The following is a 55,065-nucleotide window of genomic DNA, read 5'->3' as shown; positions in this document are numbered from 1 at the left end:
TCGTCGTCACGTTTCCGGCAATATCTTGATACGGCGGGCGCATACCCTTGTGAAAGCGACCCCCAGGCGGGGCGGAAGGAAGGTATGATTAACGCACGAATCCCCGACGGCGAGATCATCGAAACCAGGAAGAGCCAGGGTTTCGCGCATCCGAGCGTTGACTCGCGAGGCCCTCGACTTCTCATGCGGTCGCTAGAGCGCCGGGTCCTTCGCCTACATAATATACGCGAAGCGTATGCCTCCGCGCACTTGCTCTAGAACATGCAAGTTCTAATGGTGGAGCATCTCGGTGAAATAGACGCTGCCTCTCGCCTGATGAAAGCCATCGAGGACGTTTGCGCCGCAGGAATGATCATGCCAGACGTTGGGGGAAAGGCCACGACCCGTGAGGTCACCGACGCAGTCATCGCGGCGATCCGCGGGTCCAACACTTCACCAATCGGCAACACAGCGAGTAATCGGCTATGAAAATCGGCGTAATTGGACTTGGCTCCATGGGATACGGGATCGCCACGTCACTGCTTCGTTCGGGTCACAACGTTTATGGAGCCGACATCAACCCTGAAGCAGTCGAGCGCCTGCGTGCCGAAGGCGGGTCTGATGTGGACGTCATGTCCGCCGCGCCTGAACTGAATGCGGCGGTCATCGTTGTCTTGAACGCAGCGCAAACCGAAACGGTGCTGTTCGGCGAGCATGGACTGGTTCCTCAGCTCGCCCCAGGTGCAGTCGTGATCATGTGTGTGACGGTTGCACCAGATTATGCGCGCAGTACCGCCGAGCGGTGCGCAGCGCGCGGCGTGTATTTCCTGGACGCTCCCATTTCGGGGGGATCGGTCAAGGCGGCCGAGGGTAAGCTGTCCGTGATGGCCTCTGGCAAGCCGGAGGCATTCGCAGCGGCGCGACCCGTGCTCGACGCGATGGCCGAAACGGTTTTCGAACTCGGAGACGGCGCCGGCGCAGGATCTGCCATGAAAGCTGTCAACCAGATGCTGGCCGGCATCCATATAGCAGCCATGGCCGAAGCGATCACCTTCGCGATGACCCAAGGAATAGACCCCGGGACCTTCCTCGAGGTGATCCCCGCTTGTGCTGGGACCAGCTGGATGCTGGAAAACCGGGCGCCGCATGTCGTTGCTGGCGATTATACTCCACGCTCTGCCATCGACATCTGGCCCAAGGATCTTGGTATCGTTCTCGACGTCGCGCGGACGTCAAGGTTCGCTGCACCCCTGACTGCCGCAGCTCTGCAACAATTCATCTGTGCGGCGGGGATGGGGCTGGGACGGGAGGACGACGCTGCAGTGGCAAAGGTCTACGCCCATAATGCGAACCTGACCCTGCCCGGCACCAGTCAGAACGAATAGCGAGACGGACCAAGGGCCATGACGACGTTTTTCGGCGCAATAGCAGATGATTTCACTGGCGGTACGGATCTGGCCGGCCTGCTGGCGCACTTTGGCGCACGCGTATCGCTGCGCGTGGGTGTGCCGGCGGACCCGCCCGCTAACACCGCGTCACTCGAAATTATCGCTCTCAAATGTCGCAGCGCTCCGGCAGACGAAGCCGTCGACGAGACGCTAGCCGCGCTCCATTGGCTTCGCAGGGCCGGCGCTCAGCGATTCTTCTGGAAGTATTGCTCGACGTTCGGCTCGACACCGCGCGGCAATGTCGGCCCGGTTTCCGAGGCGCTGATGAAAGGCGCTCGGAACGAGCCAAACCATCTACTGCCCAGCCTTCCCCGGATGCTCCGTCTTCATGGGTAATCTCTTCGTCGGTGAACAGCCGCTCGCCGAGCCCACGCTGATCGCATCCCTCACCCGAGTTTGCGACAGAACCGTTCGTCCACGTCTGCATTGACGATGCCTCCCGCATCGCCTTTAGCCAGATCCTGCCCGACGAGAAAAAGGAAAGCGCCGTCGCCTTCCTCAACGCCGCCATCGCCTACTATGCCAGCCTTGGCGTCACCACCTCACGGGTCATGACCGACAACGGCGGCTGCTATAAAAGCCGCGCCTTCCGCGCCGCCTGCAAAGCCCTCGGCCTCAAACACATCCGAACCAAGCCCTACACGCCCAAGACCAACGGCAAGGCCGAACGCTTCATCCAGACCGCGCTCAGAGAATGGGCCTACGCAAGAGCCTACACGACCTCAGATCGCCGTGCTGCCGAGCTGCCCGTCTGGCTGCACCGATACAATTGGCACCGCCCGCATGGCAGCCTAAAATCCAAAACACCCATCAGTCGCCTCGGATTGTCCGAGGACAACCTGTTGAGGCTCCACAGCTAGGGTCAGGACTCATTGATCCAAAAGATGAATGCTGCGGCGAAGGCAATGGCTGACAGGAAGGTGTGAGCGCATCGGTCGTAGCGGGGGATGCGACGCCAGTCCTTGAGCCGGGCGAACATGTTCTCGATCTTGTGGCGCTGTCGGTAGAGGATTGGATCGTATACGTGCTTTGTGCGGTGTTTGGCATGAGGAGGAATGCACGGCGTGATGCCTCGATCTGCCAGCGCCTGCCGGAAGGCAGCGGAACTGTAGGCCCTGTCGGCGAGCAGGAAGCTGGCGTGCGGTAGCTGCTCGAGAACTGCGGCAGCAGTCTTGTGATCGTTGGCCTGTCCCTCGCTCAGATAGAGTAGCAGCGGCCGCCCCTTGCCGTCGCAAACCACCTGCAGTTTGGTGGTCAGCCCGCCCCGGCTGCGTCCGATACATCGGGGTAGAGCCCCTTTTTGAGCAGGCTCGCCGCCGTTCGATGCGCCTTGAGATGAGTGGCATCGATCATCAGCCTCTCGGTACCGCCACCTTGCGCGGCTAGCTCGGCCAAGATGCGGTTGAACACGCCCAGCCGGCTCCAGCGGATGAAGCGGTTGTAGATGGTCTTGTGCGGACCGTAGCCGGCAGGGGCATCTCGCCAGCGCAATCCATTGCGGATCACAAACAGGATGCCGCTCAGCACCCGCCGGTCGTCCACGCGTGGAACCCCATGCGAAAGCGGGAAATAGGGCTCAATCCGGCGCATCTGCTCCGGGGTCAACATCAGCAAATCAGTCAAGGTGGCATCCTCCTGCCACCTTGAATCATCACCCAGCCGACAACTCAACCAATTAATGGGTCCTGAGCCTAGCTGCCAACCGCTTCGAACCGTTGCTCGAACTCGCGACGCAGTTCGCGGCGAAGTTCCGCTGCCCGCAACCGGCGTTGGTGCGTTGCGTTCATCGTTTTTGAAGCCGGCACCTCTGCCGGCCTGCCATCATCGTCAACCGCCACCATCGTGAAGTAGCAGGAATTGGTGTGACGTCGGACGAAGGCGGTGTCGGTCAGGCTGGCATTGCCGGCAGGATTGGCCCGGGATCAGCTCAGCATTTTAAGGCATGGTCTTGAGGATTGCGTGCAGCCCTTCATGCCCCAGGGACGGTGCGACCTGCGCTCAGATGTCGGGTTATTGCGCGCCTGGGCGGCGAGCGACACTATTGTTCGAAAGGCTCTCCCAGCGAAGCCACGCCGTTGAGCTTGAGCAGACGCCGGTTCGAAGAAATGATGCCCAGCACGACGATTGTCACGAGATAGGGCAGGCTCGATAGAAGTTGCGAGGAAACGTCCAGTCCGGTCGCCTGGGCCGCCAGGCTTGCCAGGGAAACGGCGCCGAAGAGGCAGGCGCCGAGGAAGATACGGCTGGTGAGCCAGGTGCCGAAGACGACGAGCGCGATCGCGATCCAGCCGCGCCCGGCAATCATGCCATCGGCCCACAGCGGCGTGTAGACCACGGCCGCGTAGGCACCGGCGAAACCCGCCAACACGCCGCCGAAGGCGACAGCGGCGAAGCGCACGGCGATCACCGGATAGCCGAGCGCATGGGCCGCCTTGGGATTCTCGCCGACGGCGCGCACGACAAGGCCGGTCTTGGTGTAGGCGAATATAGCCCAGATGGCGACGGTCGCGGCCAGCGAGAGCCACACGACGACGTCCTGAGCGAACAGGCCGCCGATGACCGGGATATCTGAAAGCCAGGGCAATGAAAGCTTCGGAAGGCCTTTGACCGTGAGGCTCTCATAGGTCTTGCCGAACAGTGCCGAGAGGCCCTGGCCGAGTATGCCGATGGCGAGTCCCACCGCGACCTGGTTCGCGCGGAACCCCAACGCGATGACGGCAAAGACAAGGGAAAGAGCCGCGCTGGCGAGGCCCGCGGCGAGGAAACCCAGGAGGTGACCGCCGCCGTGATAGACGATGATGAAGGCGATGACCGCCCCCATGGTCATCAGTCCCTCCACGCCGAGATTGAGGACGCCGGCCCGCTCGGCCACCATTTCGCCGAGCGCCGCCAAAAGGAACGGCGTGGCCGCCGCCAGCATTCCGGCGACGATGAACTCGAGGGCATTCATGGAGCGCTTCCGGGGGCGGCATGGCGCCATTCGAGCCGATAGCGGACGAAGGCGATGGCGACGAGATAGGCGAGCAGCAGGCTGCCCTGGAAGACCCGGACCGCGGCGACCGGCAGATTTGCCGAGACCATGGCGTTGTCGCCGCCGATATAGAGGGCCGCCACGAGCAGCGCGGAAAAAACGATGCCTATCGGGTGAAGGCCACCGAGATAGGCAACGATGATGGCCGCATAGCCGTAGCCGGTCGAGATGGAGCGCTGCAACTGGCCGAGCGGCCCGGCCACCTCGGCCGCCCCGGCGAGGCCTGCCGCGAAGCCGCCGATGAGGAGGGAAAGCCAGATCGCGCGTCCTTCGTTGAAGCCGGCGTATCCGGCCGCGCGCGGCGCAAGGCCACCGACCTGCAGCTTGTAGCCGGCGAAGCTCCTCTGCATGAACACCCAGGCCGCGAGGGAGAACGCGAAGGCGATAAGCAGCGAGACGTTCACGCGGGTGCCGGGGATCAGGATCGGCACCATCGCGTCGTACTGGAACATCACCGACTGCGGGAAGTTGAAGCCGGCCGGATCCTTCCAGGGGCCGAGAAGCAGGTAGTTGAGCACCTGCGCGGCAACGAGCGCCAGCATGAGCGAAACGAGAATTTCGTTTGCGTTGAGCCGCACGCGCCAGAACGCCGTGAGCGAGGCCCAAAGCGCGCCGCCCAGTGCGCCGAGGACGAGCATGGCGGGCCAGATCCACTGGCCCGTCGCCTGCGGGAGCCAAATGGGAATGGCCGATGCGAAGATCGCGCCGAGGATGAACTGGCCCTCGGCGCCGATGTTGAAGACCTTGGCGCGAAAGCCGATCGCAAGCCCCTGGGCGATCAGCAGCAGCGGCCCCATCTTCAGCAGGACTTCCGAGAAGGAGGCCCAGGACAGGAAGGGCTCCACAAGCATCGCGTGGAAAACGGCGACCGGATCGCGGCCCATCAGGAGGTAGAGCCCGAGATTGAGCAGCGTCGCCAGGCCGAGAGCGGCGGGCGGGGCGACCAGCTTGATTGCAAGCGAGGCGTGTTCCCGGCGAACCAGAACGGGAAGGAACGGCCGGGACACAGCGCTCATGCAGGGACCTTTTCGGCCGTCGAATGCGCGCCGATCATGTAGCGGCCGATCTCCTCGGGTCTGGTGTCGCGCGTCACCAGCGGCGGGCTCAGCCGGCCCTGATGGATCACCTGGATCGCATCGCAGAGCTCGAACAGTTCCTCCAGTTCCTCCGAGATGACCAGGATGGCCATGCCCTCGTTGCGCAGGGCGACGAGACGCCGGCGGATGGCCGATGCGGCGCCGACGTCCACGCCCCAGGTGGGCTGCGCCACGAACAGCAATTTAGGGGACAGCATGATCTCGCGGCCTACGATGAACTTCTGCAGATTGCCTCCCGAAAGCGCCCCGGCCTCGGTTTCGGAACCCGGCGTGCGCACGTCGTATTGCCGGATGCAGTCTTCGGTGAAGGCCTTCGCACGGGTCGTGTCGACGAGGCCGCGTTTCAAGAGACCGGAGGGATGGGCGGTCAGGAGGCTGTTGAGGACGAGCGACATTTCCGGCACCGCGCCGCGGCCCAGCCGTTCCTCCGGAACGAAGGCGAAGCCCAGCCGGCGGCGGGCCGCCGCATCGAGCGCGCCGACGTCCCTTCCCATCATGAAGATACGCTCTGACTTGTCGCGCGGCAGCACCGTTTCGCCCGAGATCAGCGCCGCGAGTTCGCTCTGCCCGTTGCCCGATATGCCCGCGATACCGAGGATCTCGCCCGCCCGGACCGTCAGGCTGACGTTGGAAAGCGCCGCGGCGAAGGGATCGTCCGGCCGATGGTCGAGGCCGAGGATTTCAAGGCGCTTTTCCCCGCCGGAATGCGCAAGCGCCGGCATGGGCTGCGGCATGTCGCGGCCGATCATCATGCGGGCGAGGTCGTGCGCGTCGTGGTCGCGCGGATCCACGTGGCCCGTGATGCGCCCGCCGCGCAGAATGGTCGCGCGGTCGCAGACCGCGCGGATCTCCTCCAGCTTGTGCGAGATGAACAGAATAGACACGCCGCCGTCGCGCAGCCGCCGCAATGTCTCGAACAGCCTGTCCACCGATTGCGGCGGCAGGACGGAGGTCGGTTCATCGAGGATCAGGAGTTGCGGTTCGGTCATCAGGCAGCGGATGATTTCCACCCGCTGCCGCTCTCCGACCGAGAGCGCGTGCACATGGGCAAGCGGATCTACCTCCAGACCGAAGTCGCGGCCGAGCTTGCGGATGCCTTGCGCAAGATCCGATTTTTTCCCGGGCACGACCAGCTGGACGTTCTCCACCACCGTCAGCGTCTCGAACAACGAGAAATGCTGGAAGACCATGCCGATCCCCTTGCGCCTCGCGTCCGCCGGGGACGCAAGCGCGAGGGTCTCTTCTTTCCAGGTCGCTGTTCCGGCGTCCGGCTGCTCGACGCCGTATATCAGCTTCATCAGCGTCGACTTGCCCGCCCCATTCTCTCCGAGGATCGCATGGATCGAGCGCGGAGCCACGTCCAGATCGATGTCCCGATTGGCATGGATCTGGCCGTAGCTCTTGGAGATGCCGCGCAGCGACAGAAGCGGGGCGGTCATGGTTACTTTGGCAGCGGCGTGGTGACACCCTTGACGTGCCAGTCCATGGCGACGATCTCGGCCTCGGTCATCGTCTTACTGGCGGGGACGCCTTCGCTGCCGTCGGCCTTGGCGATCGGACCGGCAAAGGGCGAGAAGCCGCCGTCGGCGATCTTGGCTTCAACCTCCTTGATCTTGGCCATCATGTCGGCCGGGATGCCCGGGTTCCAGTCGACGACTTCGACGACCTTGTCGCCGACACCCAAGAAGGCGCTGGCGCCCTTGAAGGTACCGGCAAGGTGGGCGTCGACCGAGGCTTTGAAGAAGGGCGACCAATCGGTCGCCACGCAGCCGAGATAGGTCTTGGGCGCGTATTTCTTCATCGACGAGTTGAGGTTGAAGGCGGGGATGCCGGCCTCCTCGCAAGCCGCAACGACGGAAGGCGTGTCCTGCGCGTTGGAGAAGATGACGTCGCATTTCTGCGCCAGCAGCGCCTTGGCGGCTTCCTGCTCCTTGGCCGGGTCGAACCAGGAGTTCACCCATACGACCGAAACCTCGACATCGGGCTTCACAGCCTGTGCTCCCAGCGTGAACGCGTTGATGGAGGTGATCAGCTCGGGAATGGCGAAGGCGGAAACCGAGCCGAGCTTGCCGGTCTTCGAAAGCGCGGCCGCCGCCATGCCCATCAGATAGGTGCCCTGGGAATATTGGGCCGCAAAGGGCGAGAAGTTCGGCGCCACCTGGAAACCGGAAGCATGCAGCACGGTGACGTCGGGAATGCGGCGCGCGATCTGCAGGGCGCCGTTCTGGTAGCCGAAGGAGCCGGCGATCAGGAACTTGTTCCCGTCGGCGACCGCCTTGTTCATGATGCGGTCGGCGTCGGGGCCTTCCTGTATGTTCTCGATGATGGTGACCTTCACCTTGTCGCCGTAGGCGGCCTTGACCGGCTCGAGCCCGTCGGCCAGCGCACGGCCCCAGCCGACATCGCCGACCGGCGACGGGACCACGAGCACGATGCCCAGCGGTTCGTCGGCGGCAAGCCCGCGGCTGCCCACCGCGGCGACAAGCCCGGTAGCGGCAGCGCCCTTCATCATTGTTCTGCGGGTAAGATTTGTCAGCATGTCGGTTCCCCTTGCTTTTGGTTTTGGCTTCTAGAATTCCACGGTCGCGAGCGCCGCCTCGGCTTGCGCGAACAGGCTTACCTCGTCGAGCCCCGGGAACTCTCCCCTGGCCCAGACGATGCGGCCGTTGATCATCGTCATGTCGGTCGGCGTGCCGATGCCCACCTTGGCCAGCAGGCTCAGCGGATCATGCCGCGTGCCGACATAGTCCATGCGCCGCGTGTCGATGGCGAACAGGTCGGCGGCCATGCCGGGCGACAGCCTGCCGATGTCGCCGCGCCCGAGCAGCGCAGCGCCCCCGGTCGTCGCATAGCCAAGGAAATCGGCCGGCGGCGGCACCGGATGCGCACGTGTCGAGGCCGACAGGCATTGCAGCATGTAGGCGGAATGGATGCAGTGCATCAGATTGGAATTGTCGTTCGAGGCGGCGCCGTCGCAACCCAGGCCCACACTGAGCCCGAGGGCCGACATCGCCGGTATGTCGGTGATTTCGGCGCCGACAAGATAGACCGGCTCCGGGCAGTGCGCGACGCCGGTGCCGCTGGCGGCCATCTTGCGCAGCTCGTCATGGGTCAGCTCCCAGCAATGGGCATAGAAGGCATCGGACCCGCAGAAGCCTATCTCCGCGCAATAATCCACCGTGCGCAGGCCGTGGCGGGCCTGCATGACCGGGCTTTCGCCCTCGCCGACATGGGTATGCATGCGCACCTTGCGGTCGCGCGCCAGCGCCACCGATTCCACGAATGTCTCGCGATAGCAGTTGACCGGCTGACAGGGCGCGACGACAACCTGGCGCATGCTGAAGCGACCGGCATCATGATAGGCGTCGATCAGCCGGGCGCAGTCGGCGATGAACTCGTCCGTCGTTTCCAGCATGGCGTCGGGGATGGTCGAGCCTTCCGATTTCGGCAGCGTGTTGCCGCCACGTCCGGCATGGAAGCGCATGCCGAGCAGTTCGGCCGCCTCGAACTGCCGGTCGATCAGCCTTTTGCCGGCATGCCGCGGAAAGCAGTACTGATGGTCGAATGCCATCGTGCAGCCGTGCTTTATCAACTCCGCCATGGCTGTGACTGATGCGTGGTAGAAGCACTCCTCGGTCAGCTGCGAGAAGATGGGATAGATGCGGTCGAGCCATTCGATGACCGACAGCTTCGTCCAGTCCAGATCGGCGCGGTTGCGCACGAAGCACTGAAAGAAGTGGTGATGGGTGTTGACGAGGCCGGGATAGACGAACCAGCCGGCGGCATCCTGCGCGACAGTTCCGGCAGGCAGCTCCCCCTTGTCGAGGCCTTCGCCGATGGCCCGTATCGCCGGGCCGTGGGTCAACACATCGACATTGCGACGGACGCGCGGACCGTTGCCATCGTCCACGATGACCGCAGCGCAGTTCTTCAACAGATAGCCCGCCACGTCAGGCCTCGCCTACTTCTGGGACGGGCTCGGGTCTGAGCTCGTGCAGCCGGTGGATGCCGGGCATCTCGATGAAGCCGTCGAGACCGCGGATCGCCCGCGACCATAGCCGGATCGCGGGATAGGGATCGAGCGAGACGCCGCCGTCCGGCGCCAGCGCCACATAGGGAAAGCAGGCGATGTCGGCGACAGTCGGCCGGTCCGACGCGAGGAAGCGCTGGCCGCGGATATGCTGTTCGACGAGGCCGGCTTCCATCTCCCGCAGGGCCGTTGTCCCCTGTCCCTGAAGGACATCGATATTGCCCGGACGCAGCAGCATCTCATGCAGGCGCGCCGCCCCCAAGCTGGCGGTCAGCCGATGCGAGAAGGAAAGCCATTGCTGGACGCGCGCCGCCTCTCCGGCGGTATCGCTGCCCAGCCATTGCGGCGCCGCCTGCGCTGCGAGGTAGACCAGCATGGCCGAGGATTCGGTCAGGACGAGGTCGCCATCCTCCAGGATCGGGATCGAACCCGCCGGGTTGAGCGCCATGAGTTCGGGACCGCGATGCTCGGCACCGGGATGGAAGTCGACGGGCCGGATGTCGAGCTTCACCCCGGCCAGCGCAGCCATCAGGCGCGCCTTGTAGCAGCTCGGCGACAGCACGTAGTCGTAGAGCTTCATTGCGCCACCAGTTGCGCGCCGTAGGTGTAGCCATGGCGCTTCAGCCAGCGCCGGTAGGCAACCGAGGTGAGGTCGGCTCGCGTGGGAATCTCCATGCCGGGATCGAGCGGCAGCAGCCCCGGAATCTGGTTTTCCAGGATCGATCGGTCCTGGACGAAGATCGTCTGCTGGAAATGGATCAGGTCTGTCATCGGCGTCTCGTCGTCGAACAGCGCCATCCATGGCCACACGTCGCACAGGTCTTCGGCAAGAGGCTGCACGAAAAGCGTGATGACGTCCCATTCGCCCGGGCGCGGCGGACAGGTCTTATAGAGGATCGAGCAGGTCGGCGCGGGCACGCGATACATGTATTCCGTGGTTATGCCGCCTTCCGCCGACTTGGCGGCCTGCGGCTGGTAGAACCTCACCTGGGTCGCCCAAACCTCGTCCTCGTCCTCGCGGATCTCGACCTTGTAGTTCTGGACCTCCGTATGCGGTTCGGCCCCCAATATGTCGGTATGGACGAACGGAAAATGCGCAATGTCCAGGAAGTTCTCTACCGCGCGCAACGGCGAGCAGCGCACGCGAACCACCCCGACATCGACGAGCCGGCGGCCAGGCTGATCGGCCTCGGGGATCGCAAACAGCGCCTTTTGCGGGTTGCCGGGCGACGACCAGACATGGCCATAGCGCACGCAGATCGGCAGGGCACGTCCGCCGCCGCCCGTGACCTTGGCGTTTCCGTCGTCGCCGAGCCGCACCTCGATCGCTTCGCCCATGAGGGCCGTCTTGCGCCCCTGCGCATCGAGCTGGCTGGCAAGGCCGACTGGATACCATTCGTCGATCATCGCGTTGCGGGTCATTTGGCGACCCTGTCGCGCCGAATGCCCTCGGCCACGCGCCGCAGCGTTTCGGCGGCCCGCGACGCGGCGATCCGCTCGGTCGGATTGCTGTCCTCGCCCACCAGAACATGCATGAGCGTCCGCGCTTCCCCTTCGGAGGCAAGCAGCAGGCGCAGGGTCCGGCCATTGTGGAAATGGTCGAGCAGGCCTCCCTCGGCCTTCGCGCCCGCGGCCGCCTCCAGCGCCGCGACGTCCGCCTCCACCATCATGGAGCGCAACGGGGCAAGGCCGTCGAGCCGCGGCGGCAGGGCAGCGGCTTCGTCGACGGCAATCCATATGATACCGCCGCTGTCCTCGACCGCCTGGGTCGCGACGCGAATCGTCTCCGGCGGCGCCAGCCCCGGATGGGCCGGGATGCGCAAGCAGTTTCCCGCCTGGGCGTAGCTCCAGCCGTGATAGATGCAGGACAGGGCCTCACCGCGCACGAAGCCATGGGAAAGGCGCATGCCGCGATGAGGGCATCGGTCGGCAAAGGCCGCCGTACGGCCGGAGCGGCTTCGCCAAAGGGCAATCGGTCCGACTGGGGATTGCGCCGGCATCACGGTTCCCGCCGGCAAGTCCGCAGAGAGGGCTACTGGCATCCATGAGCCGGTCGGATAGGGTGGCATACGTCAACTTTCAAACGACATCAGCATCTTCCCGAGCACAGCTTCGCGGTCAAGGGATTTGCTAATAAGCCCGGTCACGTTTGCACAATATTTCCTCACTGACAATAATGCCTAAAAAAGCGGCATTACGTCTCCCAGGCAAGGCCACCGGCTTCAAAGCCTAGCTCGATTCGTTGTCGATCGGCGTCCGGCAGATAGCCTCGACCCAGACATCGATTGGTCCAAGGGAGCATCCCATCTCCATCATATCGATCAGTTCCGTCGGACCGGCGACGTCGAGCTCGATCCAATCGGGACCGGCGACGCATATGGCCTGCGCGAGCCCGAGCTTGGCGGCATGACGCTCGATCCACGGTAGAAAGGACGCCGCTTCGACATCGCCGAGGATCGTCATGCGCTCGCGCCGGGAATATCGATTTTGCTCGCTCATAGAAAACCTCGGCAATGAAACACATATATATCTGTCTATCTACATTGTGCTCAATCGCTGAAGCACCTGACCAAGCGCCATTAACAGGCCGTGGTGGTGGGGCTTGTGATCCCTCAATCCTCTATGACGTCCGCAAATTTTCTTCTGTGAGCGAGTTTCTGTCGCAACGCGCCAACGGGAGTTATCATTGAAGGCATCTGTTTTTGAGGGCGTCGTCACGCCAGACCTGAAGTCGAAGATGGGAATGACCGCTATGTGCGGGTTTATCCCCAAGATCGACAGACAGGTTTCGGTCAAACTGGTCGCGCTCACGACCTGGTCAATATGCCTTCATCGACACTTTTGTGGGACAGGACAGAGACACCGTTTGTGTTAAACTAGTCCTCTTCCTGATCCTTAGGTTCGCCAGACCAGACGAGAGAATACGAAGGAAATGGGTTGGCGAACCAGCTGCTATCATATTGATTCTCCATAAAGAACATTGTCCCTCCGGGCCCACCATAACGTTAAACATCAATCATTTACATCTACTTCTTCACAAGCAGATGCAATAATCTCCGCCAACGTCTTAGCGTTCCAATGAAACTGGTTGAGCCTTTGCCCGTCAATCTCTCCTTCTCGTCGAAAGCACTGGACGCACACCTACCTCAGGAATTCTGGCTTCGGAATACCTCTCTGCGATGCGTGCGGTGATCGGCGGCAACGACGTGCAAAAAGGCGGGTCTTAACCCGATGGAGCCCTCGTGCCGGCCGTCGTCGACGATCGTTCTCCATTTTCCATTATCTGTGTCCGAAACGCAGGCCAACCTTTCCCCCTTTTTCATGAATGACCTGGCCCGTCTGCGGGCCGCGCCCTGTAGAAGCAGGCGCGGCGCCATCGGTCACGACGAGTGGTTGTCATTGCCAGGCTTGCCGTCGAACTCGACCCTTACAACGACCAGGCTGCGCAAACCTGACCAACTGCGCATGGCCGGATGCTCCCACAATATTTGAACGCGGGTGAAGGGGTGTTTGGCGCAGACCGCTGAATGCACCGGCATAAAGAAAGAACTGTATCGAAGGCTCGCCCGATCTGGCTATGTCAGCGCATCGCATGTCGGACGCCAGAACTTGATGATGTGGACGCAGACGCGTCAATTCACGCGCTGACTTCTGCCACTACAGTTCATAGACCCATTCGGCCGCCACGAAGCGATAGGCCTGGCCGTCTCGCGCGACATGTCCGAAACCGGGGAACGGCAAATGCATTCCGGCGATCAGCATCCGGTCGGCAGCGACCCGGTCGAGCGTCCGCTTGCGCGTTTCGGCGGCCAGTTTGGAATCGACATCGAAGGCAATGCTCCAGTCCGGGCGGGCGAACTGATAGGTCGCCATATGCACGACATCGCCCCAGATGAACAGCGCGTCGCTGCCCGATTCGATGATGAAGCCGGCATGACCCGGGGTGTGGCCGGGCAACGACACGGTGCGAATCGAGCCGACCGCCTCGCGCTCGCCGTCCACTTGCCGCAGGCGGTCCGCATAAGCGGCGGCAGCCTGGCGTGCCCCGATAAAGAACGGCTTCGCCTCGTCCGGCGCTTGGTTCATGTTCGCGTCGTCGTGCCAGAAGGCGTAGTCGGTGGCGGTGACGACGAGCTCTGCATTGGGAAATAGCGCCTCGCCGGCGGACGTCAGCACGCCGTTGATATGGTCGGGATGCATGTGGGTGATCAGCAAAGTGTCGACCCGGTCCGGAGCGACGCCTGCAGCCTGCATAGCTGCCGGAAGACGGCCGAGCGCCGGGCCGTTGCTGTCCGACATACCGGCGTCGATGAGCACCAGCCTGTCGCCGAGATTGACGAGGTAGGCATTAACGGGGGTGCGGCGCGGTCCGGGCTTATTGAAGCTGGCCTCCGCCAGTCGCTCCGCCTCGGCGTCGACGAGCCCGATGAAAAGCTCCGATTTAATGTCGATATAGCCGTCCAGCAGCGCCGTGACCTCGATCGAACCCACCTTGCGGCGCAGCGCGCCAAGGGTAGGGGCTTGGGCCAGCGGCGCGCGGGCCAGTGCCGGAACGGAGGCGCCGGGTAGAAGGGCGCCGCTGGCAAGGCCGGCACTGGCGAGAAAATGACGGCGGGAAAGCGTCATGGCATCATCTCCGGTTGGGGATCGTAGAGGCTCCGGGCAGAGCAGGACAGGTCTATTTCATAGGCTTAGCTTTTTGAACTTGCCGATTTCTTATAGGAGCTATTATTCTTGCTTATTAATCGCGACAGGGAGTTGTCATCATGGACCGCCTGACGGAGCTAACCAGCTTCATACGCGCCTCCGAAGCCGGCAGTTTCTCGGCAGCGGCACGCGAACTGGGCTTGAGCCAGCCGGCCGTCAGCCAGCAGATCCGCGCACTGGAAAAGCGCCTCGGCGTCCGGCTTTTTGACCGCACGACCCGTTATGTCTCTCCGACGGAAGCCGGCCGACGCTATCTGGATCGTGCCCGTGACATCGTCGAGCGCCTCGATGAGGCGGACCGCAGCGTCGGTTGCCTCGAATCAAAGATGTGCGGACGTCTTGCGGTCGGCGCGCCGGCCAGCTTCGGTGCCGGTGTGCTCGGCAACTACCTCATCGAGTTCAAGCGCGCCTATCCGGAACTGATACTAGACGTGGCGCTGACCGACAGTTTCGTCGACGTAATCGCAGAGAGGCTCGACGTTGTGATCCGAATGGGGACTATCGATGATGACCGGCTGATCGTGCGCAAGCTGGGTGTGATGGAGCGACGCCTCGCGGCAACGCCGGACTATCTCGATCGGATGGGCCGGCCGCGGTGCCCACAGGATCTTGCCGACCATGACTACCTGCTTTACGCCCACATCACGACGCGCGAGATCGTGCCGCTCACCAGCCCAGGCGGCGAGAGGGCCGAGGTGCGGATTCGGCCAGCAATGTGCTCCAACAATTCGCTCCTTAATCAGCAGGCACTGCTGTCTGGCCTCGGCATCGGCCTTGGGCACAAGCTGATACTCGACCCGCTTGTCGCCCAGAAGCGGCTCGAATATGTGCTACCAGATTGGCATTACGCGCCGCATCACGTGCACGCGGTTTATCCCTCCAACCGCTTCATTCCGTTGAAGGTCAGGCGGTTCGTTGACGGCTTCTCTGATCACCTCGCCGCGATGGGTGCGTTCATCAGTGGCGCGTGCCATGGATAGGGTTCGACGTCGTCACGATGTTCCAGCCAGCCCGTCCGCCGCTGATGTGGTCCAGCAACGCAAAGCGCTGATGCCGACGCCAATCCCGCGACGTCGGAAGGCATTTATGTTTTCCTGGGCAACAATGAGAACGCTCTGGAAGTGCCGGCGCCAGGGACTTCGCGGGCAGCGTTTCGCACGCGCCGATGTTAAGGTCAGCGGCGTTCAGCGCGAGCAGCGCAGGCTGCCGCCGGCCAACCGCTGCTAACAACCGTGCCAGCTTCACGTGACACCACTGCCTCCAACGCGGAATTTTAGTTGCGGTTTTCTTACTTGCTCCGGCCGAGGATCCGGTCGGCAAAGTAGTCCAATGAGAAGACGCCGGCGCCCCGTGCCAGCACGATAAGCAACAGCGAAGCCCACAGCAGATGCTCGGCCCAATTTTCCGGGAAAACGAAGATCTGGATGACCGATACGACACCGAGCAGTATCAGTGCGGCGACGCGGGAGAATAGTCCCAGGAAAAGCAGAACCGACCCGGTGATCTCGGCAGTCGTTGCCAGCGGCGCTGCGATCGTCGCATCGATGAACGGCAGATTGTATTCGTTTGCGAAAAGCTGCAGCGTCACCGGCCAGGATGCCAGCTTCGTCTGAGCGGACTGCCAGAAGACATGCGCGACCGCTATGCGGGCGGCGAGCTGAACGAGTGAGAATGGTATGCGCTCCGGCAGTTTGATCAGGCGTCTGTAGAAACCAACCAAGGCAGCCGGCGTGGACGGGGTGTATTGCGGTATCGCGGTCATGTTTGTCTCCATGAGGTTGAGAGGGATGGAATGCGCACTTCGGTGACCAGCCCGTCGCCGAACAGACGCACGAGCGCGGACACGAGATCGAACTCCGGGTCGAGTGCTAGGGCGCGCATCGTGGCGTGTTCCAGGCCGAGGCCGTGCTTTAGTGAATGCCGGAAAGCAAAATTCGCGCGATCGAGGAGAACCAGTCGGACACTCTCACCGGACCGCCACAACGCCACGCGCTCGGGACGCCTCTTCCAGGCGCTGTGCTGGTCGAACCCCGTCTCATGCTGATGCGCTGTCCATACGGATAGGATCGACCAGTGCGAAACGATCAGCCGCAGGGATGGCTGCAGCACGAGATTGGGCGAGGGCCCCAGATCGGTGCCGTCATATTCCGAGAGGGTGCGGGGTGGATGCGAGGCCGCGTCGAGCGCTTCGGCAATGGCCCATTCCAGCCGGGCCGTCTCGGCTACGACCGGCATGTCTGACAGCGTGTCGATGGTCTTCAGGAAGCGCGGGAAGCCGGCACCATAGCGCGCGAGCCGGGACTCCACCGGCGGATGCCGTCGAATGAACTCGCTTGCCACGAAACGAAAGAAACGTTCGTCGACCAGGCGAACCGTGACGGGAAAAACCGCCATCAGCACCGCGGTAAGCGAGCTGCGCGTGTTGTTCTGATAGATGCGCAGGCGGGCCAACGGATCGGCCTTGCCGGCGGTCAGCGTTTTCGCGGTGATTGACGTCCCCAGGTTCAGCACCGAGCGCGCCATGGTGGTCTGGAGAAGCTCAAGCGGCAGCATGGTATCGTTCCTTCATCGGCGGCGACGCAACGGGCGTGGCCCGTGCTGCCTTGGCGGCGGCAAATGCCGCCAGCACGGGCATGCCTGTTCTCATTTCGCTTTCGAAAGAGGGGAGGGCGGACCGCGGCTTGATCGCTACGGCCTGCCTGGAGGCCTGCTTGCGGTTGAACATGATCGAAGCGGACAGCATGTCGGCCCACATCGCTTCGCCTAGCAGCACATCGAGAACCGGGACATCGGTGTCCCATTCGATCAGCGTCGGGCGCGGTCCGAGCCGGTCGATGGCATGCTGATAGAGCATCCAAACGACCGGCGGCACGCGTGAGCCATGATCGTCGATAAGCACGGTGTCGGCTCCGACCTGATTGGTCGCATGGCCGGCAAGGTGGATCTCGCCGATGGAATCGGCCGGCAGCGCATCGATGAAGGCTTTTGCATCATATTGCAGGTTGTGCGCCGAGACCTGGACATTGTTGACGTCCAGCAGCAGACCGCAGCCTGTCCGTGACACGAGTTCGGCCAGGAACTCTGCCTCGTTCATCGAAGAGTCCGCAAAGGCGACATAGGCGGACAGATTTTCTATGAGCACGCGCCGCTTCAGCGTGTCCTGGACAGTCTGCACATTGCGCGCGACGATCGCCAGCGCCTCTTCATCGTAGCGCAGCGGCAGCAGGTCGTTGAGATAGGCGCCGTCGGCGACGCTCCAGGCGAGATGCTCCGAGACGAGATCTGGCTGGAATCGTTCGCAGACCTTGCGCAGCCTTTGGAGATGGTTGTGATCCACGCCCCTTGCGCTGCCAAGGGAGAGGCCAACGCCATGCACCGACAGCGCATAGATCTGGCGCAGCCGTTCCAGGGCCTCGACGCCGGCGCCGTCTCCCATGTAGTTCTCGGCGTGAACCTCGAGCCAACCCGCGGAAGGGCGCCGGGTCAGCATCTCACCGATGTGAGGCGAGCGAAGACCGATGCCTGCCGTTGGGGGGATCGCGAGGGGCTGAAATGCACGGGTCATCGGTCTGCTCCTTCCAAAGGGTTGGCTCGAAGTCTGAATCGCTCAGGCTTTCGCCTTGTCGCTGCCGCCGGTGATCTTCGCGCAGCTGCCCTCGGGCACGTAGAGCCACGAATCCGGCTGGTTATCGGCGGTGGAGGTGCCGGCGCATGAATGCGTTGCGGTCTGGCAGTCGTTCTGGCCAGCCTTGACGACGCCGTAGCACTTCTCGAAGGCGAAGTTGGGCTGATCGGCGGGGCCGCTATAGGCGGCCGTGGCGGCCAGCGAAGTGGCGGCCGCGAGGGCCGATCCGATGAGGGCTTTGGTGTTGATCACAGTCGTGTCTCCTGTTTGCGTTTCGAGGGAAAGACTGACCTTGCGGCCTGTCTGCAAGCAGTGTCCCCGATCAGACGGCCGAGCTGAAATGCTGTCTCGGCATGGATTTGATACGCATCGCTCTGTGTACGAGCGGCAAAGAAAAAGCCCTTCGGCGGGGAACCGGAGGGCTTGGCGCTTGCATTCGTGAGTGGGCGAAGCAGGCGCGACTAGGCGGGAGGGAGGCGCCTAGATGTATCGTTTTTTCTGTCGACCGTGGGGCGTTCGTCCACAAGGCGATGATCGCGCAGAAGCCAATCCTCGGCTCGTTCCCGCCCTCTGTCACGCCTGTCGGTTAGCTCGCCCCAGTCGGTCCAGCACCTTGTGAACAGCGCTGCACCAGCCCGGTGCTGGCGGTCGAATATCGTGTGGGTCAGCGGGGGCTTCGGCGCGCCATGATTGGCGGCGAGGTTGCGATCCGCGCACTGCGTCGTGAACCCTGAAGGCTTGCCGGCGATGATCAGCAGATGGCCGGCTTCAACCGACCGCACCTGCCCCAAGGCCGCAAGGTCGCCGTCGCCCCAATAGGTGTCGCCGTCGATCTCAATGGCCGGGAAAAGGAATGGGATTGTGGCCGCCGCCACGATCGCGTCGATTGACACTTGATCGCCTGAGAACACCCTCACCGCATCGGTGCGGGCGTTCGAAGCCAAAATGCTGAGTTTCACAGGGCAGCCTTTGTTGCGGAGCTCGGCAATGTCGATTGACTGTTCCAGTATCGATCGCAGCGGATTGGCTTTGTTGGTTGCGAACATCGACACGTGGGCGACGCGTCGCCAGAGGTTGACGAGTGCCATGCGTGCGCCACGTCGACCGGCCAGAGCCAGGCCATAGGCCAGAACCGCCGCCTCTATCGCGCCGAAACCGGATGCGGTGATGCTGCCGAGGTAAAGGTCTGGCTCATCGAGCAAGCGGTCGAGCACGCCCCAGACAAAAGCCCCGTGCGCATCGCTTGCCAGGACGATGTCAACGGGATGCCCCTGTTCCCTCGCGGGTTGTGCGGCGGCAATGACCGCCTTGTTGATCTCGGTCCTGGTCTCGACATGCATTTTAGTCTCCATCCCAAAACGCCTAGCCAGGCGTGTTTGATGGAGAGACTGCCTGATCATCCCATCGCGGCGAAATGCCAAGGTGGCATGAACTCCATGCGCAGATGGCATTGGCCAGTCGGCCGCCGATTGCAGCAAAGTCTATCTCGGCAAGGAGGAACCACAGAGTTTTAAATTGCTGCCGGTCACTACTACGGTCGTCGATGGACGACTGTTCAACCCCAGAGAAGGGTCTACCATGACTATCAAAGCTATTTGCCTCGGCGCTTTTGCACTTTCCGTCCTCGGCGGCGTTGCGTTTGCCGGCGCGCTGGACGAGCCGTCCAACATGCAACCCTTCTACGCTGACGTCAGCATGAAGACGATGAAGTCGGATACAGAGTTCAAAGCAGCCTGGAATGCGATGTCGAAGGACAAGCGGAACGCGATGAAGAAGGAATGCAATGACGCGGCGATGAGCAAGCCGTATGCCGAGTTTTGCGTCAAGGTCCATCAGCTTGGCGGCAACAGCTAATCGCCGCTTGGTCCTTTTTGGCGCAATACCAGCATGATGGCGAGCAAATGCTCGCCATCATTGTTTTCAGGTCAGCCTGAGCGGGGCTCCAGCCGTAGCGAAATGATCCGCACCTTGACTTCAGAAAGATCATGACGCGCCGCTATCGACTTTATAGCAGCAGTGCATTGGCACGACGCGACGCTTTGCGGCAGGGTCCGAAGCCAGCATTTGAACCATATGCAGTTCGGGGACAATCGGCATGGACATCCATCACATCCGCTATTTTCTTGCAGTCTGCGAGACACGAAATTTCACGCGCGCCGGCGAAAAATGCAACGTCACCCAGCCTGCACTCTCCCGCGCAATCCAGCAGCTTGAGGAAGAGGTCGGCGGCTTGCTTTTTCGCCGCGAGCGAAACCTCACCCATCTCACAGATCTAGGCGTTCTGCTGCGACCCCGTTTCCAGCAAATCCTCGATGAACTGACCGGCGTTCGGCAGGAGGCATCAAGGTTTCTCTGTCTGGAAAATGCGAATCTCAAGGTTGGTGTCATGTGCACCATCGGTCCGCGCCGGTTCACTGGTCTGCTGGCCGAGTTCAGCAGACGGCAGCAGGGCATCCAGCTGCAGCTTGTCGAGGGCGTGCCCACCTCACTTTCGCAATTGCTCGAATCGGGTGAAATCGATGTTGCCATCATGGCATCGAGCGACAGTTTTCCCGAACGCTTCGACGTGACGCCGCTTTATCGCGAGCGCTTCGTCCTGGCATTGCCCAACGGCCATAGACTGGCCCGCAACGACAATGTTTCCATTTCCGAACTCGACGGGGAAAACTACCTCAGGCGTCTCAACTGCGAGTATCGCGATCACCTCGCCGGACTTTGCAGCGATCGCGGCGTAAAGCTCAGGATTTCCTACGCCAGCGAGCGCGAGGACTGGATCCAGAACATGGTCTCCGGAGGCCTCGGAATTTGCTTCATCCCGGAGTTCAGCGCGGTGATCCCGGGCTTGCAGGTCCGGCCTGTCGTCGACCCCGAGGTTTGGCGGGAAGTATGCTTGGTTGTCGTGGCAGGACGAAGATTCTCGCCGGCCGCTTCGGCCTTCGTGAGCAGCGTCAAGGCACATGGCTGGCCGATGAGCGCCATGCCATTGGCAGTCCACAAGACAGCGGCCTGAAGCATAGCCGAAGACTTTTTCGTTCTCGCCACGTGCTTCTCGCACCTCCTATGCGTCGCCATGTGTGTAACCATAGTTTTCAGCTATGGAATTGAGAGCCAGGCAGCATTTCTCTTTCTTTGCGGATCTCGTCACTCTCCTCGTCATGCCCCGCCTCCCGCGTTTGGGCACCGACAAAGGAGAAATACAACATGGCTACCAAGACAATTGCATTGCCGGCGCCGCTGACCCTCGCGCTGACGCTCGGACTTCTTACTGCAACCGCTGCATTTTCCGTTGCCCCGGCCTTTGCCGGCGACTGCCCTGCGGACCAAGCTGCCACGACTGATATCCAGGAGCATCCGAGCAAGCCAGTAGGCGTTACCGACGATGTCCTTTCCGCGATCGATCTGAGCCCGAAGGGCGAGGCCTGGAAAGGCAACATGCTGCGCCTGCGCAAGCTTGTCGTGCAGCCCGGCGGTGTCGTGCCCTGGCACGAGCACACTGTTCGTCCCGCCAACATCCTCGTCGTCGAAGGCTCAATCACCGAATACAGCAGCACCTGCAAGGTGGGAATTGAGCACCAGGCCGGCGACGTGAGCGTCGAATTCGGCCAACTCGCCCATTGGTGGAAGAACAATGGCAAGGTCCCGGCGGTGCTCTATTCCGCCGACATCCTGCCGCCGGCAATGCGCGAAGACCACACAATGTGAGTCACGCATTGCGATGACCGTTTCCTAGCATCAGCAACTGAAAGCGCGTCCTCAGGTAATCACCTGGGGACGTGCGGCCACGGAGTCCTGCTATGACGACAAGTGAACAGACCGAACCAACGCGGCTGCGGATGGTTGCCGCTGACAGTTGGCGCTTCGGTATTATTGCCGTGATTGCCTTCCTGACACTTGTCGATCTCTTCGCCACCCAGGCCATCTTGCCGTCGCTGGTGATAAAGTTCGGTGTCAGCCGCGCGACGATGGGCTTTGCCGTCAATGCCAGCACTTTCGGCATGGCCGTGGCCGGAATTGCGGTGGCGCTTTTTGGCAGGAACCTCGATCGCCGCAACGGCATCTGGATCAGCCTTGCGGTGCTAGCGATACCGACGACGCTGCTGTCACAAACAGACAGCATCGTCGCCTTTGGCCTGCTCCGTGTCGTCCAGGGCTTGTGCATGTCGACCGCATTCACGCTGACGATGGCCTACCTGGCCGAGCATTTTTCCGCGCGGCAGACGACAGGTGCGCTTGCGGCCTATGTGACCGGCAATGTCGCCAGTAATTTCTTCGGACGGCTTATGTCGGCCGCCGTCGCCGATACGCTTGGCATCTCCACTAACTTCCTGATGTTCGCCGCCCTCAATCTGAGTGGCGCGGCTCTTGTCTGGCTCACGCTGCAGAAGGCATCCGTAATGATGCGCGCCGACGCGATAGGCGAGCCTGCCCGCGCGGCCTGGAAGGGCCCGCTGAAGAACGTCGAGCTGCGCGCCTGTTTCGCGATCGGCTTCCTGATCCTCTTCGTCTTCATAGGCACTTTCACCTATGTCAACTTCCAGCTCGTCACCGCCCCGCTATCGCTGTCGCCAATGGCGCTGGGACTGGTGTATTTCGTCTTCCTGCCTTCCATGCTGACCACGCCGCTCGCCGGGCGTCTCGCTGCGGGCCTCGGCCCAAGGATCGGCATCGGTGCAACGCTTACGCTGGCGATCCTGGGTTTGCTTCTGCTGCTCACGACCAGCCTTCCCATTGTTCTCGGCGGGATGGCGCTGGTCGCTATTGGCACCTTCCTGGCGCAGGCAATAGCGACAGGACACGTCAGCCGAACGGCCTCGCGCGATCGCACCGCCGCAAGCGGCATCTACCTTGCTTCCTACTATACAGGCGGGCTCGCCGGCAGCTTCGTGATCGGACAGATCTACGACCGGATCGGCTGGACCGCATGCGTGGCCGTGCTCGCCGCGGTCCTCGCCGGCGGGATCGGGGTCGCGCGGTCGTTGAAGTCGCCGACCGCCTGACGATCGGGAGAACGTCGACTACAAGGCGACCTTCAGGCGAGAATGAACAGAGATATCAGGGCAATAGCCAAAATTCACGCACCCCAGAAAACCAAAGGAGACCAACATGACCATCTACCTGAAAACCATGATTGCCGGCGTCGCCATGCTGATGGCGGTCATCGTCCCAGCCGCCGCTTCAGACGGCGTCGTCACGGTGAAGAGCGACTATCCCGTCGCCGAAACCGTTGCCCGTATCGAGAAAGACGTCCGCAAGAAGGGCATCATGTTCTTTGGCGTCATCGACCAGGCAAGGCTTGGCAAGGACGCTGGCAACGATGTCATGCCGTCGTCGCTGGTCATGTTCGGCAATCCGGCGCTCGGCACGACCTTCATCACATCGAACCCCGAAGCCGGTCTCGACTGGCCGGTGCGCGTGCTGGTCTACCAGGCCGCAGATGGTTCGGTTTACGCCGCCTACAGCGATTTCGACTGGATAGCCAAGCGTCATGGCATCACCGACCGCGCCGCGCAGTTCAAGATGGCAACCGAGGTCATCCAGTCTGTGACCTCGACGATCAGGAAAAACTGAGCGCGGATTATGTGCCGAAGATCCGCCGACCGCACGCGAGGCAGGTTGTTTGGCGCCGCAAGGCTACTCGGCGGCGGACAGTGCCGTAGTCCGCTCGCCGATCCACCTCTTCTGAGTGGCTTCGCGAACCAATGCGCCAACCGCTGGTGAATGCCTGCGGCCGCGCGCGGCGACGAGATTGACCTCGCGCCGGAATTCCGGATGCCTGGCCGAGTGTTCCGGCATGAAGCCAAAACCAGCCCGACCCCGATCATTGCAAGTGTCCAATCGTCCCGATCGCTCCAGCATAGGGGACTCACGGTGACGCCCTGTTCGGCGCGGATGGCGTCCGCGTAGCCCGTGAAACTCGCAATTGTTGCGGTGGATGTGGCTTTCGTGGCTGATCTCTCTCACCCGCACGACGCGCTCGGTTCGATCTTATTACCTGCCCCTAACGTCAAACGAGCCGAGGCGGCTGGTCCGCCGGCGTTGCCGTCGCCGAGCTGACGATCTGACCGTCAGCTATCGAATCCATGTCTCAACGGCATTTCCGCTGCTTCGAGTGGCTCGCCATACTTGACCCAGAATTCAGACCGTGGGCGCGGAGATCCGTTGCTCGCTGCCGATTGCCGGCCGTCAGGCCGCAGCTCCAACCGAAGGAAGCGACAATGCTCAAAGGAAAGACAGCACTTATCACGGGTTCGACCAGCGGCATCGGCCAGGGCATTGCCGAAGCCTTCGCGGCCAGGGGTTGCAACATCGTTCTGAACGGCTTCGGCGACGCTGATGAAATCGAGCTCCTCAGGGCAAAGTTTGCAGCCGACCATGGGGTGACCGTCCGCTACGACGATGCGGACATGAGCAGGGGCGACGCGATCACGGCGATGATGGACAGGGCAATCGCCGAGTTCGGGGCAATCGACATCTTGGTCAACAATGCCGGCATTCAGCACGTCGCGCCGATCGACGACTTCCCGATTGAGAAATGGGAGGCGGTCGTGGCGATTGATCTGATGTCCTCGTTCTACACGATCAGACGCGCTCTTCAGGCAATGAAGGAGCGCAGATGGGGCCGCATCATCAACGTTGCCTCGGCACATGCCCTGGTCGCTTCGCCTTACAAATCCGCCTATGTCGCCGCCAAGCATGGGGTCGCCGGCCTGACCAAGGCGGTTGCGCTGGAAGTCGCCGAGCAGGGCATCACCGTCAATGCCGTCTGTCCCGGATACGTGCTGACTCCGCTTGTCGAGAAGCAAATACCGGATACGGCGAAGGCACGCGGGATTACCGAACAGCAGGTGATCAAGGACGTGCTTCTGGCTGCCCAGCCGACCAAGCAGTTCGTGACCGTGGCCGAGGTAGCGGCGCTCTGCGTGTTCCTGGCCTCGGACGACGCGGGCTCGATCACTGGCGCCATCATGCCGATCGAAGGCGGCTGGACCGCTCATTGAACGCCCGAATGAGGAGCGACAAAGCCATGAACAGGATCTCCCGAAATCTCTCAACGTCAGACCCGGTGACTGAGCCGAGCCGGATCGCCGATGGTCCGGTCCAGCGCCAGACCGTGTTGGTGCTGCAGGGTGGCGGCGCTCTCGGAGCCTATCAGGCCGGCGTCTACCAGGCGCTCGTCGAAGGCGGGATCGAACTTGATTGGGTCATCGGCACCTCGATTGGCGCCATCAACGCAGCGCTGATTGCGGGAAACGAGCCGCAAGACCGCCTGCCAAGGCTGCGGGAGTTCTGGGACAGCGTCAGCCGGAGCAGCCCGCTCGACGAGTTCTTCCAGATGATGCTTCCAAGCAACGTCTTCGCCAATGTGGGCACAGTCGTGCGAGGCATACCGGGCTTTTTCGAGCCGAACCCGAGCGCGCTGCTCGGGGTGAACCGGGAGGTGGGTGTCGAAAAGGCATCCTACTACACCACCGATCCGCTGAAACGGACTCTCGGCAACCTGATCGATTTCGACTACCTCAACCGGCGCCACACGCGCCTGACCGTCGGCGCCGTGAACGTCAACACCAGCGAACTCAAGTATTTCGACAGCCGAGAGATGACGCTGTCGCCGGCGCACATCATGGCCTCTGGCGCCTTGCCGCCGGCCTTTCCGGCGGTCTGCATCGATGGAGAGCCCTACTGGGACGGCGGCATCTACTCCAACACGCCCATCGAGGTTGTGCTGGACGCGCGTCCACGGCGCGATGCGCTGATCTTTGCGGTCAACATGTGGCAACCCCGCGGCACGGAGCCGAAGTCGATCTGGCAGGTCATGGGACGGCAAAAGGATCTTCAATACGCCAGCCGCGGCAAGAGCCATGTGGCGCGCCAGGAGCAATTACATCGTCTGCGCCACGTCGTGCGCGAAATGGGAAAGCTCGTCCCTGAGGAGCGGCGCGAGGATCCACTGTTCAAGGAACTCGCGTCCTATGGCTGCCCGTCGGTCATGCACCTGGTGAGGCTGCTTTCACCACGCCTCGACGGCGAAGACCACACCAAGGACATCGACTTCACCCGCGCAGGCATCCGCACGCGCTGGCAGGCAGGATACGAGCATGGGCTGCGCGTTCTCGCGGAGAAGCCTTGGGAATGCGACGTCGACATGCTGCAAGGCATCGTGGTCCACGAATCGCAAGAGTGATTTGTTCGAGCGCGGCGTCGCCGAGGAAAGAAACGGAGAATACCGATGCAGATCATCACTCCGGGAATGCGGCTGGTTCCGGAAGCCGTGCTCGCCAACAACGCCGCACTTTTCCGCGCGTTGCAGGAGACACCATCCCATGCGGATAGCTCGCTGCACCGCGTGATCATCGTCGGTGGCGGTGCGGGTGGACTGGAACTGGCGACGCACCTCGGCCGAAAGTTCGGCAAGCGGCGGCTTTCCGTCACGCTTGTCGACCGCAATCGCACCCATATCTGGAAGCCACTTCTGCACGAGGTGGCGTCTGGGGCATTGAGTGCGTCGAACGATGCGGTGGAATACATCGCCCATGCCAGTCGCCACCACTATCGATATCGCATCGGCGAGGTTGTCGGCATCGACCGCGCCAAGCGTCAGGTCTTTGTCGCGCCCAGCTTCGACGACGATGGCAGGCAGATCATACCGCCGCGTGTGCTGGGCTACGATACGCTGGTGTTGGCCGTCGGCAGCGTTAGCAACGATTTCGGCACACCAGGGGCGGCTCGTCACGCAATCGCGCTCGATACGGCGGATCAGGCCGCCCGATTCAACAAGCGCATGATAGACGCATGCCTGCGCGCCAACGCGCAATACGAACAGCTGTCGCCAAGCCAACTCCATTGCGTCATCGTTGGTGCCGGGGCAACCGGCGTCGAACTGGCGGCGGAGCTGCACAAGTCGATGCGGGAAATTGCGTCGCACAACCTCGACAACATCGATTTCGAAAGGCTGATCCGCATCACCATCGTCGAGGCGGCGCCGCGCATCTTGCCGGCTTTGCCGGAACACCTTGCGGTCGCTTCGGCACATCTGCTTCATGACCTCGGCGTCCAGATACGGTGCGGGGTCAAGGCCACCGAAGTGACGGAGGACGGCATCAGGCTTGGCGAGAAGCTGTTTGTGCCGGCCGAACTCGTCGTGTGGTCCGCCGGGATCAAGGCGCCGGATTTTCTGAAAAGACTCGATGGCCTCGAGACTGACCGCATCAACCGCCTGGTCGTGGATGAGACGCTGCAAGCCAGAGGAGACGAAAACGTGTTTGCGATCGGCGACTGCGCGAGCTGTGTCCTGCCCGGCGAGAACAATCCCTTGCCGTCGCGCGCCCAGACAGCCCATCAGCAGGCTGATCACCTGGTCAAGGTGATTGCCGCGCGTCTCAAGGGACGGGCCGTGCCGGAATTCCGTTACCGCGACTATGGATCCCTTGTTTCGCTCGCCGACTACGGCTCGTTTGGCAGCCTGATTGGTGGGCTGAGGATCGAAGGTCTGCTTGCCCGGCTGATGTATCGCTCGCTCTACAAGATGCATCTCACGGCGGTGCACGGCTTTGCGAAGGCCGCGCTGGATTCGATTGGCGAGGTGGTGGCGAGGCGCACCAGACCCCGGATCAAGCTCCATTGAACATGTGCAGGTGGCGCGATGGAAAAATATGATGTGGTGATCCTCGGCGGCGGCAATGCCGGGATGGGTGTGACGGTGCCCACGCGCGCTGCCGGGATGTCAGTGGCCATGATAGAGGCACGCGACCTCGGCGGCACTTGCCCCAATCGCGGCTGCACGCCGAAGAAGGTCCTTGTCGCGGCGGCCCATGCGCTCCATGAGATCGAACGGGCCGATCGGCACGGGATCACGATCGATACCCCGAGGCTCGACTGGCGAGTCCTGATCAAACGCGAAAAGGAAATGGTCCGCGACATTCCGTCCCGCCTGTCCGGATTGATGGCAAAGCGCGGCGTCGATGTCATCTGCGGCGAGGCCGCATTCATCGGCAGCAATGCCATCAGCGTTGACGGCCGCGTGCTTGAGGCCAGGAACATCGTCATCGCAACCGGCTCGAAGCCGCGTTCACTACCGATTCCGGGCGCCGAGCATCTCACGATTTCCGACGATGTCCTGAACGACACGGTGCTGCCCCGCGCAGTGGTTTTCGTCGGCGGCGGCGTCATCGCCTTCGAACTGGGCCACGTCTATGCGCGCGCCGGTGTCGACGTGACAATCCTCGAAGCGCTGCCGCATCTGCTCGGAGGATTCGATGCCGATGCCGTTGCCCAGATCCGTGACGAGAGCGAACGCATAGGCATTCGTGTCCGCACCTTGGCCTGGGTCAAGCGGATCGACAAGGCCAAGGGGCTATTGCGCGTTACCTTTGTGGCGGATGGCGTCGAATGCAGCGTGGATGCGGATAGGGTTGTGAATTGCGCAGGACGTGTCGCCAATGTCGAGGGGCTTGATCTTGGCGCCGGCGTCATCGTGCATCGCGAAGGCCGCATCGAGATCGATGATCACCTGCGCTCGCGTTCCAATCCCGATGTCTATGTCTGCGGCGACGCGCTGTGGAATTCTCCCCAGCTTTCGCCGATAGCGACCTATGAGGGCGGCATCGTTGGCCGAAACATCGTCGATGGGCCGAGACACCGGCCGGACTATGGCCATATACCGGCTTCCGTCTACACAGTTCCGGCCCTGGCCAGCGTCGGTCTGACCGACGCCAAGGCGAAAGAACAAGGACTTGGCGTAAAGGTCCATGTGAATGACATGAAGAACTGGCTATCGGCGACGACCTATGCCGAGACCGTTGCGTGGTCAAAGGTCATTGTCGAGGAGACCACCGACAGGATCGTCGGCGCACACATGGTGGGCCATGCCGGCGAAGAGCTGATCCATCTTTTCGCGCTGGCCATGAAACACGGCATCACGGCATCGCAGCTATCGGACATGGTCTACGGCTTCCCTACTTTCGCCTCGGATGTCAGGAACATGATGTAACGAATTGAGCGGAGGCAGCGAACAGAATATGAACCTCGCTTGTGCTCGATGCACGCAGGACATCGAATCCATGCAAGAAAAGCATGGCCGTGGCCGAGGGGTTTCGATGATAGGCTGCATGCAAGCTATGAAAGAGCAGAAATGGCCGCCGACGACCAGACAATGACACTTGAACAGTCCGTGCAGGCTGCCGTCGAACTCGATGCGCCGTTGAATGAGCGGCTGGAGGTGGTCGCAAGGGCTGTTCGCCGCCTCAACGGCGATTTTGCCGATGCGGTCGACCGCCTGGTGTCACGCTTGCAGGATCAGGGGGCAGGGGCGATGGCGCCGGCGCCTGGCGATCTCATGCCAGCTTTCCTCCTGCCTGACGACAGCGGCAAACTGATCGGATTGACGGACCTCCTGAAGCAGGGGCCGGCGGTAATAATCTTCCAGCGGGGTCACTGGTGCCCTTATTGCCGCTTGAATGCGATCGGGATCGTAGAGGTCCAAGAGGAGATTGCCGCACTGGGTGGCCAAGTGGCGGTGGTCATGCCCGAACGACGCAAATTTGCGAAGGCGATGAAGGCTACGGTAGGTGCCCAGTTTCCATTCCTGACCGACATGGACAATGGCTATGCGCTCTCACTCAACCTCGCTATCTGGGTCGGGGCTGAAATGGAACGGTTGATGGGAGTTGGTTATGATCTCCCTAGCTATCAGGGCAACAGCAGCTGGTTCCTGCCGATCCCGGCGACTTTCATCGTTGGCACGGACGGGCGGATTACAGAGCGCTTCGTGGATCCCGACTACCGCCGGCGAATGGACATCGACGACCTGATTGCGGCGCTCAAGCGGGCTCGCTAACGCCAAATGGCGACCAGTCGGTCGATCGCAACAGGTTGAGCAGCGTCGTGGCGACTGGCGAACGATGCCGGCCAGCGACTGCGTAGACGGCGACCACGCGCGAAATGTCGACATCCCGCAGCTTGAGTCTGCGGACACTCGGCGACCGTGGCGCTGTCGTGGAGACGAAGCCCACGCCGGCGTTGGCCTCCAGCAGGGCCAGTAGGTCGTGGTCAGTCTCGACCTCATGGGCGGCCTGAGGCGTGAAGCCTTTCGCAGCGAGGCGACGCGACAGCTCCTCGCTTGTTTCCCAATCGATCCGGCTGAGCACCGGTTCTCCGGTAAGCTGATTGAGCGCGACATCGGATTCGTTGCGACGGGCCAGCGGGTGATCGGAATTCACCACCAGCTCGATCTCTTCCTGGAAGAGCGGCCAGGTGTCGAGCCGATCCCAAGCTGTCCCCAGCGGGCCGGCAACTGCCAGCTCGACCTCGCCGTTCTTGAGGGCATCGACGACAGCGGTCGGCGAGCCGCGACTGATCTTGAGATGGACTCCGGGATAGGCTCGGAAAAGCTCCGTAAACGGCGAAACCAGCAGAGCAATGTTGACGCTGTTGGAAATAATGACGTTGAGGGGAGCCACATCGCTGCTTTGCACGGCCTTGGCGAGTGACTTGGCGGAAGTGGCTGCATCGTAACACTGCTGCAGCAGGGGCAGCATACGCCGGCCGAGTTCGGTCAGGTGTGAGTGCTGACGCTCACGCCGAAGGAGCTCTCCACCCAACTCGTCTTCTAGTGTCTTGATGGCACGTGTTAGCGCAGGTTGCGTAACGTTGCACTCTTCGGCTGCCCTGGTGAAGTTCAAGGTGCTGGACAGGGCCAGAAAATAGCGGACCTGCTGCATCTCCATGAACTTTCGCCCCCTCCTCAGCGAAATTGTTTATCAGCAATTACGCATATTCGCAGACTACAGCAATGGATCGGTTTCAGCAAAGCGGATGAGCGTCAAAACCAAAGCCACGTACGGTTCAAAAGGCAAGACAATTTGTATCGGCCAACATAGGTAGCAATCGCGCGGGCGAATCAATGTCGGGTTCGGATCAGTTCACGTCGATGCATGCAGGGCGCCTGAAGGTCTGCTTCTGACCATCCGAGCCCCGAAGCTGCCAGTCCGCTTTCGGGCTCGAAACGGTCATTTCCGGATGCCAATTTGCGTGAAGCGGTTCGCGTGGTGCAGGGTGGCGCAAGAAGGATGGTTCAGTCGAAGAAGCCCGCATCCTCTTCCCTGAGATACTTCCTGGCTGCTTCGGCGTCGATATCGAGGCCCAGCCCCGGCGCTTCCAGCAGGTCGATCATCGAATCCTTCACCACCTGTTTGGGCAGGCCGATTACGATGTCGTTCCACCACGGGTCCGAGGCGCTGGGATATTCGAAGGCCACGTAATTGGCGGGCAAGGTGGCGCACACGTTGATCAGCGCGCCGAGGCCTAGCAGGCCGTTCGCGGTGCCGTGCGGTGCCATCAGGATCGAGTGCATGTAGGCGTGCTCGGCGACCCATTTGAGCTCGGCGATGCCACCGATATCGGCAGGATCGGGGCCGATGACGCGCACCGCCTGCGTCTCGATCAGCTCCTTGAAATTATGACGCAGGTAGATCTGCTCGCCGGTATGGATTGGCGTCGAGGTGGAGGTGGTCAGCTCCCGATAGGCCTGCGGATTGACCCACGGCACATAGTCGCCGGTCAGCATGTCCTCGAGCCACATCAAATTGTACTTCTCGACCGCGCGAGCGAACTTGATCGCATCGGGCAGCATCCAGCCCGGGCCGCAGTCGAGCGCCAGGCTGACCTTGTCGCCCAGCACTTCCTTCATCGCGATCACGCAGTCGAGCATGTGATTGAAGCCGCGCTCGCTGATCACGCCCTGATCCATGGCACCGTGATAGCCGGCCTTCTTCTGCGTCACGCCGTAATGGAAGCCCTCGACGGTGTCCTTCATGTTGGAGTGGAACGAGATTCCTTGCTTGATCATGAAGAAGTTCTGCGGCTGCTCCATCATCCATTTGACGTCAGCGGCGTAATCCTCCGGCCGGTCGCCCGTGCGTTTGCGGCGGATCGAGCCGTTATAGACGCGCACCTTGTCGCGCACCTTGCCGCCGAGCAGTTTGTAGGCCGGCACGCCCGCGGCCTTGCCGGCAATGTCCCACAGCGCATGCTCGATAGCGCTGACCGCCGCGCCATAGGGCTTGAAAGAGCCGCGTTGGCGGATCTTCAACATCACCCGCTCGACGTCGGTCGGGTCCTCGCCGATCAGCGCGTCGCGAAAATGCAGGACCCAGGGCTTGAGGTAGGTCTTGGTGAACTCGACTTCGCCCAGGCCATAAAGGCCCTCATCGGTAACGATGCGGACGATTGGGTGCTTGCCGATGACGGCACAGCGAAGGTCGGTGATCTTCATGGCGCAGTCCTATTTCACAGACGAGAAAGCTGTCGGCGTGAGCAGCTGGCTGCTGATATTGGCAACGATCTGCCCGTCGCGCTCAGACTCGTCCCGGGCCCTGTGCCATGCCGGATCGGTGACGAAAGCCGCCCATTTCGCCTCACGCTCGGCCAGTGATTCCCAGGCGAGGAAATAGGTGAGGCGATTGCTGTTTTCGCCGATCGCAGTGGTGAAAAACCCGGCTTGGCGGATGCCATGCCTCTCCCAGATGGCCAGCGTTTGGTCGGAAAAGCGCTTGAGCAAAGCCGGCAGCCTGCCCGGCAGGCAGTCATAGATACGCAGTTCGTAGATCATTGTTTCGTCCGTTTCTTTCTTCGCCTCTCCCTTGGGAGAGGTCGACACGAATGGTCGGTCGTTGACCCTGTGAGCCTTGGGAATGAGGGCAAGGGGGTCTGGCTAACTCCAGGTCCGGTCCCAGCTATATTCATTGTCCCAATGCTCTGTGGATTGCCATATCCCCGTGACACCGGGCTGCAGATGCTGGCTGATCACCTCGTCGACCACATCGTCTATGCCCAGGCCCGGCTTGTCGGGCACGGTGATGAAGCCGTCTTTCACAAGCGGCTTGGGAAGGCCGGTGGCGATGTCGTCCCACCAGTCGACATCGGCGGAATGGTATTCCAGCGCCATGAAGTTTTCGGTCGCGGTCGCCACATGTGCCGCGGCCATCGCGGCGATGGGGCTTTCGGCCATGTGGATCGCCATGGCGACGCCGTGGTCCTGCGCCATGTCGCCGATCTTCTTGGTCTCGAGGATGCCGCCGCTGGTGAGCAGGTCCGGGTGGATAACGGAGAGGCCGCCGCTCTTGAGGAGAGGCTCGAAGCCCTCCTTGAGGTAGATGTCCTCGCCGGTGCAGATCGGTACGGTGGTGGCGTCCTGAAGTTGCCGGTACTGCTCCGTGTACTGCCATGGAATCACGTCCTCGAGCCAGGCGGGAACGTATTTCTCGATACGGCGCGACAGGCGTATGCCGTCCTGCAGCGAGATGTGGCCGACGTGGTCGATGGCGAGCGGGATCTCATATCCGATGACCTCGCGAACCTCGTGGATATACTGCTCGAGCAGGTCGATCCCCTTTTCGGTGAAATGCAGGCCCGTGAACGGGTGCTGCACGTTTTGCGCATCGTAGGCGAGATTGCGGGCCTTGCGCTCTTCGGGCGTGCCGCCCCTGCCGCGCGGATTGGCGTGAAACCCTTCGAGCGCGCCGGCCGGTGCTGTCACAGCGCCCGGGACATGGGCGATCTGCATTAAGCCTAGGTCCATCTTGAGAAAGGTGAAGCCGCGCTCCATGCGCGCCTTGAGGCGCTTGCCGGTTTCGGTGCCGCTCGGCTTCTCCGCATCCGTATCGCAATAGACGCGCACGTGATCGCGAAACTTGCCGCCTAGCAGCTGGTAGATCGGGACGCCGTAGGCTTTGCCGGCGAGATCCCAGAGCGCGAGTTCGACCGCCGACACGCCGCCGCCCTGCCGCCCGTGGCCGCCGAACTGTTTGATGCGGCGGAACAGCCGGTCGATGTCACAGGGATTCTCGCCCAGCAGCCGGCTCTTCAGCATCAGCGCGTAGGTGGCGCTGGCGCCGTCGCGCACCTCGCCAAGCCCGACGATGCCCTGGTTGGTGTAAATCTTGAGCAGCGCTGAGGTGAACGGCGCGCCGACGATTTCGGCTACCCGCATGTCGGTGATGCGAAGCTGGGATGGCTTAGAGTTCGTGCTCACCCGATTGAGCGCCTCGTCGGCCCCATCCGTCTTTGGCATGACTTATCCTCGTTCTGGTAGGCGGGGTTTGTCGCCCGCACGCTGGGCCGGCATAGAGCGTTGCTAGCCCAGCTCAATCTCGTGGGCCTGCAGATAGTCGCGATTCATCTCAACACCCAGACCAGGCTTCGGCGTCAGCTTGAGGCTGCCGTTCGAATTGTCGAGTGGTCTGTCGATGAGGTGATCGTATTTGCCCAGGTTCCACTCCGACGTTTCGAGTTTGTAGAAGTTGGGAACGGTCATCATCACCTGCGCTCCCGCAACCACGTTGATCGGTCCCGCGGCGTCATGTGGCGAGATCGGGACATAGTAGGCTTCGCATAGGGCAGAAATCTTCTTGAGCTCGGTAATGCCGCCGGTCCAGGTGACATCCGGCATGACGTAGTCAGCGAGCTTGTTCTCAAGTACCGGCACGAAATCCCACTTCGTGTGGCCGCGCTCGCCCCATGAGATAGCGACACTGACCTTCTCACGCACCTGCTTGAGGGCGTTAAGGCTCTCGGGCGGGCAGGGCTCCTCAAACCAGTCGATCTGGCCGGCTTCCTCGAGGCTACGACAAAGGCGAATGGCGGTAGGAACGTCGAAGCGGCCATGCGCATCGATGAGAATGTCGACATCTGGCCCCGCCGTTTCGCGGATCAGAGCCGTGAGTTCGGCGGCTTCGCGCTCGTCCTTGCGGGTCATGCTGCCATCGAGGTAACCGTCCCGCTGTTCGCGGGACAGGCCATCGGCGCTGCGGCCCTGGTGGGGGTAAGGATCGAACTTGAGCGCAGTGTGTCCGGACTCGACGATGTCCAAGATTTCGCGGACCACGGCTTCCTTGCTGGTGAATTTGGCCTGGTTGGGATGGGTGTAGAGTGCGATTTCATCGCGTACTGGTCCGCCCAGCAGCTCGTAAATCGGCTTGCCGAGGACTTTGCCCCGGATGTCCCAGAGGGCTATATCGATGGCGCTCACGCATTCGACGGCCGCGCCGCGGCTGCCCATATAGGTGAAGCTGCGGAAAATCTTGTGCCAGAGATACTCGATACGCGCAGGGTCCTCGCCCGCCACGGCGACACCGATCTGCCGCAGGATCGTACAGAGCGCCCGGTTGGCGAGCTTGGTGGTGGTGGTGATCTCTCCCCAGCCACTCACTCCCTCGTCGGTCGTCACCTCGACGAACAGGAACTCGCCCCAATAGGAAGCATCGGACTTGATCAGCCACGGCCGAATGCTCGTGATTTTCATTTCAATTACCTTTATCTGAAAGGGTCAGGCTAACGATGTTTTAGACCGGACCTTCGTCCTATCCGGCCCGAGCGGCGTTGCGTGCACGCATCTGTTCGAGAATATGCCGCCCGGAACCCTCGACATGGCGGGAAACGAGTTCAGCCGCCTTGTCGGCTTCTCCCGCCTTCACGTGCGCGATGAGTTCGCGGTGCTCGCGCATGATCGCAGCACGCCGCGCGAGCGTGAAATTGAAACGCCGGCTCACGGCTCGCAGCACTTCGCGATGCTTCCACCAGAGCTCGGCGGCATGGCGGTTATAGTGCCGCTGGTACATCACGGTGTGGAAGGCGGTATCCAGTTCACTGTGCCTGAACGTGTCGGCGAAGTTGTTCTCTTCGATCAGGCCCTGGATACGTTCGAGTTCGGCAATGTCCTCGCCGGTGGCCATATTCACAAACCATCGCGTCAGGGCCGGCTCGATCAGGACGCCGATCTCGTAGATGTCCCGGACAAAATCCTGATCTATGGGTCGGACGCGCGCCCCGCGGTTGGCGACAAAGGTGACGAAGCCCTCCCCACGCAACAGCTGCAGCGCCTCGCGCACTGGGTTGGTCGATGTGCCGTGACGCCGGGCGAGATCGGTGACCACAAGCCGTTCGTTGGCGGCGAGCCGTCCCTCAATGATGTCTTCCCTGATCCGTTCATAAAGCGAGGCGCCCTCGCTGGAGGCCCCGATGGGATCAATCCCCACAGGTGGCATGGCTTTGAAATCGCTTATTTCGGCCAAGGCCGGCTCCTTTATCATACACGCACTGCCCGATATCACGCACGGATTCTCCAAACAATGTACGATCCAACGCGTTGACAGGCAATCCACGATCTGAAAACGTATCAATTGATCGAAGGGATACATAGAACAGAAAGGTGCATCCCGGCGATCAAACAAGCAAGGACCGCTTGCCTCGGTGCAGAGCGGCATGGGAGAACCAGGAGGATACCTATGACGAGGATTACACTCGGCAGTGCGGTCCTGCGCGGCACTGTCGTCACTGTTTTGATGGCATCGCTGATGTCCACATCGGCGCTGGGTGCGCCGCCGGTCGACCTGAGCAAGTGGTCGCCGGAATATGTGCGCTCCATCGCGGGCACACAGAATTTTGACACGGCGGCCGATTGCGCCAAGGTCACCCCGCTCGACTATAAGGGGCGACTGACTTTCTGGTATCAGGGCGTGTTCGAGGGCGACCCCGACCTCCTGCGCCAGTACTACAAGGATTTCTTCGACACCTTCCGCAAGACCTATCCGAACATCCAGCTCGAGGAACAAGCCCTCACCTATAACGACCTTCTTGACAAGTTCCGCACGGCGCTCCTGGGCAATGCCGCGCCGATGGCGGTCCGCCTGCAAATCCTGGGTGGTACCGAGTTCGCGTCAAAGGGCTATCTGGAGCCGCTCAAACCCGAGGATGTGGGCTATTCCACCGATGATTTCTGGCCCGGCGCCATGAAGGCCGTGACCTGGGAGGGCGTACCCTACGGCATTCCGACCAACAACGAGACGATGGCGTTCATCTGGAACGCCGACATCTTCAAGCGGGCGGGCCTCGATCCGGACAAGCCGCCGGCAACCTGGGACGACGTCGTCAAATATTCCAAGCAGATCCACGACAAGCTCGGCATTGCCGGCTACGGCCTCGTGGCTCGCAAGAATGCCGGCAATACGCCGTACCGCTTCATGCCACAGCTGTGGGCCTATGGCGGCGGCGTCTTCGACGAAGCCACCGCGAACCCGACCTATGAGGAGGTCGAGCTCGATAGCCCGCAGAGCAAGGCGGCGCTGCAAGCCTCGTACGACATGTATGTTCGCGACAAGTCGGTTCCGGTTTCGGCACTCACCAACCAGCAGGCCGATAACCAACCCCTGTTCGTCGCCGGCCAGCTTGGCATGATGATCTCGCACCCGTCCGACTACGACGTGATGCTCGACCTGCAGAAGAAGGCGACGGGCACCGACAAGGACAAGGCGCAGACCGTCATCGACAACATGCGCTACGGCCTGATTCCGACTGGCCCCGACGGCAAGCGCGCCGTCGTGTTCGGCGGCTCGAACATTCACATCCTGAAGCCCGAATATGTCGAGGGCGGCAAGGTAGACGAGCCGGCTGCAAAGGCTATCATCTGCATGTGGACGAGCCCTGAATGGTCGCTGAAGATGGCCTACGCCGGCTCGAACCCGGGCAACCTTAACGGCTTCAAGACCAAATGGATGAAGGAACGTCTCGACAACATCGAGTTCCTCGATGTCACGACCTCGATGCTGCCATACGGCATCCCGTTCCCAGCGCTGCCGCAGGCCCCCGAGATCATGAACATCATCGTCCCGGACATGCTGCAGAATGCCCTGACCGGAGCGATGACCGTCGACCAGGCAGCGGACGACGCGGCCAAGAGGGTAAAAGAGCTGATGGGCGGACTGTAAGAGCAATTCACCGTTTCACGGAAACGGTGAACTGCTCTATCCGTTTGTTTTGACGCAATTCCGGACGGAAAACCGTTTCACACTTTTCCTGGAATTGCTCCAGTCCAAGCCTGACCTGTGATCTGACCGGCTGCGCCGATAGTGCAGCCGGTTTCGTTCCGAAGAACAAGGGCACGCCACAGTGACGATCGTGACCGGCAAGGCCGAGGCTCGCCGAACATTGCAACCCGGTAGATCCGGCGTGCTGCGGAGTATCTGGGAGCATCGCGCCGACTACGCGTACGTGCTTCCCGCGATCGCCGTGATGCTCATCGTCATCGCCTATCCGATCTACTACACGATCGAGCTGTCGTTCTTCAAGACGCCGCCTGGGCTGCAGCTCCGTGACAAGACCTTCATCGGCTTCGACAACTACACGACCATCCTCACCAGCGAGGTGTTCTGGGCAGTCACCTGGAACACTCTGATCTGGACACTGGGGTCCACTTTGATCTCCTTTGTCCTCGGGTTTGCCACGGCGCTGGCGCTCCACCGCGACTTTATCGGCCGTGGTGTCTTGCGCGCCACCCTGATCATTCCCTGGGTCATCAGCGCGGTCGCCGCCTCCTATATCTGGAAGTGGATCTACCATTCGGACTTCGGGATCATCGGCGCGGTGCTCGTCGGCCTCGGGTTGGCCGATCGGCCGCCGAATTTCATCGACAACGTCAGCACGGTGCTGCCCTCCTTGATCATCGTCAATATCTGGCGCGAGTTTCCGTTTGCCATGATCATGATGATGGCCGGCCTGCAGACAGTCCCCGACCAGTTGCTGCGCGCCGCAAAAGTCGACGGGGCCAATGCATGGCAGCGCTTCTGGCACGTCACCTTCCCGCATTTGCGCAACGTCTCGGTGGTGACCATCCTGCTGCTTGCAGTGGCCAACTTCAATTCCTTCATCATCCCCTGGATCATGACCGGCGGCGGGCCGTCGAACGCATCGCATATCTGGATAACCCACATTTACGAACTCGCCTTCGGCCGGCAGCGCTGGGGCGTGGCATCGGCCTATTCGGTGCTCCTGTTCCTCATCCTGATGACGCTGGGCTACTTCTACGTCCGTGCGCTAAGCGGCAACGAGCGGAAAGAGGGGAGCTCATGAGCACGATTGCAGAGACAGCCTTTAGGGGCCGGACCCGTCGCCACATGCGGGTCGACGGATGGCGGTGGGCCGGGCGCCTCTTCCTCGTGTTCATGCTGCTTTACACCGCGGTGCCGATGATCTGGATGCTGATCACCTCGATCAAGTCCGGGTTCGCGGCGACGCAGTTCCCGCCGCAATGGTGGCCGGACGAGCCTACCCTCGCCAGCTACCAGAAGCTGCTCGATCCGCAGAACAGCGTCGGCCAGGACTTCCTCCGCTTTTTCTGGAACAGCCTTTTCGTGTCGACCGTCACGACAATCCTTTCCGTGATCGTGGCTGTTCCCGCGGCCTACGCGTTTTCGCGCTTCAGTTTCCCCGGCCGGAACTTCCTGTTCTTCGCCGTGCTGCTGCGCAACATGTTCCCGGCGGTGATCTTTCTCGTGCCGCTCTTCATCCTGATGCGCGTGCTCGGGCTGATGAACACGCATGGCTCGCTGATTCTCACCTATCTCACCTTCGGCCTGCCGCTGGCGATCTGGCTGCTCAAGGGCTTTTACGACAACATCCCGGTGCAGCTCGAGCAGGCGGCGCGCATCGATGGCGCAACGCGGTTCCAGGCCTTCATCCTGATCGTGATGCCGCTCTCGACGCCGGGGATCATCGCTACCGCGATCTATTCCTTCATCGGCGCGTGGAACGAGTACATCTACGCCTACACCTTCCTCTCCAAGAACGACCAGTTGACCCTGCCAGTCGGCATCCAGCGCTTCTTCTCGGAAAATACGACGGACTTTCCAGGCCTGATGGCCGCCAGCTTTATGATGAGCGTGCCCGTCGTGGTGCTTTTCCTCGTCCTGCAACGATACTTCGTACGCGCCCTAACGGAAGGCGCGGTCAAGCACTAGGGAGTTGCCGATGGCCCACGTGGTCCTCAAAGATCTCGTCAAGACCTATGGCACTTTCAAAGCCGTCAACGACGTTTCGCTGACGGTCAATGACGGTGAGTTTGTCGCGCTCGTCGGGCCTTCAGGTTGCGGCAAGACAACCACGCTCAATCTCGTTGCGGGGCTGACCCCGATCACATCGGGCGACATCGTCATCGGGGACCGGGTGGTCAACGACCTTGATCCCAAGGACCGCGACATCGCAATGGTGTTCCAGAACTACGCGCTCTACCCGCAGAAATCGGTCTACAAGAACCTGGCGTTCCCGCTGCAGATGCGCAAGCTGCCCAGGGACGAGATCGACAAGAAGGTCAAGGAAGCGGCACGCGTGCTCGACATGACCGAACTCCTCGAGCGCAAGCCTCGTGAACTCTCAGGCGGGCAACAGCAGCGCGTGGCACTAGGCCGCGCCCTCGTTCGAGACCCGGCGGTTTTCCTGATGGACGAGCCGCTCTCCAATCTCGACGCAAAGCTGCGCGTGCAGATGCGGTCCGAAATCAAGCGATTCCATCAGGACCTGAAGGCGACAATCATCTATGTGACGCACGACCAGCTCGAGGCCGTGACCATGGCAGACAGGATGGCCGTGATGAACGGCGGCTATCTGCAGCAATACGATTCGCCGGCGCAGGTCTTTGCCCATCCGGTGAACATGTTCGTCGCCAGCTTCATCGGCAGCCCGGCGATGAGCCTTATTCCGCTGGAGGCATCGACGGCAAACGGCAGCACTGTGTTGACCAGCGCGGAGGGCTGGAGCCTTCAGCTCTCGCCGCGCAACGTCCAGAAGGTCGCGAGAGCAACGACTGGGAAGGTCGTGCTCGGAGCGCGACACTCGACGATCAAGCTGCACAAGAGCGCGGTCCCCGGTGCCATTCCGGCCAAGGCCTATACGGTGGAACCAACCGGAGACGTCACCTTCGTCCAGGCGTTCCTCTCCGGCGCCATCGTCAACATCAGCGTGTCCCCCAACGTCGCCGTCGCGCCCGACGAGCAGATCTGGCTCGAGTTCGATCAGGAGCGGATGCATCTGTTCGACGGCGAAACTGAAATGGCCCTCAAGGCCAACTGAGGCAGGGCGCGTTCGTTTGGGAACCGTGGCTAGATGACTGAGAAGCTCAAGATCACCGCGATCAAGCCATATGCGATATGGGTAGGGACACGTAACCAGATGCTCGTCAAAGTCGAGACCGACCGGGGCATCTTCGGCTGGGGCGAGAGCGGCTTGAGCGGTCGCGAGAGGGCCGTGGCCGGCGCGGTCGAGCACTATCGCGAGTTTCTCATCGGCCGCGACCCGATGCAGATCGGCCGGATCTGGCAGGAGGTTTATCGCAGCCAATACTTCGAAGGCGGGCGCGTTCTTCAGGCGGCGATTTCCGCCATCGACATCGCCCTTCACGACATTAAGGGCAAGGCGCTTGGGGTGCCGGTCTACGAACTGCTGGGCGGCAAGCAGCGCGACCGGGTCCCCACCTTCGCCTCGACAGGCGACGAGGCCGAGGGCGATGTTGCCATCGAACGAGCCCGCGAACTGCGTACACAGGGGTGGCAGGCGATCCGCCTCTTTCCCGTCGGGCAAAACAGCAGGGACATCTTCGAGCCGCGCGAGTCGATCGGCGCTACCGCGAACATGCTAAACAAGGCACGCGAGGCGCTGGGCGACGACGTCGTCCTCGGCATCGACTATCATCACCGGCTGTCGGTGGCAGAGGCGGCGAGCTTCTGCAACAAGCTCGGCCGCGGCGTACTTGATTTCATCGAGGAGCCGATACGGGACGAGACACCGGAAGCCTACGAATCCCTGCGTACGATGACCGACATCCCCTTTGCCATCGGCGAGGAATTTGCCAGCAAGTGGCAGTTCCTGCCCTACATCGAGCGCGGCATCCACCAGTTCAACCGGCTCGATGTTTGCAATGTCGGCGGGCTCACCGAGGCGATGAAAGTCGCTGGCTGGAGCGAGGCGCACTATGTGGACCTGATGCCGCACAATCCCCTTGGTCCAGTGTGCACGGCCGCGACCGTGCATCTCGCCTGCGCGGTACCCAACTTCGCGTGGCTTGAGACCAGGGAGCCCGAAAGAAATCTGGGCTTCGACAATTCCGACTTCTTCCCCGTGCAGCCACGGCTCGACGGCCCCGATTATCCGGTCAGCGACCTGCCGGGGCTCGGCGTCGAGGTCAACGAAAAGGCCGTCCAGGCGCAGAGCCTGCGTTTCTGGGAAGCGCCTCACCTTAAGCGCCGCGACGGTTCTGTTACCAACTGGTAGTTCCCTTTCAACCGGAGTCCACAATGACGCACATCCCCGATATCACGAGGCCTCCTAAGGACTTAGTCGACGCACTCAGGGAGATCGGCGCCGCAACGGTGGCCGGCACGCTTGGCCACATGGGCTTCCGCAATCCGCATATGGTCGGCCCGGTGGCGCAGAACCATGGGAAGTCGATCGTCGGGCCGGCGCTGACGCTGCAGTTCCTCCCGCAGCGGCCGGACCTGTTCACCGAGGGAGAATATGCCGATCCGGAGACGCAATTGCACCGGCACGTGCTCTATCACGCGCAGGAGGGCGATGTGGTCGTGGTCGATGCGCGCGGCGATATGAGCTCGGGCGTCTTCGGCGATATGATGTCGACATATTTCAAGGGCAGGGGCGGCGCGGGTATCGTCATCGACGGGTGCATGCGCGACCGGCCCAATGTCGAAAAGCTCGATCTGCCGCTATGGCTGCGCGGCTGGACGCCAAATTATCATGTGCAGACCAGCATCTATCCCAATGCCGTCAACGTTCCGATTGCCTGCGGCGGTGTCACGGTGATCCCCGGCGACATCATCGTCGCCGACGACGACGGGGTGGTAGTGCTTCCCGTCGCAATGGCCGCAAAGGTGATCGAAGAATCACAGAGGCATCACGATTGGGAGGAGTTCTCACGAGTGAAGCTCATGGAGGGCGCGCCGTTGCAACGATATTATCCTCTGCATGACGATGCCCGCGGGGAGTACGAGGAGTGGCGCAAAACAAATCGCTTGGAAAACCCCAGTTAGCGCATGGATTACCCTGCGGCGTCGGCGCGAACCGCAGATAGCGATCCACCGAGGCGACCGATTGGAGTGCGCACGTAATCGCAGATGAATGCTTCGGCCATGTCAGAGCTCCGGAACCGTCAAATCGGCGAGGTCGCCTTCAATGCGTAACTCAGCTCCGGTGAGCCGTTGCAATTCGTCAAGGCTGATGGTTGCCAGCTTTTCGCGAAGGACGAAGCGGGAAGCATCGATGTCGATGACGGCGAGGCTGGTGTAGACGCGAGTCACGCAGCCGACGCCCGTAAGCGGCAAACTGCAGCGCTTCATCAGCTTCGGCCGGCCGTCCTTGGTGACATGGTCGGTGATGACGGCCACGCGTTTTGCCCCATGTACGAGATCCATAGCCCCGCCGACCGCCGGAACTCCATTCGGGCCGGTGCTCCAATTGGCGAGATCGCCGGTTTCGGCCACTTCATAAGCGCCGAGGATCGCTACATCTAGATGACTGCCACGCACCATAGCAAAGCTGTCAGCGTGGTGGAAAAACGCCGCGCCCGGCTTCAGCGTCACCGCCTTCTTGCCGGCATTGATGAGGTCCCAGTCCTCTTTACCTGCGGGCGGCGCCTCACCGAAATTGAGGATGCCGTTTTCTGTGTGAAAGATCGCCTCGCGGCCCGGCGGCTGAAACTTGGCGACCATCTCGGGAAAGCCAATGCCGAGATTGACGTAGGCACCGTCCGCAATGTCCTGCGCCGCCCGCCAGGCAATCTGGGCGTTGGTGAGCTTAGCTGTCATGCGTATTCCACTCCCTCGCGGATCAGCGCCTCTTCCTGCCGGGCGTCGACCACCTCGACGATGCGGTCGACGAATATGCCGGGCGTTACCACATGCTCTGGATCGATGGCGCCGGGGTCGACGACCTTGTGCGCCTGCACCACGGTGATGCGCGCCGCCATCGCCATCAGCGGCGAGAAATTGCGCGCCGCCTTGCGATAGGTGAGATTGCCATGGCGGTCGGAGAGTTCCGCCTTGATCAGCCCTACGTCGGATTTCAGCCAGCGCTCCTGCACATAATTGCGGCCCTCGAACTCGGCGACCGGCTTTCCCCTGGCAAGATCGGTTCCGTAGGCGGCCGGCGTGTAGAAGGCCGGAATGCCCGCGCCGCCGGCGCGGATGCGCTCGGCCAGCGTACCCTGCGGCACGAGTTCCAGCTCGATCTCGCCGGCCAGATATTTCTCGGTGAAGGCGCGCGGATCGGACGAGCGCGGGAACGAGCACACCATCTTCGCCACCATTCCGCGATCTATCATGGCGGCGATGCCGATGCGGCCATTGCCGGCATTGTTGTTGATGACAGTCAGCCCCGTTGGGCTGCCGGTAGCGCGAAAGCGGTCGATCAGGGCGTGGATCAGCTCGATGGGCGCACCAGCGCCGCCGAAACCACCGATCATCACCGTCATGCCGTCTTCGATGCCGGCCACGGCTTCGGCCAGATCGGCGACTGTCTTGTCCATGTCAGCATCCTTTCTGGTCGAGCAAGCCCGTCGCTCGACCGTGCGGCCAATAAATGCAAGCACGAGCCTATCCGCAAGAAATTTTGTGCGATATAAGAGATTTGTTGAGATATCGCACAAAGCGGAGATCCGGTCATGACCGCAGGGGAACGCGACATCATGGGCGGACTGGCCAAGGGGTTGGCGGCGATCGAGACCTTCACCGCCCAGCGCCCGCGCCAATCGATCTCGGAGGTGTCGGCCGCCTCTGGGCTCGACCGGGCCACTGCGCGGCGCTGCCTGCTGACGCTGGCACATCTCGGCTACGCCGACTACGACGGGAAGTTCTTCACTCTGACACCGCGTGTGCTGCGGCTCGGCACGGCATGTCTTGCCACCATGCCGCTGCCCCAACTGGTACAGCCGTTGCTCGACAGTCTGTCGGAGCAACTGGGCGAAAGCTCCTCTGTCTCCATGCTCGATAGCCCCGACATCGTCTATGTGGCGCGCGCCGCACAGAAGAAAGTGATGTCGATCACTCTGATGCCGGGTTCCCGCCTGCCGGCCTATTGCACCTCGATGGGCCGGGTGCTGCTTGCTGCCCTTCCGGAGGCCGAAGCCCGTGCGTTGCTTGCCGCCACTCCGCTGCCCGCGCGCACTCCACACACGCTGACTGACCCCGAGGCTATCCTGACCGAACTGACCCAAGTACGAAGCCAGGGCTATGCGCTGATCGATCAGGAGGTAGAAACGGGTCTGCGCTCCATTGCCGTGCCCCTGTTCAACATGCAGGGCACAGTGGTCGCGGCGGTCAATGTCGGCGTCCCGGCAACTCAGGTCGGCGCGGCGGAACTGGTGCCACTCTATCTGTCCGCGCTACGCGGGCTCCAGTCAGAGTTGCGCGCCGTCATGCGTTAGACCAAAGGCAAGTTGAGAATGTGCGACCCCCTCATGGCGCGCGTTATAAGACCTTTGCGATCGATTTGACCAAAGTAAGTGTCCCTCGCGAAGCGAGTTCGCCGAGAGGCGCGGAACGGAACTGCTGGAATTTGGCTGGTACAATCGCGGCTACAACAACATTACACGACTTGGAGACCCAACAGCTACTTTCCCATCCCAGCCGTGGTGATGTCGTCCGACCCAGCAACGATCAGCAGCGCAAGCGCCGTTCCGGCTTCAGCGCAAGGCCGACCACCATTTCCACCATTTGTTTCTTGAGGGCTTCCTGCCCGTCGGCTCTGAAAAGGTCCGTGCCGAAAATGCGCGAGAAGGTGGCGCTGTTGGAGACATTGAAGAAGCTCATTGCGCTGATGTGCCAGTGCAATTGAAGCGGCGTCACGTCGTCGCGAAACAGACCTATCTCGCGGCCACGTCGGCAGATCGCCTCCAGCTTCTGTATGGCGCCGGCATTCAGCAGGCGGATCAGTTCGGATCGTTCCAGATAGGCGCCGTGGTGGATGTTCTCGATCATGACGATCCGGATGAAGTCCGGGTGGCGGCTGTGGTGGTCGAAGGTGAATTCCGCGAGCAGTTTCAAAGCCTCGACTGGCGGCAGGTGGTCGAGCTCCAGTTCCTGTTCGCCGGCACGGACCTCGCGATAGGCTTCTTCCAGGACCCGCCCATACAGCCTCTCCTTGTCGCCGAAATAATAGTAGATCATGCGCTTCGACGTGTTCGTCTTGGCTGAGATATCGTCGATGCGTGCCCCCGAGAGGCCGTTCGCGGCAAACTCCGCCATCGCCACGGCAAGGATGTTATTGCGCACGCCCGCGGGGTCCTGTTTCCAGCCGCTTCGTCCGTTTACCGGTTTGTCGTCCATAACAGGCCTGTCCTCCCGCGCGGGGTACTGCGACGCAGCTTACTTAGCAAATTAACCGGCTCGTACAAAGCTGTTGACGAAATTAACCAAACGGTACAAAGTGCGGATGTCGGGAGGAGCTTGCTGGCAAGACCGACATCCGGGAGGTCGCACTGACGTCATTTGCCGCCGATGCAGTAGCGGATAATCGAGATACGGCTCCCGATCCACAGCGTATGCTGGTGGGCCTGGTCGGGCGCGGCATTCAACTGTCGCGCACGCCGGCGATGCATCAGGCGGAGGGCAGGGCGCGGGGCATCGCCTACATCTACCGGCTTCTCGACGCCGACCGCATGGGCGACGGCACGCTCCGGCTGGAAGACATCCTCACTTTCGCCGGGCATTTCGGGTTCGACGGACTGAACGTCACCTTCCCTTACAAGCAGGAGATCATTCCGCTGCTTGACGAGGTGTCGGCGTCCGCGTCGGCGCTCGGCTCGGTCAACACCGTCGTGCTCAGTGGCGGCCGCCGGATCGGCCACAACACCGACTGGTGGGGTTTCATGGAGAGTTTCCGGCGCGGCATGGCGGGAGCGCCGCGCGACAGCGTCCTGCTGCTCGGAGCCGGCGGGGCGGGCGCGGCGGTGGCTCATGGTCTGCTCGAGCTCGGCGTCAGGCACCTGCTTGTCGGCGATATCGTGCATGCAAGGGCGGCGGCGCTCGCCGCGCGGCTCGGATCGCTGTTCGGGCCGGACCGGGTGACTGCTGTTTCCGACATTGCCGGGGCCGCGGCAACGGCCGACGGCATCGTCAACGCCACGCCGGTCGGCATGGCCAAGTTGCCTGGCATCCCGCTCGATCCGTCGCTGCTGCGGCGCGAGTGCTGGGTCGCCGACATCGTCTATTTCCCGCTCGAGACGGAACTGCTCGCCGCGGCGCGGCGATGCGGCTGCCGCACGCTTAACGGCGAGGGCATGGCGGTCCATCAGGCGGCGCGAGCCTTCGAACTTTTCACCGGCATTCAGCCGGACGTCGATCGGATGAGGGCCGCCTTCGCCGCCTTCGGCGACACGCCCGTTCCGAGACGGGCAGCTGCGGGTGAAACCCGCCAAGTCCATGAGAATGAAACAGGGAGGAAGACATGATTTTGAACGCAACCCGTCGCCAGTTTCTGGTCGGCACCGGTCTCGTGGCGACCGCCGCGGCGTTTCCGGCCTTTGCTCAAGAGAAGCCCAAGCTGCGTTTCTCCGCGGTGTTCTCTGAGCAGGACATCCGCGCCGAGATGATGAAAATGTTCGCCGACGCCATCAAGGACGACTTCACCTTCGAAGGCTACTACGGCGGCAATCTCTTCAAGCAGGGAACCGAGCTCGTTGCCATCCAGCGCGGCAACCTGGAAATGGGCAACATCGCGCCGCAAGACATCTCCAACCAGATCCCCGCCTGGTCGATCCTGACCGCCGGATATCTGTTCCGTGACGCCGCCCATCTCAAGGCTTTCTTCGCCAGCGATGCCGGCGCGGAGATGAAGCAGATGACCGAGGATCAGCTCGGCGTGAAAGTGCTCGGTCCGACCTATTTCGGCCTGCGCCAGGTCGGCCTTCGGGTCGACAAGGAAATCAAGACGCCGGCCGACATGGCGGGCATCAAACTGCGCATGCCCGGCGGTGACGCATGGCAGTTCCTCGGTGAGGCGCTCGGTGCCGATCCGACGCCGATGGCCTATGCCGAGGTTTATACCGGCCTCCAGACCGGCGCGGTCGACGGCCAGGACAACCCGCTGCCGAACGTCGAGAACATGAAGTTCTACGAAGTGATGAAGCAGATCGCCCTCACGTCGCACCTCGTCGGCTTCGACCTGCTGACCATGTCCAAGAAGGTCTGGGACGAGATGGGCGCCGAGAAACAGACCAAGTTCCAGGCGGCTGCGGACGCTGCGATCGATTTCTCGACCGAGAAGCACCTCGCCCGCGAGGCGGAGCTCGTCGAGCGCTTCAAGTCTGCCGGCCTGAAGATCTACGAGCCTGACGTCGCGGCCTTCCGCAGCCACGTCCAGGAGAAGTACCTCGCTTCGGACCTAGCAAAGAGCTGGCCCGAAGGCATGTTCGACAAGATCAACGCGCTCTAAAGCGTATCGCTTTGAAACGGATTCATGCGACGCGCTTTAGGTTTTGTTTTTATGCATGTCGTTGTCCCAAAACCGAGGTCACTTTTGGGCGACATGCATTAGGGACAGCGATCAGCGACCCCCGGCCGACGAGGCCGGTGGTCCCGCTCGTTGTACAGACGAGCAACGACTGGGAGGCAAGCCGATGTTGCAACGTGTGCGGCCCTTGGCGGGATGGCTCTATCGGCGCGGGGAGAACCTCATCGTCGTCATGATCGGTGTGATGTTCGTCGCTTTCCTGCTCCAGGTCATTTTCCGCTACGTCCTGCAGTGGCCGACCGGCTGGAGCAACGAGCTGACCGTCGTCCTTTGGATATGGGTCGTCCTGTTCGGCGCAGCCTTTGTGGTGCGTGAGGAAGAGGAGATCCGATTCGATTTGATCTATGGGGCCGTCGGCCCCCGCGCCCGACGCGTCATGACGTTGGCCTCCGCGGTCGCACTCGTCGCGATCTACAGTTACTCGTTTCCTGCCGTGTTCGACTACGTCACCTTCATGAAGGTACAGAAAACCGCCTATCTGAAGATCCGCTTCGACTGGCTGTTCTCGATCTATGTGATCTTTGTCCTTGCCGTGATCGCCCGTTACCTCTGGTTGGGATGGCGTGCGCTCAAGGATGCTGAGCCCGAAGAATTCGATCCCACCAAGGCGAGCTCTGGCGTATGACCTTTCTCGAGCCCTTCACGCTGGCGCTGATCTCCATCTGTGCTCTGGCGCTGCTTGGCCTGCCGATCGGCCACGCGATGATCGCCTCCTCGATCCTTTATTTGTGGCTCGCCGGGCTCGATATGGGAACGGCGGCCGAACAGATACTCAACAGCCTTTATACGGGGTATCTGCTGCTGGCTGTCCCCATGTTCATTCTTGCCGCCGAGATCATGAACGCCGGAACGATGACGGAGCGGCTTCTGCATTTCTGCAATGCCGTCGTCGGCCGGTTCCGCGGCGGCCTTGCCCAGGTCAACGTGCTGCAATCCCTCATCTTTGCGGGCATGTCGGGGTCGGCGATCGCCGACGCCGCCGGCACGGGCAAGATGATGCAGCATCTGATGACCAAGGACGACAGATATCCCGCGAGCTACGCCGCCGCGCTGACCGCGGCCTCCGCCGTGATCGCTCCCATCATCCCGCCTTCCATTCCGCTGGTCATCTATGCGCTCGTCTCGGACGCCTCGGTCGGCTTCCTGTTCATCGCCGGGATCGTGCCGGGCGTCATGCTGGCGCTGGCGCAGATGTCGATCGTGGCGATCGACGCGCGCCGGAAGAACTTCCCTGTCGAAAAGCCGGTGCCGCTACGCGAACTGCCGGGTCTGACCCTGGGGGCCCTGCCGGCGTTGATGCTACCGGTGGTTCTGCTCGTTGGCATCAGGGGTGGCGTGATGACGCCGACCGAGGCGGCGGCCGTGGCGGCGGGCTACGCGCTCCTCATCTCCGTCGCGATCTATCGCAGCGTGACCGTCCATCAGTTCTACCGGGCGCTGCTGAGCAGCGGGCGCACCACTGTTTCGATCGGTATGCTGCTGGCCGGCGCGATGGTGTTCAACTACGTGGTCACGGTCGAGAACATTCCTCAATCCCTGTCCGCGCTGCTGCTCGCCTGGGACTTGTCACCGACGCAGTTCCTCCTTCTCGTCAACCTGCTGCTTCTGCTTCTGGGTTGCTTGCTTGAAGGAACCACCATCCTGCTTGTCATCGTGCCGGTGCTGATCCCCACGGCGCGCGCCCTGGGCATCGACATGGTGCATTTTGGCGTCATGGTCGTCCTGAATATCATGCTCGGGCTCATCACGCCGCCCTACGGGCTTCTGCTTTTCATTATGACTCGCATCGCGGAGGTGCCGTTGCGCGACATCGTGCGCGACGTGCTGCCATTCCTTTCGGCGATGGTCGGTACGCTGGCGCTCATTACCTTCTTCCCCGAACTCGTGCTGTGGCTGCCGCGCCTCTTCGGCTACGGCGGCTGAACTGAAGGACGTGACATGATCACCAAACCGATCTTCATTCTCAACGGCCCGAACCTCAACCGCCTCGGCAAACGCGAGCCTGAGATCTACGGCACGACGACACTGGCCGAGATCGAGTTGATGTGCCGGGAAGCGGCCGGCGATACTCCGGTGCGGTTCCATCAGTCGAATGCCGAGCATCAGCTGGTCGACTGGATTCACGAGGCGATCGACGAGGGCGCGGGTATCCTGATCAACCCAGCCGGGCTGAGTTTCCGCTCGATCCCGCTGCTCGACGCGCTGAAGATGTTTCCGGGGCCGATCATCGAGTTCCATATCTCCAACATCCACCGCCGCGAGGCAATCTACCATCGCTCGCTGGTTTCGACCGTCGCGACGGCCGTCATCGCAGGCCTTGGGCCGCGCGGATATCCCATCGCAGTGAAATCGCTGATGGAACTGATCGACCGGTAGGCCGGACCGGCAGGCCCTGTCGGGCGGATCGATGCGTCGGAGGAATGAACGGACTGGTAAGCAGAGTGCTCGTGAAACGTTGAACCGAAAGGGAGGAAGACCGTATGTGCCCACCAGGATGCCTGCATTCGATCTGTGAGAAGGCGACCCGCAGGGGTCTGCTGAAAGCCGGCTTTACGCTCGGCCTGGGCACCGCTGCGGCGGCCGCGCTCCCCGCCACGCCATCGGCCCAGGCGGCGCCGATAGATTTCACCGAAACGATCGACCTCTCACATGCCCTCTATGAGGGATTCCCGACCTTCAGCGGCGAGAAATGGTTCACGGTCGAACATCTCGTCACCTTCGCGAAGGACAAGGTGAACCTGAACCGCTGGACGATCGTCGAGCACAGCGGCACGCATATGGACGCACCGATCCACTTCTCCGCCGATGGTTTGACGGCCGATCTGATCCCGATCTCGGACCTGATCGTTCCCGTCGCGGTCATCAACATCGCCGCGCGCGCCGCCGACAATGCGGACACAAGCCTGACGCCTGACGACATAAAGGCATGGGAGGCGCAGAACGGCCGACTGCCGGACGGCTGCTGCGTGGTGATGAACTCCGGATGGCACAAACTGGTCGGCGACCCGAAATTCACCGGCAACGACAAGGAGAAGAAAAACCACACTCCGGGCTTTCACGTAGAGGCCGCGCAGTTCCTGATCAGCGAGCGCAACGTGAAGGGCATCGGCGTCGACACGCTTTCGCTCGACACCGGGCTCAACTCGAGCGGGGCCTTTCCGGTCCACTACGAATGGCTGGGCAGCGGCCGCTGGGGCATCGAGTGCTTGGCTAACCTCGATGCAATTCCCGAGTCCGGTGCGCGTCTCTTCCTCGGCATCCCCAAGGTGAAGGGCGCGACCGGCGGTCCCACCCGCGCGATCGCGCTGCTGTGACTTCGCAGGCGAAAGCAATGAAGACCTCCATCGCCACAGTATCCATCAGCGGCGACCTACGGGAAAAACTGGCGGCGATCGCCGCTGCCGGATTCGATGGCGTGGAGATATTCGAGAACGATTTTCTGGCCTTCGACGGCACGCCTGACGAGGTCGGCCGCATGGTACGCGACCACGGGCTGGAGATCACCCTTTTCCAGCCGTTCCGCGATTTCGAAGGGTTGCCGGAGCCGCAACGGACACGCGCCTTCGATCGCGCGGAGCGCAAGTTCGACCTGATGCAGGAACTCGGCACCGACTTGATGCTGGTCTGCTCGTCGGTCTCACCGGTATCGCTCGGCGGCATCGACCGCGCCGCCGCCGATTTCCATGAACTCGGCGAGCGCGCGGCGAAGCGAAGCTTGCGCGTCGGCTACGAGGCGCTCGCCTGGGGCCGGCACGTCAATGACCATCGCGACGCCTGGGAGGTCGTGCGCCGCGCGGCACATCCGAACATCGGGCTGATCCTCGATTCCTTCCACACGCTTGCCCGCAAGATCGAGCTGTCCTCGATCCGCTCGATCCCCTCGGACAAGATCTTCATCGTCCAACTCGCCGACGCGCCGCTGATCGACATGGACCTGCTCTACTGGAGCCGGCATTTCCGCAACATGCCGGGCGAAGGTGACTTGTCGGTGCGTGAGTTCATGCAGGCCGTCGCAGCAACCGGCTACAATAGCTACATATCGCTCGAAATCTTCAACGACCAGTTCCGCGGCGGCTCGGCCAAGGCGATCTCCGTCGACGGCAAGCGCTCGCTCGTCTGGCTGATGGACCAAGTGCGGCGCGAGGAGCCGGCGCTCGAGGTTTCGGTGCCGGCGATGCCGGACCGCATCGGCGTCGAAGGAGTCGAGTTCGTCGAATTCGCCGCGAATCCGGAAGGAGCGGAATCGCTCGGCCGGCTGCTCACCACGCTGGAATTCTCCGAAGCCGGGCGTCACATCTCCAAGAACGTCACCCTCTACCGGCAGGGAGAGATCAACATCGTCGTCAACACCGAGCGGCAGGGTTTTGCGCACTCCTCCTTCATCGTTCACGGCACGTCGGCTTATGCGATCGGGTTGAAGGTCGAGGACGCGGCGGCGACCGTCGCCCGCGCCAAGATGCTTGGCGCCGAAATCTTCCAACAGCGGGTCGGCCCGGGCGAACTGTCGATCCCGGCGATCCGTGGCGTCGGCGGCGGACTGATCTATTTCCTCGATGGCAAGACCGACCTGGCCAAGGTCTGGGACATCGAGTTCAAGCCTGTCGCTGCTGCGGGCGTCGGCAGCGGCGTTGGCCTCACCCGCATCGACCATGTCGGCCAGACCATGTTTCACGAGGAGATGCCGAGTTGGCTGCTCTTCTACGTCTCGCTCTTCAGGACGACGAAGACACCGATGGTCGACATCGTCGATCCGGCCGGCCTCGTTCGCAGCCAGGTGATCGAGGGTCTCGACAAGCGCCTCCGCCTCACTCTCAACGGCGCCGAGAGCCGCCGCACGCTCGCCGGCCACTTCATCGCCGAGACTTTTGGCTCCGGCATCCAGCATCTCGCAATGGCGACGGACGACATTTTCGCGACGGCTGAGAAGCTGAGCGCCAATGGCTTCGAGCCGCTGCAAATCTCGATGAACTACTATGACGACGTCGAAGCGCGCTTCGGCCTCGATCCCGATCTCGCCGACCGGCTGCGCGCGTCGAACATCCTCTATGACCGGGACGATAGGGGCGAATTCTTCCAGCTCTATGCGCCGACCTTCGGCGAAGGCTTTATCTTCGAGATCGTGGAGCGGAGCGGCGCCTATTCGGGCTATGGCGGGCCAAATGCGCCATTCCGCATCGCCGCGCAAAAGCGCATGATGCTGCCGAAGGGAATGCCGAAGGTCTGATCCGCATGGAATTTGCTCGTATCAACGGAGCAACGCTCCACTATCGACACCGGCACCTGGCCGGCCGGCCGACGATCGTCTTCGTGAATTCGCTGGGCACAGATTTGCGCATCTGGAACGGAATCGAACACCTGCTCGCCGGCGACTACGGCTTCTTATTTTACGACAAACGGGGTCATGGCCTTAGCGAACTCGGTGAGGCGCCGCACACGATCGAAACACACGCGGCCGATCTCGCCGGGCTTCTCGATCATCTGGGTATTGCCGGCACGGTCATCTGCGGTCTGTCGATCGGCGGCGTCATCGCGCAATGCCTCTACCAAGTCCAGCCCAGGCTGATCGAAGGGATGATCCTCTGCGACACCGCGGCCAAGATAGGCACCGACGAGACGTGGAACGACCGCATCAAGGCCACGCGTTCGGAAGGCATCGAAAGCTTCGCCGACGGTGTGATGGAAAAATGGTTCACGCCGGACTTCCACAGGAACTGCGCTGAAAAACTCGCCGGCTACAGGACCATGCTCACTCGCCAGTCGCCGGCCGGCTATGCCGCAGCCTGTACCGCGATCCGCGATGCTGACTACCGGGCCGCTGCGGCCTTGATCGGCGTGCCGACGCTCTGCGTCGTCGGCGATCAGGACGGTTCGACGCCGCCCGAAATGGTCGAATCGTTTGCTCATTCGATCCCCGGCGCTGGCTGCGAGGTGATCGCCGGCGCCGGCCACATCCCTTGCGTCGAGCAGCCCGAAAAACTCGCGAAGCTCATCCGCCGGTTCGTGGGGAATGACATGCAGCGGAGGCGTGCATGAGGAGAGCCCGCAGCACCCGATACGACGAGGGCATGGCGACCCGCCGCGCGATTCTCGGCGACGCGCATGTCGACCGCGCCGAGGCAGGCAAGACAGAATTCGACGGACCTTTCCAGGACCTCATCACGGAAGCCGCCTGGAGTCATGTCTGGTCGCGGGACAATATCACCAGGCGTGAGCGCTCGATGATCACGATCGCGCTGCTTGCAGCACTCGGCCACGACGAGGAGGTCGCCATGCATGTGCGCGCCACCGCCAATACCGGCGCCACGCGCGAGGACATCCGCGAGGCGCTTCTTCACGTAGCGATCTACGCCGGCGTGCCGGCCGCCAACCGCGCCATCAGGATCGCCAGGAAGACGTTCACCGAGATGGATACCGAGGCCGGCAGGACATGACCCACCAGAAACTCGCATCCAACCTCAGGCCGGAGACCGGCGCCTTTTTCCAGCGCGATCGCGACTGGCATCCGCCGGCTTTCACGCCCGGCTACAAGACGTCGGTGCTCCGCTCGCCGCGTCGGCCACTTCTTTCGCTCAACAACACGCTGTCGGAGATTACCGGTCCGGTCTTCGGCCACGACTTGATCGGTAAGCTCGACAACGATCTGATCCATAATTTTGCGGCACCCGGCGAGGCTGCGATCGGTCCGCGCATCATCGTCCACGGGCGCGTGCTCGACGAGCGCGGCATCGGCGTTTCCGGCGCGCTGCTTGAAGTCTGGCAGGCCAATGCCGGCGGCCGCTACCGCCACAAGAAGGAAAGCTATCTCGCGC

At 62.0% G+C, this 55,065-nt stretch carries 56 protein-coding genes and 4 pseudogenes (2 of these 60 running past the window's edge); 33 read left to right on the top strand and 27 right to left on the bottom strand.

Translation table 11 applies throughout. The features are described 5' to 3' along the window. From EJ066_RS30510 to EJ066_RS30490, 5 genes and pseudogenes are all read left to right on the top strand, one after another. Positions 1-29 carry the 3' portion of an ATP-binding protein gene (locus EJ066_RS30510; protein WP_126043582.1) on the top strand. The gene continues 1,216 nt to the left of window position 1, outside the view, so 29 of the gene's 1,245 nt are visible here — the last part of the coding sequence; its start codon lies beyond the left edge, outside the window; it ends in the stop codon at positions 27-29. 244 nt (positions 30-273) lie between these two features. After that, positions 274-468, top strand: a pseudogene (locus tag EJ066_RS32310) (hypothetical protein); the annotation flags it as partial. Next, the gene (ltnD, locus tag EJ066_RS30500) at positions 465-1,364 is read left to right on the top strand and encodes an L-threonate dehydrogenase (protein WP_126043581.1); all 900 of its coding nucleotides are present in this window, start codon (positions 465-467) and stop codon (positions 1,362-1,364) included. The pseudogene EJ066_RS32310 and the gene ltnD, both read left to right, overlap by 4 nt. A gap of 18 nt (positions 1,365-1,382) precedes the next feature. After that, positions 1,383-1,794 (top strand): annotated as a pseudogene (locus tag EJ066_RS30495) (four-carbon acid sugar kinase family protein); the annotation flags it as partial. A 43-nt stretch (positions 1,795-1,837) separates the two neighbouring features. Further along, positions 1,838-2,287 (top strand): annotated as a pseudogene (locus EJ066_RS30490) (integrase core domain-containing protein); the annotation flags it as partial. A gap of 2 nt (positions 2,288-2,289) precedes the next feature. Here the strand turns inward: EJ066_RS30490 and EJ066_RS30485 are convergent. The 12 genes and pseudogenes from EJ066_RS30485 to EJ066_RS30430 all read right to left on the bottom strand — a co-directional run bounded on the left by EJ066_RS30485 (position 2,290) and on the right by EJ066_RS30430 (position 14,211). Next, positions 2,290-3,050, bottom strand: a protein-coding gene (locus tag EJ066_RS30485; protein ID WP_126043580.1) for an IS5 family transposase whose coding sequence is annotated in 2 segments (ribosomal slippage) — positions 2,290-2,717 and positions 2,717-3,050 — 762 coding nt in all. Because the reading frame shifts where the segments join, the coding sequence is not laid out codon by codon here. Positions 3,051-3,118: 68 nt separating this feature from the next. Further along, a pseudogene (locus EJ066_RS32305) lies at positions 3,119-3,298 on the bottom strand (acyl-CoA thioesterase); the annotation flags it as partial. Between the two features lie 167 nt (positions 3,299-3,465). Next, positions 3,466-4,377, bottom strand: a complete 912-nt coding sequence (locus EJ066_RS30475; protein WP_126043579.1) for an ABC transporter permease — start codon at positions 4,375-4,377, stop codon at positions 3,466-3,468. After that, positions 4,374-5,474, bottom strand: coding sequence for an ABC transporter permease (locus tag EJ066_RS30470; protein ID WP_126043578.1), 1,101 nt, complete (start codon positions 5,472-5,474; stop codon positions 4,374-4,376). The genes EJ066_RS30475 and EJ066_RS30470 overlap by 4 nt, the downstream gene beginning before the upstream one ends. Further along, a complete protein-coding gene (locus EJ066_RS30465) occupies positions 5,471-6,994 on the bottom strand; it encodes an ABC transporter ATP-binding protein (protein ID WP_126043577.1) in 1,524 nt (507 codons plus the stop codon). The genes EJ066_RS30470 and EJ066_RS30465 overlap by 4 nt, the downstream gene beginning before the upstream one ends. Positions 6,995-6,996: 2 nt before the next feature. Beyond that, on the bottom strand, positions 6,997-8,091 hold the full coding sequence (locus tag EJ066_RS30460) for a BMP family ABC transporter substrate-binding protein (protein ID WP_189644582.1): 1,095 nt from the start codon (positions 8,089-8,091) through the stop codon (positions 6,997-6,999). A 33-nt stretch (positions 8,092-8,124) separates the two neighbouring features. Then, complete coding sequence (locus tag EJ066_RS30455; RefSeq protein ID WP_126043575.1) at positions 8,125-9,504, bottom strand: amidohydrolase; 1,380 nt, start codon at positions 9,502-9,504, stop codon at positions 8,125-8,127. 1 nt (position 9,505) lies between these two features. After that, entirely contained in the window at positions 9,506-10,165 is a 660-nt protein-coding gene (locus EJ066_RS30450) for a glutathione S-transferase family protein (RefSeq protein WP_065011385.1), read from the bottom strand. Further along, a complete protein-coding gene (locus EJ066_RS30445) occupies positions 10,162-11,007 on the bottom strand; it encodes an aromatic ring-hydroxylating dioxygenase subunit alpha (protein WP_126043574.1) in 846 nt (281 codons plus the stop codon). The genes EJ066_RS30450 and EJ066_RS30445 overlap by 4 nt, the downstream gene beginning before the upstream one ends. Beyond that, entirely contained in the window at positions 11,004-11,654 is a 651-nt protein-coding gene (locus tag EJ066_RS30440; protein ID WP_126043573.1) for a Rieske (2Fe-2S) protein, read from the bottom strand. The genes EJ066_RS30445 and EJ066_RS30440 overlap by 4 nt, the downstream gene beginning before the upstream one ends. A 160-nt stretch (positions 11,655-11,814) precedes the next feature. Next, on the bottom strand, positions 11,815-12,084 hold the full coding sequence (locus EJ066_RS30435) for an acylphosphatase (RefSeq protein ID WP_126043572.1): 270 nt from the start codon (positions 12,082-12,084) through the stop codon (positions 11,815-11,817). A gap of 1,158 nt (positions 12,085-13,242) precedes the next feature. Then, the gene (locus EJ066_RS30430; protein ID WP_126043571.1) at positions 13,243-14,211 is read right to left on the bottom strand and encodes an MBL fold metallo-hydrolase; all 969 of its coding nucleotides are present in this window, start codon (positions 14,209-14,211) and stop codon (positions 13,243-13,245) included. 140 nt (positions 14,212-14,351) lie between these two features. Here EJ066_RS30430 and EJ066_RS30425 point away from each other — a divergent pair, with 140 nt between their 5' ends. Then, complete coding sequence (locus EJ066_RS30425) at positions 14,352-15,272, top strand: LysR family transcriptional regulator (RefSeq protein WP_126043570.1); 921 nt, start codon at positions 14,352-14,354, stop codon at positions 15,270-15,272. Between the two features lie 308 nt (positions 15,273-15,580). Here the strand turns inward: EJ066_RS30425 and EJ066_RS30415 are convergent, their stop codons facing one another. The 5 genes from EJ066_RS30415 to EJ066_RS30395 form a co-directional block, all read right to left on the bottom strand. After that, positions 15,581-16,054 (bottom strand): DoxX family protein, encoded by a 474-nt coding sequence (locus tag EJ066_RS30415; RefSeq protein WP_126043569.1) that lies wholly within the window; start codon positions 16,052-16,054, stop codon positions 15,581-15,583. After that, positions 16,051-16,845 (bottom strand): DNA-binding domain-containing protein, encoded by a 795-nt coding sequence (locus EJ066_RS30410; RefSeq protein ID WP_126043568.1) that lies wholly within the window; start codon positions 16,843-16,845, stop codon positions 16,051-16,053. Before EJ066_RS30410 ends, EJ066_RS30415 begins: the two co-directional genes overlap by 4 nt. Beyond that, positions 16,832-17,857: a DUF692 domain-containing protein gene (locus EJ066_RS30405; protein WP_126043567.1), complete on the bottom strand. Its 1,026-nt coding sequence runs from the start codon at positions 17,855-17,857 to the stop codon at positions 16,832-16,834. Before EJ066_RS30405 ends, EJ066_RS30410 begins: the two co-directional genes overlap by 14 nt. A 42-nt stretch (positions 17,858-17,899) precedes the next feature. Further along, a complete protein-coding gene (locus EJ066_RS30400) occupies positions 17,900-18,169 on the bottom strand; it encodes a DUF2282 domain-containing protein (protein ID WP_126043566.1) in 270 nt (89 codons plus the stop codon). A 209-nt stretch (positions 18,170-18,378) separates the two neighbouring features. After that, complete coding sequence (locus EJ066_RS30395) at positions 18,379-19,257, bottom strand: hypothetical protein (RefSeq protein WP_126043565.1); 879 nt, start codon at positions 19,255-19,257, stop codon at positions 18,379-18,381. Between the two features lie 175 nt (positions 19,258-19,432). Here EJ066_RS30395 and EJ066_RS30390 point away from each other — a divergent pair, with 175 nt between their 5' ends. From EJ066_RS30390 to EJ066_RS30370, 5 genes are all read left to right on the top strand, one after another. Next, on the top strand, positions 19,433-19,771 hold the full coding sequence (locus EJ066_RS30390) for a hypothetical protein (protein ID WP_348629277.1): 339 nt from the start codon (positions 19,433-19,435) through the stop codon (positions 19,769-19,771). Between the two features lie 241 nt (positions 19,772-20,012). Beyond that, a complete protein-coding gene (locus EJ066_RS30385; RefSeq protein WP_126043564.1) occupies positions 20,013-20,927 on the top strand; it encodes a LysR family transcriptional regulator in 915 nt (304 codons plus the stop codon). A 191-nt stretch (positions 20,928-21,118) separates the two neighbouring features. After that, entirely contained in the window at positions 21,119-21,619 is a 501-nt protein-coding gene (locus EJ066_RS30380) for a cupin (protein ID WP_126043563.1), read from the top strand. 92 nt (positions 21,620-21,711) lie between these two features. After that, complete coding sequence (locus tag EJ066_RS30375) at positions 21,712-22,914, top strand: MFS transporter (RefSeq protein WP_126043562.1); 1,203 nt, start codon at positions 21,712-21,714, stop codon at positions 22,912-22,914. A gap of 127 nt (positions 22,915-23,041) precedes the next feature. After that, positions 23,042-23,485 carry a DUF302 domain-containing protein gene (locus tag EJ066_RS30370; RefSeq protein ID WP_245455246.1) on the top strand — a complete coding sequence of 148 codons (444 nt, stop codon included), beginning with the start codon at positions 23,042-23,044 and terminating at the stop codon, positions 23,483-23,485. Between the two features lie 63 nt (positions 23,486-23,548). Here the strand turns inward: EJ066_RS30370 and EJ066_RS31575 are convergent, their stop codons facing one another. Next, positions 23,549-23,710: a hypothetical protein gene (locus EJ066_RS31575; RefSeq protein ID WP_189644403.1), complete on the bottom strand. Its 162-nt coding sequence runs from the start codon at positions 23,708-23,710 to the stop codon at positions 23,549-23,551. Positions 23,711-24,132: 422 nt separating this feature from the next. On the opposite strand from EJ066_RS31575, the gene EJ066_RS30365 reads away from it, so the two are divergent. From EJ066_RS30365 to EJ066_RS30345, 5 genes are all read left to right on the top strand, one after another. Beyond that, a complete protein-coding gene (locus EJ066_RS30365; RefSeq protein ID WP_126043560.1) occupies positions 24,133-24,915 on the top strand; it encodes a 3-hydroxybutyrate dehydrogenase in 783 nt (260 codons plus the stop codon). A gap of 26 nt (positions 24,916-24,941) precedes the next feature. Then, a complete protein-coding gene (locus EJ066_RS30360) occupies positions 24,942-26,099 on the top strand; it encodes a patatin-like phospholipase family protein (RefSeq protein WP_126043559.1) in 1,158 nt (385 codons plus the stop codon). Positions 26,100-26,144: 45 nt separating this feature from the next. Continuing rightward, the gene (locus EJ066_RS30355) at positions 26,145-27,539 is read left to right on the top strand and encodes an NAD(P)/FAD-dependent oxidoreductase (protein WP_126043558.1); all 1,395 of its coding nucleotides are present in this window, start codon (positions 26,145-26,147) and stop codon (positions 27,537-27,539) included. An 18-nt stretch (positions 27,540-27,557) separates the two neighbouring features. Beyond that, positions 27,558-28,904 carry an NAD(P)/FAD-dependent oxidoreductase gene (locus tag EJ066_RS30350; protein ID WP_126043557.1) on the top strand — a complete coding sequence of 449 codons (1,347 nt, stop codon included), beginning with the start codon at positions 27,558-27,560 and terminating at the stop codon, positions 28,902-28,904. 141 nt (positions 28,905-29,045) lie between these two features. Continuing rightward, complete coding sequence (locus EJ066_RS30345) at positions 29,046-29,750, top strand: peroxiredoxin-like family protein (protein ID WP_126043556.1); 705 nt, start codon at positions 29,046-29,048, stop codon at positions 29,748-29,750. Here the strand turns inward: EJ066_RS30345 and EJ066_RS30340 are convergent. The 6 genes from EJ066_RS30340 to EJ066_RS30315 form a co-directional block, all read right to left on the bottom strand. Further along, positions 29,734-30,639, bottom strand: coding sequence for a LysR family transcriptional regulator (locus EJ066_RS30340; RefSeq protein ID WP_126043555.1), 906 nt, complete (start codon positions 30,637-30,639; stop codon positions 29,734-29,736). The genes EJ066_RS30345 and EJ066_RS30340 overlap by 17 nt on opposite strands. Positions 30,640-30,986: 347 nt before the next feature. Further along, positions 30,987-32,186, bottom strand: a complete 1,200-nt coding sequence (locus EJ066_RS30335; protein WP_126043554.1) for a mandelate racemase/muconate lactonizing enzyme family protein — start codon at positions 32,184-32,186, stop codon at positions 30,987-30,989. A 9-nt stretch (positions 32,187-32,195) separates the two neighbouring features. After that, positions 32,196-32,522, bottom strand: a complete 327-nt coding sequence (locus EJ066_RS30330; protein WP_126043553.1) for an NIPSNAP family protein — start codon at positions 32,520-32,522, stop codon at positions 32,196-32,198. A gap of 102 nt (positions 32,523-32,624) precedes the next feature. Further along, positions 32,625-33,983: a mandelate racemase/muconate lactonizing enzyme family protein gene (locus EJ066_RS30325; RefSeq protein ID WP_126043552.1), complete on the bottom strand. Its 1,359-nt coding sequence runs from the start codon at positions 33,981-33,983 to the stop codon at positions 32,625-32,627. 63 nt (positions 33,984-34,046) lie between these two features. After that, entirely contained in the window at positions 34,047-35,213 is a 1,167-nt protein-coding gene (locus EJ066_RS30320; RefSeq protein ID WP_126043551.1) for a mandelate racemase/muconate lactonizing enzyme family protein, read from the bottom strand. Between the two features lie 58 nt (positions 35,214-35,271). Next, positions 35,272-35,982, bottom strand: a complete 711-nt coding sequence (locus EJ066_RS30315) for a GntR family transcriptional regulator (protein ID WP_126043550.1) — start codon at positions 35,980-35,982, stop codon at positions 35,272-35,274. 213 nt (positions 35,983-36,195) lie between these two features. Here EJ066_RS30315 and EJ066_RS30310 point away from each other — a divergent pair, with 213 nt between their 5' ends. The 6 genes from EJ066_RS30310 to EJ066_RS30285 all read left to right on the top strand — a co-directional run bounded on the left by EJ066_RS30310 (position 36,196) and on the right by EJ066_RS30285 (position 42,780). Next, a complete protein-coding gene (locus EJ066_RS30310; protein ID WP_126043549.1) occupies positions 36,196-37,674 on the top strand; it encodes a sugar ABC transporter substrate-binding protein in 1,479 nt (492 codons plus the stop codon). A gap of 181 nt (positions 37,675-37,855) precedes the next feature. After that, positions 37,856-38,815: a sugar ABC transporter permease gene (locus EJ066_RS30305; protein ID WP_126043548.1), complete on the top strand. Its 960-nt coding sequence runs from the start codon at positions 37,856-37,858 to the stop codon at positions 38,813-38,815. Next, on the top strand, positions 38,812-39,702 hold the full coding sequence (locus EJ066_RS30300) for a carbohydrate ABC transporter permease (protein WP_126043547.1): 891 nt from the start codon (positions 38,812-38,814) through the stop codon (positions 39,700-39,702). The genes EJ066_RS30305 and EJ066_RS30300 overlap by 4 nt, the downstream gene beginning before the upstream one ends. A gap of 10 nt (positions 39,703-39,712) precedes the next feature. Next, positions 39,713-40,810, top strand: a complete 1,098-nt coding sequence (locus EJ066_RS30295; protein WP_126043546.1) for an ABC transporter ATP-binding protein — start codon at positions 39,713-39,715, stop codon at positions 40,808-40,810. A 33-nt stretch (positions 40,811-40,843) separates the two neighbouring features. Then, entirely contained in the window at positions 40,844-42,007 is a 1,164-nt protein-coding gene (locus EJ066_RS30290; RefSeq protein WP_126043545.1) for a mandelate racemase/muconate lactonizing enzyme family protein, read from the top strand. A gap of 23 nt (positions 42,008-42,030) precedes the next feature. Next, a complete protein-coding gene (locus EJ066_RS30285; RefSeq protein ID WP_126043544.1) occupies positions 42,031-42,780 on the top strand; it encodes a ribonuclease activity regulator RraA in 750 nt (249 codons plus the stop codon). A gap of 102 nt (positions 42,781-42,882) precedes the next feature. On the opposite strand, the gene EJ066_RS30280 is transcribed toward EJ066_RS30285, so the two are convergent. Both EJ066_RS30280 and EJ066_RS30275 read right to left on the bottom strand, forming a co-directional pair. Continuing rightward, on the bottom strand, positions 42,883-43,554 hold the full coding sequence (locus EJ066_RS30280) for a 3-oxoacid CoA-transferase subunit B (protein WP_126043543.1): 672 nt from the start codon (positions 43,552-43,554) through the stop codon (positions 42,883-42,885). Continuing rightward, on the bottom strand, positions 43,551-44,273 hold the full coding sequence (locus EJ066_RS30275) for a 3-oxoacid CoA-transferase subunit A (RefSeq protein WP_126043542.1): 723 nt from the start codon (positions 44,271-44,273) through the stop codon (positions 43,551-43,553). Before EJ066_RS30275 ends, EJ066_RS30280 begins: the two co-directional genes overlap by 4 nt. Positions 44,274-44,408: 135 nt before the next feature. Between EJ066_RS30275 and EJ066_RS30270 the strand changes: the two genes are divergently transcribed. After that, the gene (locus EJ066_RS30270) at positions 44,409-45,170 is read left to right on the top strand and encodes an IclR family transcriptional regulator C-terminal domain-containing protein (RefSeq protein ID WP_126043541.1); all 762 of its coding nucleotides are present in this window, start codon (positions 44,409-44,411) and stop codon (positions 45,168-45,170) included. A gap of 232 nt (positions 45,171-45,402) precedes the next feature. Here EJ066_RS30270 and EJ066_RS30265 read toward each other — a convergent pair whose 3' ends face one another. After that, positions 45,403-46,071: a TetR/AcrR family transcriptional regulator gene (locus EJ066_RS30265; RefSeq protein WP_126043540.1), complete on the bottom strand. Its 669-nt coding sequence runs from the start codon at positions 46,069-46,071 to the stop codon at positions 45,403-45,405. A gap of 215 nt (positions 46,072-46,286) precedes the next feature. On the opposite strand from EJ066_RS30265, the gene EJ066_RS30260 reads away from it, so the two are divergent. From EJ066_RS30260 to pcaH, 10 genes are all read left to right on the top strand, one after another. Further along, positions 46,287-47,195 (top strand): shikimate dehydrogenase, encoded by a 909-nt coding sequence (locus EJ066_RS30260; protein WP_126043539.1) that lies wholly within the window; start codon positions 46,287-46,289, stop codon positions 47,193-47,195. After that, the gene (dctP, locus tag EJ066_RS30255; RefSeq protein WP_126043538.1) at positions 47,192-48,178 is read left to right on the top strand and encodes a TRAP transporter substrate-binding protein DctP; all 987 of its coding nucleotides are present in this window, start codon (positions 47,192-47,194) and stop codon (positions 48,176-48,178) included. Before EJ066_RS30260 ends, dctP begins: the two co-directional genes overlap by 4 nt. 184 nt (positions 48,179-48,362) lie before the next feature. Next, positions 48,363-48,881 carry a TRAP transporter small permease subunit gene (locus tag EJ066_RS30250; protein WP_126043537.1) on the top strand — a complete coding sequence of 173 codons (519 nt, stop codon included), beginning with the start codon at positions 48,363-48,365 and terminating at the stop codon, positions 48,879-48,881. Further along, positions 48,878-50,179 (top strand): TRAP transporter large permease, encoded by a 1,302-nt coding sequence (locus EJ066_RS30245; protein WP_126043536.1) that lies wholly within the window; start codon positions 48,878-48,880, stop codon positions 50,177-50,179. The genes EJ066_RS30250 and EJ066_RS30245 overlap by 4 nt, the downstream gene beginning before the upstream one ends. 15 nt (positions 50,180-50,194) lie before the next feature. Next, positions 50,195-50,632, top strand: coding sequence for a type II 3-dehydroquinate dehydratase (locus tag EJ066_RS30240; RefSeq protein WP_126043535.1), 438 nt, complete (start codon positions 50,195-50,197; stop codon positions 50,630-50,632). A gap of 104 nt (positions 50,633-50,736) precedes the next feature. Next, positions 50,737-51,570 carry a cyclase family protein gene (locus EJ066_RS30235; protein WP_210211043.1) on the top strand — a complete coding sequence of 278 codons (834 nt, stop codon included), beginning with the start codon at positions 50,737-50,739 and terminating at the stop codon, positions 51,568-51,570. Positions 51,571-51,587: 17 nt separating this feature from the next. Next, positions 51,588-53,480, top strand: a complete 1,893-nt coding sequence (locus EJ066_RS30230) for a bifunctional sugar phosphate isomerase/epimerase/4-hydroxyphenylpyruvate dioxygenase family protein (protein WP_126043534.1) — start codon at positions 51,588-51,590, stop codon at positions 53,478-53,480. Positions 53,481-53,485: 5 nt separating this feature from the next. Next, positions 53,486-54,289 carry a 3-oxoadipate enol-lactonase gene (pcaD, locus tag EJ066_RS30225; protein WP_126043533.1) on the top strand — a complete coding sequence of 268 codons (804 nt, stop codon included), beginning with the start codon at positions 53,486-53,488 and terminating at the stop codon, positions 54,287-54,289. Continuing rightward, positions 54,286-54,687, top strand: coding sequence for a 4-carboxymuconolactone decarboxylase (pcaC, locus tag EJ066_RS30220; protein ID WP_126043532.1), 402 nt, complete (start codon positions 54,286-54,288; stop codon positions 54,685-54,687). The genes pcaD and pcaC overlap by 4 nt, the downstream gene beginning before the upstream one ends. Further along, positions 54,684-55,065, top strand: the 5' portion of a protein-coding gene (pcaH, locus tag EJ066_RS30215) for a protocatechuate 3,4-dioxygenase subunit beta (protein ID WP_126043531.1). Its footprint extends 377 nt past the window's final position; only the first 382 of its 759 coding nucleotides appear in the window; the start codon lies at positions 54,684-54,686; the stop codon falls past the right edge of the window. Before pcaC ends, pcaH begins: the two co-directional genes overlap by 4 nt.

Source organism: Mesorhizobium sp. M9A.F.Ca.ET.002.03.1.2, assembly GCF_003952365.1.
Lineage (GTDB): Bacteria > Pseudomonadota > Alphaproteobacteria > Rhizobiales > Rhizobiaceae > Mesorhizobium.
This window is presented reverse-complemented; position numbering and strand designations above follow the sequence as displayed.

What these genes read in the sequence shown, in the direction of transcription:
- ltnD (WP_126043581.1), top strand. Translation starts at nt 465, where the DNA reads ATGAAAATCGGCGTAATTGGACTTGGCTCCATGGGATACGGGATCGCC.
- EJ066_RS30475 (WP_126043579.1), bottom strand. Translation starts at nt 4,377, where the DNA reads ATGAATGCCCTCGAGTTCATCGTCGCCGGAATGCTGGCGGCGGCCACG.
- EJ066_RS30470 (WP_126043578.1), bottom strand. Translation starts at nt 5,474, where the DNA reads ATGAGCGCTGTGTCCCGGCCGTTCCTTCCCGTTCTGGTTCGCCGGGAA.
- EJ066_RS30465 (WP_126043577.1), bottom strand. Translation starts at nt 6,994, where the DNA reads ATGACCGCCCCGCTTCTGTCGCTGCGCGGCATCTCCAAGAGCTACGGC.
- EJ066_RS30450 (WP_065011385.1), bottom strand. Translation starts at nt 10,165, where the DNA reads ATGAAGCTCTACGACTACGTGCTGTCGCCGAGCTGCTACAAGGCGCGC.
- EJ066_RS30445 (WP_126043574.1), bottom strand. Translation starts at nt 11,007, where the DNA reads ATGACCCGCAACGCGATGATCGACGAATGGTATCCAGTCGGCCTTGCC.
- EJ066_RS30440 (WP_126043573.1), bottom strand. Translation starts at nt 11,654, where the DNA reads ATGCCACCCTATCCGACCGGCTCATGGATGCCAGTAGCCCTCTCTGCG.
- EJ066_RS30435 (WP_126043572.1), bottom strand. Translation starts at nt 12,084, where the DNA reads ATGAGCGAGCAAAATCGATATTCCCGGCGCGAGCGCATGACGATCCTC.
- EJ066_RS30430 (WP_126043571.1), bottom strand. Translation starts at nt 14,211, where the DNA reads ATGACGCTTTCCCGCCGTCATTTTCTCGCCAGTGCCGGCCTTGCCAGC.
- EJ066_RS30425 (WP_126043570.1), top strand. Translation starts at nt 14,352, where the DNA reads ATGGACCGCCTGACGGAGCTAACCAGCTTCATACGCGCCTCCGAAGCC.
- EJ066_RS30415 (WP_126043569.1), bottom strand. Translation starts at nt 16,054, where the DNA reads ATGACCGCGATACCGCAATACACCCCGTCCACGCCGGCTGCCTTGGTT.
- EJ066_RS30410 (WP_126043568.1), bottom strand. Translation starts at nt 16,845, where the DNA reads ATGCTGCCGCTTGAGCTTCTCCAGACCACCATGGCGCGCTCGGTGCTG.
- EJ066_RS30405 (WP_126043567.1), bottom strand. Translation starts at nt 17,857, where the DNA reads ATGACCCGTGCATTTCAGCCCCTCGCGATCCCCCCAACGGCAGGCATC.
- EJ066_RS30395 (WP_126043565.1), bottom strand. Translation starts at nt 19,257, where the DNA reads ATGCATGTCGAGACCAGGACCGAGATCAACAAGGCGGTCATTGCCGCC.
- EJ066_RS30385 (WP_126043564.1), top strand. Translation starts at nt 20,013, where the DNA reads ATGGACATCCATCACATCCGCTATTTTCTTGCAGTCTGCGAGACACGA.
- EJ066_RS30380 (WP_126043563.1), top strand. Translation starts at nt 21,119, where the DNA reads ATGGCTACCAAGACAATTGCATTGCCGGCGCCGCTGACCCTCGCGCTG.
- EJ066_RS30375 (WP_126043562.1), top strand. Translation starts at nt 21,712, where the DNA reads ATGACGACAAGTGAACAGACCGAACCAACGCGGCTGCGGATGGTTGCC.
- EJ066_RS30370 (WP_245455246.1), top strand. Translation starts at nt 23,042, where the DNA reads ATGATTGCCGGCGTCGCCATGCTGATGGCGGTCATCGTCCCAGCCGCC.
- EJ066_RS31575 (WP_189644403.1), bottom strand. Translation starts at nt 23,710, where the DNA reads ATGCCGGAACACTCGGCCAGGCATCCGGAATTCCGGCGCGAGGTCAAT.
- EJ066_RS30365 (WP_126043560.1), top strand. Translation starts at nt 24,133, where the DNA reads ATGCTCAAAGGAAAGACAGCACTTATCACGGGTTCGACCAGCGGCATC.
- EJ066_RS30360 (WP_126043559.1), top strand. Translation starts at nt 24,942, where the DNA reads ATGAACAGGATCTCCCGAAATCTCTCAACGTCAGACCCGGTGACTGAG.
- EJ066_RS30355 (WP_126043558.1), top strand. Translation starts at nt 26,145, where the DNA reads ATGCAGATCATCACTCCGGGAATGCGGCTGGTTCCGGAAGCCGTGCTC.
- EJ066_RS30350 (WP_126043557.1), top strand. Translation starts at nt 27,558, where the DNA reads ATGGAAAAATATGATGTGGTGATCCTCGGCGGCGGCAATGCCGGGATG.
- EJ066_RS30345 (WP_126043556.1), top strand. Translation starts at nt 29,046, where the DNA reads ATGGCCGCCGACGACCAGACAATGACACTTGAACAGTCCGTGCAGGCT.
- EJ066_RS30340 (WP_126043555.1), bottom strand. Translation starts at nt 30,639, where the DNA reads ATGGAGATGCAGCAGGTCCGCTATTTTCTGGCCCTGTCCAGCACCTTG.
- EJ066_RS30335 (WP_126043554.1), bottom strand. Translation starts at nt 32,186, where the DNA reads ATGAAGATCACCGACCTTCGCTGTGCCGTCATCGGCAAGCACCCAATC.
- EJ066_RS30330 (WP_126043553.1), bottom strand. Translation starts at nt 32,522, where the DNA reads ATGATCTACGAACTGCGTATCTATGACTGCCTGCCGGGCAGGCTGCCG.
- EJ066_RS30325 (WP_126043552.1), bottom strand. Translation starts at nt 33,983, where the DNA reads ATGCCAAAGACGGATGGGGCCGACGAGGCGCTCAATCGGGTGAGCACG.
- EJ066_RS30320 (WP_126043551.1), bottom strand. Translation starts at nt 35,213, where the DNA reads ATGAAAATCACGAGCATTCGGCCGTGGCTGATCAAGTCCGATGCTTCC.
- EJ066_RS30310 (WP_126043549.1), top strand. Translation starts at nt 36,196, where the DNA reads ATGACGAGGATTACACTCGGCAGTGCGGTCCTGCGCGGCACTGTCGTC.
- EJ066_RS30300 (WP_126043547.1), top strand. Translation starts at nt 38,812, where the DNA reads ATGAGCACGATTGCAGAGACAGCCTTTAGGGGCCGGACCCGTCGCCAC.
- EJ066_RS30295 (WP_126043546.1), top strand. Translation starts at nt 39,713, where the DNA reads ATGGCCCACGTGGTCCTCAAAGATCTCGTCAAGACCTATGGCACTTTC.
- EJ066_RS30290 (WP_126043545.1), top strand. Translation starts at nt 40,844, where the DNA reads ATGACTGAGAAGCTCAAGATCACCGCGATCAAGCCATATGCGATATGG.
- EJ066_RS30285 (WP_126043544.1), top strand. Translation starts at nt 42,031, where the DNA reads ATGACGCACATCCCCGATATCACGAGGCCTCCTAAGGACTTAGTCGAC.
- EJ066_RS30280 (WP_126043543.1), bottom strand. Translation starts at nt 43,554, where the DNA reads ATGACAGCTAAGCTCACCAACGCCCAGATTGCCTGGCGGGCGGCGCAG.
- EJ066_RS30275 (WP_126043542.1), bottom strand. Translation starts at nt 44,273, where the DNA reads ATGGACAAGACAGTCGCCGATCTGGCCGAAGCCGTGGCCGGCATCGAA.
- EJ066_RS30270 (WP_126043541.1), top strand. Translation starts at nt 44,409, where the DNA reads ATGACCGCAGGGGAACGCGACATCATGGGCGGACTGGCCAAGGGGTTG.
- EJ066_RS30265 (WP_126043540.1), bottom strand. Translation starts at nt 46,071, where the DNA reads ATGGACGACAAACCGGTAAACGGACGAAGCGGCTGGAAACAGGACCCC.
- EJ066_RS30260 (WP_126043539.1), top strand. Translation starts at nt 46,287, where the DNA reads ATGCTGGTGGGCCTGGTCGGGCGCGGCATTCAACTGTCGCGCACGCCG.
- dctP (WP_126043538.1), top strand. Translation starts at nt 47,192, where the DNA reads ATGATTTTGAACGCAACCCGTCGCCAGTTTCTGGTCGGCACCGGTCTC.
- EJ066_RS30250 (WP_126043537.1), top strand. Translation starts at nt 48,363, where the DNA reads ATGTTGCAACGTGTGCGGCCCTTGGCGGGATGGCTCTATCGGCGCGGG.
- EJ066_RS30245 (WP_126043536.1), top strand. Translation starts at nt 48,878, where the DNA reads ATGACCTTTCTCGAGCCCTTCACGCTGGCGCTGATCTCCATCTGTGCT.
- EJ066_RS30240 (WP_126043535.1), top strand. Translation starts at nt 50,195, where the DNA reads ATGATCACCAAACCGATCTTCATTCTCAACGGCCCGAACCTCAACCGC.
- EJ066_RS30235 (WP_210211043.1), top strand. Translation starts at nt 50,737, where the DNA reads ATGTGCCCACCAGGATGCCTGCATTCGATCTGTGAGAAGGCGACCCGC.
- EJ066_RS30230 (WP_126043534.1), top strand. Translation starts at nt 51,588, where the DNA reads ATGAAGACCTCCATCGCCACAGTATCCATCAGCGGCGACCTACGGGAA.
- pcaD (WP_126043533.1), top strand. Translation starts at nt 53,486, where the DNA reads ATGGAATTTGCTCGTATCAACGGAGCAACGCTCCACTATCGACACCGG.
- pcaC (WP_126043532.1), top strand. Translation starts at nt 54,286, where the DNA reads ATGAGGAGAGCCCGCAGCACCCGATACGACGAGGGCATGGCGACCCGC.